The following is a 45,107-nucleotide window of genomic DNA, read 5'->3' as shown; positions in this document are numbered from 1 at the left end:
GCGAGCGGGGCGGGCCGGTATCGGGCGGTACGACGTGTGGGGCCGGCGGGCGCGGGAAGGCGGCCGGCAAGATCACCGTGAAGGTCGCCACGAAGGTCACCGCGAAGGTCGCCTCGAATGTCGCCGGGGCAGGTTCGTCGTGTTGCGCGAGTGCGTGCGGGCGGACGATCCGGCGCGTGGCTGCCGGCGTCGTTCGTTTACACGCTGAAAGCGGTGCCGGGCCGCCGGGCGGCCCCTATGGAAGATGCGGACTGGCGCCGCGCCCGTGCGTCGATTAGTTTTAAAGGATCACGCAGCGCGTGGCGCCGGACGTTCCGGGAGGGGACCATGACCGCATTCCAGAAAGTGTGGCAATTGCTCGTCGGCAAGCCGCTCGACCCCCTCGATCCGCGCACGCGGCATGCGATCGCCGTGACGCCGCTGCTGGCCTGGGTCGGGCTCGGCGCCGACGGCCTGTCGTCGTCGTGCTACGGCCCGGAGGAGGCGTTCCTCGCGCTCGGCCAGCACCACGCGCTCGCGCTGTTTCTCGCGCTGGCGACGGCGGCGACCGTGTTCATCATCGCGCTCGGCTACAACCAGGTGATCGAGCTGTTCCCGACGGGCGGCGGCGGCTACCGCGTCGCGACGGCGCTGCTCGGGTCGAAGCCCGGGCTCGTGTCGGGCGCGGCGTTGCTGGTCGATTACGTGCTGACCGTCGCGACGTCGCTCGCGAGCGGCGTCGACGCATTCTTCAGCCTGCTGCCGGTCAGCGCGCAAGCCTTCAAGCTCACCACCGAGATCGTGCTGATCCTGATGATGACGGGGCTCAATTTCCGCGGGATGCGCGAATCGATCATGGTGCTGCTGCCGATCTTCATCGGCTTCGTGATCCTGCACTTCGGGCTGATCGTGTACGGCGTCGCCGTGCACGGCAGCAGCCTCGCGATGGTCGTGCCCGACGCCGTGCACGAAGCGCACGGCATGTCGCAGTCGCTCGGCCTGTTCGTGCTGCTCGCGCTGCTGATGCGCGCGTTCTCGCTCGGCGGCGGCACCTATACGGGCCTCGAGGCCGTGTCGAACAACGTGAACATGCTTGCCGATCCGCGCGTGCCGAACGGCAAGGTGACGATGTGGTACATGTCGACGTCGCTCGCGTTCACGGCCGGCGGCATCATCCTGCTGTACATGCTGTGGCACGCGAAGCCCGTCGACGGCGAGACGCTCAACGCGGTCGTGTTCGGCAGCGTGATCGACCACCTCGGGCTCGGCTCGGCGTTCGCGCGCCACGCGCTGCTCGCGGCCGTGCTCGCGTTCGAGGCCGGGCTGCTGCTGGTCGGCGCGCAGACGGGCTTCCTCGACGGCCCGGCCGTGCTGTCGAACATGGCGTCGGATTCATGGGTGCCGCGCCATTTCCGCGACCTGTCGGGGCGCCTCGTGCGGCAGAACGGCATCATCGTCGTCGGGCTGTCGAGCCTGCTGATCCTCTTGTGGACGCACGGCAACGTCGACGTGCTTGTCGTGCTGTACAGCATCAACGTGTTCCTCACGTTCAGCCTGTCGCTGCTCGGGCTGTGCACGTACTGGTGGCGTCATCGCAGCGAGCCGGGCTGGCTCAAGCACTTCTTCCTGTCGGCGCTCGGGCTGAGCGTGACGGCGACCGTGCTCGGCATCACGCTGATCGAGAAGTTCACGGCGGGCGGCTGGCTCACGGTGCTCGTGACGAGCGCGGTGATCGCGCTGTGCTTCATGATCAACCGCCACTACGCGTATACGCGCGCGCAACTCGCCAAGGAGGACGAACTGTTCTCGGGCAAGGCGCCCGAAGTCGACGAGACGGTCGCGCCGGGCAAGCCCGACCCGTCGCAGCCGACCGCCGTGCTGCTGGTCGGCAAGCATCGCGGTGCGAGCATGCACGCGCTGCTGTGGGTCAACCGGCTGTTTCCCGGGCACTTCCGCAACGTGATCTTCCTCGCGGTGGGCGAAGTCGACGCGAAGGCGTACGACGGTCACGAACATCTCGAACGGCTGCGTCACTCGATCACCGAGGCGCTCGACTACTATGTCGCGCACTGCCGTCGCAGCGGCATCGCGGCCGACTACCGGATCGCGTTCGGCACGAACCCCGTGGTCGAATTCATGAACCTCGCGTCGTCGACGCTCGACGCGTACCCGAATGCCGTGTGCTTCGCGAGCAAGCTGATTTTCCGGCGCGTGAATTTCCTGACGGCCTGGCTGCACAACCAGACGCCGGTCGAGTTGCAGGCGCGCTTGCACGTCGAGGGCAAGCAGATGGTGCTGCTGCCGATGAACGTCGGTTAGCGAGCGGGCGCGGCCGCGTTGCACGCCCGCGTGGACGCGGCACGCTTCGCCGGCGACCGGGCAGCGGCCGTCAGGGCCGGTGATGCCGATGCGGACGGTTCGGCCGCCGTAGCAGCGGATGATGGAATCTGGCTCTCGCGCGGTCGCGCCCCGGGCGCTTGAAGAAGAACAGCGCGGCGAGTGCGGCGAATGCCAGCAGGACGACGCCTTCCACGATTGCGCTTTCCATGGTGCCTCCCGGCCGCGCGCGATGACACATCGATGACTCATTGTAGGTCGGCCTGCGCCGGCTTGACGCGTGCGGATGCGTCGCCCACACTGGCCGGCACGAGGGCCGCGCGCGTGACCTTGCCCGCCGCGCGGCCGCGTTTTCCGAACCGCGACGAGGTGCGATGTGGTGCGCTTTTCTGTCGGCCTGGCCGGCTGGATGTTGGCATGTGCTGTTGCGCTCGGCGCATCGCATGCGGCCGGTGCGAGCCCGGGCGCGAGCGTGGCCGCCGACGCGCCGCACGACGCGGCCGACACAGCCGACGCGGCCGGCACAGCGCCCGTCACGCTCGTCAGCGACGTCCACGAATTCATGATCCAGCACGACGGTTCGCTCGACGAGCACGACGATTCGACGCTGCGCGCGAACGACGCGAACGGCATCGATGCCGTCGCGCAGCGCTACGTGTGGTTCGACAAGAATCTCGAGAAGGTGGAACTGCTCGCGGCCGAGACGATCGACCGCGACGGTGTCGCGCATCCGGTCGGCGTGGACGGCATCCGCGACGTGCAGGAACCGCGTTCGGCCGGCGCGCCGACGTTCCAGGACGGGCTGTTGCGCACCGTCGTGTTTCCCGGCGTCGAAGCCGGGTCGAGCACGCGCGTGGCGTTCCGCAAGACCCGCACGAAGCCCGTCAACCGCGGCTACTTCGGCTACACCGTGGAGCCGTCGCGCGAGCCGGTCGACAACCAGCGGCTGATCTTCGACGTGCCGGCCGACATGCCGCTGTACGCGGATGCGCGCGGCTACGTCGCGCTGCCGCCGGTCACCGCGAACGGCCGCACGCGCTACGAGTTCGACTACCGGCACGGCCCGTACGACCGCATCGAGAACGGCGCGGTCGGCTACGCGACCTACGGCGACCGGCTCGTCGTGTCGACGCTGCCCGACTATGCGGCGTTCGCCGCGCGCTACCGCAACGCGGCCGTCGATCCGGGCACGGCCGATCCGGCCGTGACGCAACTGGCGCGCGCGCTGACCGCGGGCGCCGCCGATCCGCGCGACAAGGCGCGCATCCTGTACGACTGGGTGCAGGCGAACGTGCGCTACGTCGGGCTGTTTCTCGGCGAAACGGCTGCCGCGCCGCATCGCGTCACCGACATCCTGCGCAACCGCTACGGCGACTGCAAGGATCATGTCGCGCTGTTCGGCGCGCTGCTCGCGGCGGTCGGCATCCGCAGCGAACCGGTGCTGATCAATCTCGGGTCCGTCTACACGCTGCCGTCGGTGCCCGGTTACGGCGGCGGGGCGATCAATCATGCGATCACGTGGCTGCCCGACCTCGCCCGTTATGCGGATACGACGACGGCCGGCATCGCGTTCGGCTATCTGCCGCCCATCGTGATGGATCGCCCCGCGCTGCTCGTCGATACGGGCGTGCTGTCACGGACGCCGGCCACGCAGCCGCGCGGCCGCGTCGCGCGGGTTCAAATCGATGCGGCCGGGCCGGGTGCCGCGCAGTTTCACGCGTACATCGAGGATGACGGCTGGACGGCCGAACTCGAACGCAACCTGTTTCGTCGCGCGACACCCGACGCCATCGTCCAGCTCGCGAACAACCGTCTGCGGCAAAGCGGCTTGCGCGGCCGCGCGCAACTGTCGACCAGCGACCGGCGCGCGACCGACGGGCCGTTCGACGTGACGCTTTCCGGCACGCTCGATCATTTCGTATGGCCCGACGGCACGACCGCGTTACCCGCGCTGTCGAGCCTGACGGGCGGCATCGCGACACAGGTCGAGAGCTGGCTGGCCGAACCTGTGCGCACGCAGCCGTGGGGCTGTATCGGCGGCACGTTCGACGAGACCGGCCAGATCGCGCTGCCGGCCGACGTCGCGGTGACCGACCTGCCGGCCGATACGGCCGTGCACGACCGCTTCGTCGACTTCACGTCGCATTACGTATTCGACGCGGCCGCGCATGTCGTGCAGGTCTCGCGGCGGATGACGGCGGATTTCGGCCGCCAGGTGTGTACGCCGGACGAATTCACGGCGTTGCGCGCGTCGCTCGAACGCATCGAGCGCGACACGCAGGCGCAGATCGTCGTGCGGGCGAAAGGGCGCTGAACGTTGAACGGGCAGGGGACGTGAGCGCGTGGAGACCATCGGTCGGCGCGCAGGAGGGACATCATGACGGAACGGGATCACGAGATCGCCGATCTCTCGAAGGAATTGCTGGGCCGGATCGTGCAAGGCACCGTTGCCGGCGGCGCGGTGGTGGATGCGGAGCAGTGCGCGGCGCTTGCCGTGCAGTGCGCGACGGCGCTGGTCGACAGGCTGGAAGCGCGCAGCGGCTGAGCGCGGCAATCACGCGTGGCGGCGATTCGGGCGGCGATTCGGGCGGCGATTCGAGCGGCAACTCGGGCGGCAACTCGGGCGGCAACTCGGGCGGCAACTCGGGCGGCAACTCGGGCGACGGCCGGCGGCCGCGGCCGGCATCACGCGCGAAACATGGCGCGTGGCACGTCGCGCGTTACGCTTCGACGCGCGCCTCGCCGTCCGCGCGCACGGCGCCCGGCGGCTTGCCCACCACGCGCTTGAACGCGCGGCTGAACGCGGCGAGCGAGCCATAGCCGAGCCGGTACGCGACGGCCTCGATCGTCTCGTGGTCGCGCGTGATCCATTGCGCGGCGAGCCGCATCCGCAGCTCGGTCAGGTAGCGCACGGGCGTCATCCCGGTGGCCGCGAGAAAGCGTTCGGCGAACACCGAACGTGACACGCCCGCTTCGGTGGCGAGTTCCGCCACGCTCCAGTTGCGGCCCGGATCGCGATGCAGCGCGACGATCGCGCGGCCGAGCTTCGGTTCGCGCAGCGCCTGCACCCAGCCCGTCGCGTCGCCGCAGCCGCATTCGACCCAGCCGCGCACGATGAACGCCGCGACCACGTCCGCGAGCCGCGCGAGGATGCCGGCGAAGCCCGCGCGCGCCGAGCAGGACTCGCGCTCCATCGCATCGAGCATCGGGCGGATTTCCGGGTAGCGCGCGAGCAGCGTGCCGACGTGCATGAACTCGGGCATCGTGCCGACGAGCGGCTGCATGCCGCCGAGGTCGAGCTCCATGCATGCGCTGAAGATCAGCGCGTCGCCGGCACCCGGCTCGGTCGTCGCGCAGCTTGCCGGCGACGCGCCCGCCGATGCCACCGACGCGACCGACGCCACCGTATCGCAGATCTTCGCGACCTCGAAGCCGTTGATCTCGCGGCACGGCGCATCGGGGTCGGAGACCAGCGCGTGCATGCCGCCGTGCGGCAGCAGGATCGCGTCGCCGGCTTCGAGCCGCATCGTCTCGCCGTTCGCGTCGCGCAGCAGCACGGGCCCGCGCCCGACGAAATGGAACTGCGCGCGGCCCGGCGCATCGCCGAAACTCAGCCCGAACGGCCGCGCCACCTGGATGCGGCGGTACTGGACGCCGCTCAGGCGCATCCCCAGCAGCAGTTCGCTGACGAGGTCGTGTACGTCGGACGTGGACGAAGACAGGGGCTCGGACATGGCGAGATTCGGACGATCGATCAACAAGAGCGGATTGTATGTCATAGACCGTCCTGCCGTGGTTCCTTACGATACGCCGTCATCGGTATTTTCCCTAAACGACACGGAACGACGCATGAATCCCGGAATTTCCTCTGTCGCCGCGACGGCGGCCCCCCGCGAACCGGCCTGGGGCGCGGTATTTGCGATGGCGCTCGGCGTGTTCGGGCTCGTCACGGCCGAATTCCTGCCCGCGAGCCTGCTGACGCCGATGGCCGAGAGCCTCGGCGTGACCGAAGGCGTCGCCGGGCAGGCCGTCACGGCCACCGCGACGGTGGCGCTCGTCACGAGCCTCCTGATCTCCGCGGTGACGCGCACGATCGACCGGCGGCGCGTGCTGCTCGCGTTTTCGGTGTTGCTGGTCGCGTCGAATCTCGCGGTCGCGTTCGCGACCAGCCTGACGATGCTGCTGATCGGCCGCGTCGTGCTCGGCGTCGCGCTGGGCGGCTTCTGGACGATGGCGACGGCCACCACGATGCGGCTCGTGCCGACGGCGATGGTGCCGCGTGCGCTGTCGATCATCTTCAGCGGCGTGGCGGTCGCGACGATCGCGTCCGCGCCGATGGGCAGCTACTTCGGTCACCTGATCGGCTGGCGCAACGTGTTCCTGATCGCGGGCGCGCTCGGCGGCATCGCGTTCGTGTCGCAGCTCGTCACGCTGCCGTCGCTGCCGCCGAGCGGCACGACGCGGCTGCGGACGCTGATCGACGTGCTGCGCCGGCCGACCGTCGGCCTCGGGATGTTCGCGACGATCCTCGTGTTTACCGGGCATTTCGCGTTCTTCACGTATCTGCGGCCGTTCCTCGAACAGGTCGCGGGCGTCGGCGTGAACGGCCTGTCGGCGATCCTGCTCGGCTACGGTATCGCCAACTTCGTCGGTACGTCGCTCGCGGGCCGCGTGCTCGAACACCGGCTGCGGCCGATGCTGATCGCGATGCCCGCGCTGATGGTCGTGCTCGCCGTCGCGCTCGTCGCGCTCGGCCGCGCACCGATGATCGATGCGGTGCTCGTCGCGTTGTGGGGGATGGCCTTCGGCGGCGTGCCGGTCGCGTGGTCGACCTGGGTCACGCGCACCGTGCCCGATGAAGCCGAAAGCGCGGGCGGGCTGATCGTCGCGGCGATCCAGCTTGCCATCGCGACGGGGGCGGCGGCCGGCGGCGTCGTGTTCGACGCGAACGGCGCGGCCGGCGTGTTCGTGGGCGCGGCCGTCGTGCTGGCCGTCGCGGTCGCGGCGATCGTGACGGGCGTGCCGAAGCGGGTCGGCGTCGCCACGTCCTGACCGGCCGGCAGGCCGGCACGGTGGCGCGGTGGTGCAGGCCCGTCGGCGGCCGTCCGCCCGTCGGGCGTCAGGCGGTGCCGGTGCCTGCGATGCGGTCGAGGTCCGCGAGCGCATCGTCCGGCAGCACGAGGCCGGCCGCCGCGAGGTTCTCGCGCAGATGCGCGACCGACGACGTGCCGGGAATCAGCAGGATGTTCGGCGCGCGACGCAGCAGCCACGCGAGCGCGACCTGCATCGGCGTTGCGCCGACGCGCGCCGCCACGTCGGACAGTGTCGACGACTGCAGCGGCGAGAAGCCGCCGAGCGGAAAGTACGGCACATAGGCGATGCCGTCGCGGGCGAGCGCGTCGATCAGCGCGTCGTCGCCGCGATGGGCGACGTTGTAGTGGTTCTGCACGCACACGATGTCGCAAATCCGCCGGCCCTGCGCGATCTGCGCGGGCGTGACGTTGCTCAGGCCGACGTGGCGGACGAGCCCGCGCCGCTGCAGGTCGGCGAGCGTGCTCAGCGGCGCCTCGATCGATCCTTCTGCCGGCCCGTGCGGGTCGAACATGATGCGCAGGTTGACGACGTCGAGCACGTCGACTCCGAGGTTGCGCAGGTTGTCGTGTACGGCCCGTTCGAGTTCGGCGGGCGCGAAGGCGGGCAGCCACGATGCGTCGTCGCCGCGTCGCGCGCCGATCTTGGTGACGATCACGAGATCGTCGCGATACGGATGCAATGCGTCGCGAATCAGCCGGTTGGTCACGTGCGGGCCGTAGAAATCGCTGGTGTCGATATGGTCGACGCCGGACGCGACGGCTTCGCGCAATACGTTCAGGGCGGCATCGCGGTCCTTCGGCGGACCGAATACGCCCGGTCCCGCGAGCTGCATCGCACCGTAGCCGATGCGTTTGACGTGGCGATCGCCGAGCCGGAAGGCGGCGGTGTGTCGGATGTCGGACATGACTGTGCTCCTGTCGAAAGTGCGTCCAGCATAGGCATTGGCCGTCTGCGCGATAAGCCGTCATAATCCGCACGGGTTGTACGAAAAGGCGAACAATGCAAACCGATCTGGGCGACCTGAATGCGTTCATGGCAGTGGCGCGCGCCAGCGGCTTTCGCGACGCCGCGCGCATGACGGGCCTGAGCGCGTCGGGGCTGAGCGAGGCCGTGCGCCGGCTGGAAGCACGACTGGGCGTGCGCCTGCTGCACCGCACGACGCGCAGCGTCGTGCTCACCGAGGCCGGCGAGCGGCTGCTTCTGCGCCTCGGGCCCGCGCTCACCGAAGTGGAAGCGGCGCTCGACGGGGTCGGCGAATTCCGGGACAAGCCGACCGGCACGCTGAAGCTCAACGTGCCGGTCAGCGCGGCCCGGCTCGTGCTGCCCGCGATCGTGCCGCGTTTCCTCGATGCGTACCCGGATATCCGGCTCGAAGTGATCGCCGACGAGAACTTCGTCGACGTGCTGGCGGCCGGGTGCGACGCCGGCATCCGCTATGACGAACGGCTCGAACAGGACATGATCGCGGTACCGATCGGCCCGCGCGTCCAGCGCTTCGCGACCGCGGCCGCGCCCGGTTATCTCGACCGTCATGGCCGGCCGCGTCACCCGCGCGATTTGCTCGACCATCGCTGCGTGCGCGGACGCTTCGCGAGCGGCGCGATGCCGCCGTGGGAGTTCGAGCGCGACGGCGAGGTCGTGCGGGTCGAGCCGGCCCCCGGGCCGCTGCTGGTGCAGATCGGCGGCGCGACGGACCTGATGGTCGACGCGGCGATCGCCGGCACCGGGATCGTGCATCTGTTCGAAGACTGGCTGCGTCCGCATATGGACAGCGGTGTGCTCGAACCGGTGCTCGAACCGTGGTGGCGACCGTTCTCGGGGCCGTTTCTCTACTACCCGGGGCACCGCCTCGTGCCGCCGGCGCTGCGCGCGTTCATCGATTTCGTCAAGGCATCCTGAGTTTCGAAGGTGTCGCGCATGCGCCGGATGCCCCCGCTCAGCGCATCGGCGCGTGTGCGTCGAGCAACTGCCGATGGCGCGCGTCGGTTGCGTCGTCGGCGGGGAACATGCATTCCATGCGCAATTCCTGCGCGGCGGCGCTTTGCGGCGTCCCCACCGTCGTGACCAGCGAGAAGTAGCGCAGCACGACGCCTTCATGCACGAAGCCGATCGGGATGACCGGCAGCGACGGCGCGGCGGCGGGGGCCGGCGGCGATGCCCGGTCGCTCGGCACATCGGAGGTGGCGAGCAGGTCGTCGAGGAGCAGCCGCGTGTCGTCGTCGATCACGTGGCCGACCGATTCGCGATGCACGCGCTGCAGCAGGCTGCGCGATACCGTATCCCAGTCGGCGATGAACGGCCGCATGCCGTGCGGATCGAACATCAGGCGCAGCAGGTTGCGCGGGCCGTCGCGCGCGGCCATGTCGATGAAGCAGCCGAAAAAGCGCGGTACCGCGTCGTTGGTCATCAGCACGTTCCAGTGGCGATCCATCACGATCGCCGGAAACGGCTCGTGCTGGCGCACGACCCGCTCCAGCGCGCGGATCACGCCGTGCATCTCCTGTGCATCCCACGGCGCTTCCGAATACATGGGCGCATAACCGGCCGCGAGCAGCAGCGCGTTGCGTTCGCGCAGCGGCACATCGAGCGTCTGTGCGAGCGTCAGCAGCGTGTCGCGGCCCGGCACGCTGCGCCCGCTTTCGATGAAGCTGATCTGGCGCTGCGAGATGCCCGCGTCGAGCGACAGGTCGAGCTGGCTCACGCCGCGCACGTCGCGCCAGTAGCGCAGCAACCGGCCCAGTTCGTGCGGCGGCGCGTGCCGATCGCGGCGGCTGGCGTTCATCGTGCCTCCGTGGGCGTTCCGTGAGCGACGCGAACGACTATATCGGACTCACGCGGCATGCGCATGCCACGCGAACGCGTCGAACGGCGCTTCGAGCGCGGGCCGCGTCACGCTGCCGACGTAGTTCGTGATCGTCGACGCGGCGACCACCGCGATCACTTCCAGCAACTGTTCATCGTTGAAGCCGGCGTCGAGGAACGCCTGCCGGTCGGCATCGGCCAGACGGCCGCGGGTGTCGATCAGCTGGCGTGCCGTGGCCGACAGCGCGGCCAGTTGCGCATCGCCGGGCAGGTTGCCGCGGCGGATCGCGTCGACGTCGGCGTGGGTCACACCCTGTTTCAGCGCCAGCGCGGTATGGAATGCGACCGGCCACTCGCTCGCGTTCGTGACCGCGTTGGTGAGCAGGAGCGTCTGGATCTGCGGCTCGGTGAGGCTGCTTGCGTGCACGCGCTCGAACAGGCCGATGAAGCCGTTGATCAGCACCGGTGACGCGGCCATGGCCGCCGCGATGTTCGGGATCGTGCCGAACGTGTGCTGGAGTTGCTGGAGCACGGGCTTCGATTCAGCCGGTGCCGAGGCGAGGGTGTGAAGCGGGTAGGCGGACATGACGTCTCCGGGGCGATGAGCGCCGCCGGAATGGCGGCGCGACACCCGAAGCGTAGGAGCGGCCGTGTCGTGCGCCAATTACATGGGATGTAATCGTTCGATCGATGCGCGCGCGAGGCCGTTCGTCCCGCGAATCGCCTAGCCGCCTTGCCTGACCATCTCCGCCAGCGTCTTCATCGCCTGCAGGTACGGATACGGCCCGTGACTGATACGGGCCACGCCGTAGTCCGCGAGTTCGGCCAATGTCGGCGTCTCCGCGACGCGCATCACGTTCACCGGCAGCGGCGATGCGGCCGTCAGCGCGCGAATGAGCGCCGGCGAGCGCAGCCCGGGCACGAAGAGCCCGTCGGCGCCGGCCGCCGCGTATGCGTGTGCGCGGGCCAGCGTGGCATCGAGCAGGCGCTCGTCGTGCGTGTCGGCCGGCGCCTTGAAGAACACGTCGGTGCGTGCGTTGATGAAGTAGTCGGCGCCTGCCCGGTCCGCAGCCTGCCGGGCTGCCGCGAGACGCGCTGCGGCGGCTTCGACGTCACGCAATTCGCCCGTCGCCGGAAAGCTGTCCTCGAGGTTGCAGCCGATCGCGCCGGCCTCGATGCTGAGCGCGATCGTTGCGGCGACATCTTCCGGCCGCTCGCCGTACCCGCTTTCGAGATCGACGGTGACGGGCAGGTCGGTCGCGCGCGTGATGCACTCGAGCACGTCCATCATGAGCGCGCGCGGCATCTGCTCGCCGTCGACGAACCCGTTGGCCGCCGCGACCGACCAGCTGCCGGTTGCCAGCGCGACGGCGCCCGCGTCGGCCGCCGTGCGCGCGCTGCCGGCGTCCCACACGTTGAATAGCGCCAGCGGCTGGCCCGCGCGGTGAAGCGACCGGAAATACGCGCCTTTCTCGTTGCTGCTCATGTTTGTGTCTCCTTGTGGAAAACCGGGTCGGTCGTCGTGCCGAACGATACTGCCACCGAATCGAGCGCCGCGAGAAAGTCGCGTGCGTCGAACAGTTCGCCGAGGCTGCGCACGCCGCCTGACACGACGGTGCGGCCCGTCATCAGGCGCACGGCGGCCTCGACGATGATCGGTGCGCTGACCGCATAGATGTCGCGCCCGGACGCGGTCGCGCGGTGCGTCGTGCCGCCCTGCACGACGATCGCGTCCATCGCGAACTGCTGCGCCGAGCGGCCCAGCGCGTCGGTCGGCTCGGGCGGCGGCGTGGCGGCATCGCGCACGTCGCGCAGCGCGAGCGTCGCGAGCCACGATTCGATCGTGTCGATGCGCAGGTGGCGCGAGAGCGTCATCACTTCCGAAAACGGCAGCAGCGTGACGTCGACCCGGCCGATCGGCGGCGGGAACGGCCATGCGCGTTCGCGTGGGGTCGACGGCACCGGCGTCGGTTTTCCGTCCTTCTGCACGAGCCGTACCGCGCGGTTGCGTTCGCCCGTCACGCGCGTGCCGCGCGTCGGGTGCCAGCGGTCGAGCCCGGTCGCGATATCGACGCGCTCGATCGGCAGGCTCTTGTCCACGACGGCCGTGACGAGCAGATCGGCCAGGCCGCCGTAGAACGCCGCGGCCGGCACGACAGTCACGCCCGCGGCGCGTGCCCGGGCATCGCAGTGTTCGGCCAGCGCCAGCACCGACGGCTGCTCGGCCGTCAGGTCGAGATAGGGGATGCCGGCCCGCAGTGCGGCATCGGCCAGCGGCAGCGCGGTATCGAGATACGGCCCCGCGCAGTTGATCACGGTATCCGCGCCGCGCAGCGCGGTGTCGAGCGCGGCCGGATCGTCGATCGCGGCGACGCGCGCGAGCGACGCTTCGTCGCCGCCTTCCGCGAGCCGCGCCGCATCGCGGCCGATGCGGATCGCGCGCAGGCCACGCCGTGCCAGCTCGGCGACGACAAACCGCCCGGTATGACCCGTGGCGCCATAGACTGCAACCGTCATTCGATCGTCCATGATCAACTCCGATACAGAACGGTCTGTTTTATAGTACAGACCTGTATCGTCGTCAATCCTGCGGTGCTATGATCGGCTCACTGTTGCGGCAAGGGCGGCCAGTACGGCCGGGTCGGGATGAAAAAGGAAACAGGTACACCAGGGAACGCGCCCGATACGCGCGAACGCATTCTGCAAACGGCCAGCGAGTTGTTCTACCGGGAGGGTACGCGCGCGGTCGGCGTGGATCTGATCGTCGCGCAGGCGGGTGTGGCGAAGACGAGCCTCTATCGTCACTTCGCGACGAAGGACGACTTGATCGAAGCGTTCCTGCTGCGCGAGGACGCCGATTTCTGGGCGCATTGGGATGCGGTGGCCGCGCGGTACCGGCGCACGCCGCGCGAGGAACTGGATGCGCAGCTGCAATGGATCGGTGAACGCATCGCGCGCCCCGGCTATCGCGGTTGCCCGCAGATCAACATCGCCGCCGAATACGCGGACGGCAATCATCCGGCCCGCAAGGTGGCCGTCGCGCACAAGCAGGAGTTGCGGCGCCGGCTGACCGAGCTGGCGGGCGCGATGGGCGTGGACGAACCGGAAACCTTCGCGCTGCGGCTCGCGACCGTCATCGACGGCGCGCTGAGCAGCGGGCACGCGCTGCATGCGCACGGGCCCGTGGCCTTCCTGCAGGAATTCGCCCGACTGCTGTTGCCGAAGAAGGGCCGGAAGCCGGCCGGCCTGCCGCGGTAAGTCGCGCGCCGGTTCCGTTCAGCCGCGTGCGGCCGGATCGACGGACAGCACACGCAACTGGCCACGCAACTGATCGACTTCCTCCGGTGCGAACGGCCGTTCGATCTCGGCATGCGTCTGCTGCCACAGCGGAAATGCCTCGGCCAGCAGGTCGTGGCCGGCTTGCGTCAGTTCGAGCAGACGGCTGCGCCGGTCGTCCGGGTCCTGCGCAATCGTGACGAGGCCGCGCCGCTCGAGCGGTTTGAGCGCGGCCGTGAGCGTGGTGCGATCCATCGCGAGCAGCGAGGCGACCGATTTCATCGGCGCCGGCTGCGGCCGGTTCAGCGACATCAGCAGCGAAAACTGGCCGTTGGTGAGGTCCAGCGGGCGCAGCACATCGTCGAAGATCCGCGCAAGATTACGCGCCGCGCGCTGCATGTGCAGGCACAGGCAGCAATCGCGCACCATCAGCGTCGTTTCGAAAGGGAGCTTTTCTTTTCGTGCCATGTTGCAATTGTGTTGATATCAACCTATCGTGTCAAGGTCGAGGCGCGGCAGTCCGTCGTGCCCGTCACCGGAGGAGGCGGCATGAGTGCTCAACAGCAGTTGTATCTCGCGGTATTTCTCGGCGCCAAGGATAGCCCGGCCATGAAGGCCTGGCTGGCGCTGCCGGAAGACGAACGGCGCACGCGCGAGCGCGACGGTATCGCCGCGTGGCATGCCTGGGTCGACCGCAATCGCGACGCGATCGTCGAGATGGGCGGGCCGCTCGGCAAGACGAAGACGATCGATGCGGCCGGCGTCACCGACACGTCGAACGCGATGAGCGGCTTTACCGTCGTGCGGGCGGCGTCGCACGATGCGGCGGCCGCCCTGTTCGAAGGCCATCCGCATTTCACGCTGTTCCCGGGCGTGGCGATCGACGTGATGCCGGTGCTGGCGATTCCCGGCGCGTAACCGACGCGCGAGGCCAGGCGTTGCGGATCGGCGAAGCGCCGTGGCCGGCATGCGGACATTTCCGACATTCTGGATGGAGACTGGCGATGAAGCTTTACGGATTTGCCGGCACCCGCTCGCAACGCGCGCTGTGGGGGCTGAAGGAGCTGGATGCCGACTTCGAGTTCGTCTCGGTGAACCTGCTCCAGGGCGAGCACAAGCGGCCCGAATTCCTGCGCCTCAATCCGGCCGGCAAGGTGCCCGTGCTGGTGGACGGCGACCTCGTGATTCCCGAATCGGCCGCGATCGTGCTGTATCTCGCGGACAAGTACCCGGAGAAGGCGTTGCTTCCGGTCGATCCGGCGCTGCGCGCGCAGGCCTACCGGTGGGTGATGTTCGCGGTGACGGAGCTCGAGCAGCCGCTGTGGCGGATCACGCGGCATTCGTTCCTGTATCCGCCGGAGAAGCGCTCGCCGGCCGAGATCGAGCTGGCGCGCGACGATTTCAGGACGATGGCCGCGATTCTGGACAAGCATCTGGAAGGGCGCGAGTTCATCGTCGGCGACACGCTGACGGTGGCCGACTGCGTGACGGCTTACCTGATCGACTGGGCCGGCGAGTGCAACCTGATCGAATCGTTCCCGCAGCTGCGGGCATACCTCGAACGGCTGTATGCGCGGCCGAACGCGCCGCAGCGGATCGCGGACGCGCGCAAGGCGGCGTGAGCGTGCGGCGGCCGGCCGTTCCATTTGCGCAGCGGGCGAGTGCCTGTCATCAGCAAGTCATGGCGGTAATGCGTGCGTCGCGCACGCGGCGCACGCAGGCGCTTGCGCTCACGCTACGTCGTCAGGCCCGCCGAGCGCGCGACACAGCATCGACAGGTCGTTGAGCGTCAGGTGCGGCGCGGCGGCCTGTTGCTGCACGCGTTCCGGTTCCGGATGCGGGTCGCGAACCACCCACGCTGCCTGAAGCCCCGCGTTCAATGCACCGACGATATCGAGGTGATAGTCGTCCCCGACGTGCAGCAGTTCCGCCGGCTGCACGTCGAGCGTTTCCGCCGCCGCATGGAAGATCCCGGGCGCCGGCTTCGCGACCCCGAATGCCTGCGCGCTGAGCGTCGCACGAAAGTATTCGCCGCCGCCGGTCATCCGGAGGTCGGCGTTGCCGTTGGTCACCGCGATCAATGGAAACCGCGCACTCAACCACGCGAGCGCCGGCAACGCATCGTCATAGAATTCGACCCGGTTGCGCGCGGCAAAGAACGCCGCGTACGCGTGCTCGGCGAGCGCGACATCCTCGTTCGCACGCTCCAGCGCAAGCCGGATCGATCCGATCCTCATCGCACGGAAATCGCCGGCGAGCCCGGGGAATAATCGTTCGTATTCCTCACGCAACCCGCTCAGCGCCTGCTGCGTGGACAGCACACGCGCGGTACCGGGCGCGTGCTCGATCAACCATGCGTGAAGCGCCGCTTCGGCCCGTACGACGGCCGGCCCGAACGGCCACAGGGTGTCGTCCAGGTCGAACGAGAGGGCGGAAACTTTGGCGAGACGCATGGCGGTTGACGAGAGGGTTTCGTTTACCACGGCCACGGAATAGAGATTCCGGTGCCGTTTTCGAGGGCCTGTCGATACAGGAAGCGGGCGACGGTCAGGTCCTGAAGCGCCAGCCCGGTCATGTCGAAGACGGTGATCTCGTGCGGCGCGCGGTCGACCGACGCGGCTCCGGCGAGGATGTCACCGATTTCAGTGCGTGGCAAATCCGGCGCCCACTGGCACTCGCCGATGCTGCGCGCCTGATCGTGATCGTCCACGACGATGCGCGCGCGTTCCAGCACGCCGGCCGGAAGCTCGCGCTTGCCGGCCGTGTCGGCGCCGACGCAGGTCAGGTGGGTGCCCGGCCGAACCGCATCCGCATCGAACAGCGGGCCGCCGCCCGGCGTGGCCGTGATGACCACGTCGCTATCGGCCACCGCGTCGTTCCGGTCGCGTGCCACGCCGATCGTGCATCGCTCCCGGAACGCCGATTCGAACCCCGGGTCAGGCTCGCCGCTGACGTTCACGTACCGCACCGTGCAGCGTTGCGGCAGCAGCCCGAGCGCGTAGTCGAGCTGGACGCGCGCCTGCACGCCCGTGCCGAACACGCAGATTCGCGTGCTGTCGCGCCGCGCGAGCAGTTGCAGCCCGAGGCCGCCGGCGGCACCGGTTCGCGCGGTGGTGATCGCATTGCCGTCCATGATGCACAGCGGGCGGCCCGTGGCCGGATCGAACAGCGCGACGGTGGCCTGATGCGGTTCGCCGCCGAGCGCCCGGTTGCCGGGCCAGAACCCGGCCGCCTTGAAGCCGAGCAGCGCCTGGCGCGCGACGTCGCCCGACTTGATCCCGAATACGCCGCCCGTGTGCAGCTTCTCGCGAACCACCGGAAACACGCGCCCGGCCCGTTGACTGTGCAGCACGAAGGCTTCGCGAACCGCCGCCGTCACTTGCGCGGCCTCGAGGGCGGGTTCGACGGCATCGCGGTCGAGAAGCAGGAGTCGGGCGTCTGTCGGCATGTTCGGGCAAGCGCTTTCGGCGCAACGCAAAACGAGGGTGTTTAAATTTTGTCCAGATTTGGACAAATAGTCAATGTATCGGCGAAAAGATGCGGGCGTGCGGTTCGGCTCACCACCCGTAGAAGCGCGGCCACGCCTGCGCGCTGCCGTCGTCGCCGATCGCCTGATACTCGGGATGTTGTGCACCGGTGGCGCACGCGTGATTCGGCAGGATGCGCAGGCGGGTGCCGATCGGAAACCGTTGCGCGATGCCGGAGTCGGGTGCGCCCGTGCGCGACACGATCCCGTGTTCCTGGTTGGCGGCGCTCATCACGTAGCCGCCGAGCACGTCGCCGTGTTCGGTGCACACCTGCCCGTAGCCGAAATCGCGCGCCTGACGCTGCGTGCCGCGGTCGCGGCTCATCGCCATCCAGCCTGCGTCGACGATCGCCCAGCCTTTCTCTTCCTGGTGCCCGATGACGGTGGTCAGCACCGACAGCGCGATGTCGGACAGGTCGCACACGCCGATGTTGTGCATCACGAGGTCGAACATCACGTACACGCCGGCACGCACCTCGGTGACGCCGTCGAGGTGTCGCGCCGCGAGCGCGGTGGGTGTCGAGCCGATACTCACGACCGGGCAGGGCAGCCCGGCGGCCCGGAGGCGTTCCGCCGCGCGCACGGTGCGGCTGCGCTCCTGTTCGGCGATGGCCGCCAGCGCTTCGGGCGTGCTGTAGTCGTAGCTGGAGCCCGCGTGCGCCAGCACGCCGCCGAGCACCAGCCCGCCGTCGACGAGCGCGCGGCCCACGTCGATCAGCAGGCCGGCGTCGGGCGGGATCCCCGAGCGGTGGCCGTCGACGTCGACCTCGATCCACACTTCGAAGCGCTCGCCATGCGCGCGCCCGAATTCGGCGATCGCGTGTGCGGCGGGCAGGCTGTCCGTGACCAGCTTCAGGTCGCAGCCCTGCCGGCGCAGCGCGAGCGCGTGGCCGAGCTTCGCGGGCACCATGCCGACCGCGTAGACGATGTCGCGGATACCGTGCGCGAAAAACTGTTCGGCTTCCTTGAGCGTCGACACCGTGACGCCTTGCGCGCCCGCGGCGATCTGGGCATCGACGACGTGCGTGCATTTGGTGGTCTTGACGTGCGGCCGGAACCGGACGCCGAGCGCGTCCAGATGTGCCTGCATGCGGCCGATGTTGTGACGCATGCGGCCGACGTCGATCAGGGCGGCCGGGGTGTTGTGGGTTTGAAGGTCCACGATGTGTTGCCTCGGAAGGTTGCCGATGCGAACACTGTAGGGGCGTCGACGGGCCGCGTGTTTAACGCAACGCTAATACGGCATTAAACACGGTTTAATCGACCGGATCGCGCGAGCCGAAGCCAAAGTCCGAGCCCGGCGCAACTCATGCCTTCCCGCGCCACGGCGGCGGGCTCAGCAACCGCGTCGCGGCTTCGAGGAAGACCCGTTGCCGCGCGGAGCGGCCGGTGCGCGACGGCAACAGCGCCGTGACCGGCGCGGGCGGCAGGTGCCAGTCGGGCAGCAGCCGGACGAGCCTGCCGTTCGCGAGCAGCGGCGCGACGTCCCACTCGGAGCGCTCGACGATCCCGAGCCCGGCCAGCGCCCATTCGGTGATGACGGTGCCGTCGTTGGAGGACAGCGCGCCGGTGACGCGGATCACGGCGGACCGGCGTGGGGCACCCTTGACGTCGTCGCCAGACGAGAAGCGCCATCGCGGGATGTCCTCGTCGTTCTCGCGCAGGCACAGGCAGTCGTATCGGGTCAGGTCGGACGGATGGTTCAATGCCTTGATGCGACGGGCATAGCCAGGGCTCGCGCACAGAAACCGCTCGTTGGGCGCAAGCGGATAGCCGATCCACGACGACGACTTGAGGCTGCCGACGTGCACGACCACGTCGGCCCCCGACGCGCTGGTCAACGGGCTGTCCGACAGGTGGAGCGCGATGTCGAGTTTCGGGTGTGCACGCTGCAGGTCGCGCACGATCCGCGCGACGTACTTTCGCCCGAAGCCGAGCGGGGCGACGACGCGCAGCGTGCCCTGCACGTCGCCGTGGTCGCCTGAAATGCTGACCGGCAGCGCTTCCACGCGCTCGAGAATGTCGACGGCTTCCTGGTACAGCCGTTGCCCTTCGTCGGTCAATGCGACCCCTTTCGGTTGCCGCACCGCGAGCCTGGCGTTCAGGCGCGCTTCCATCCGCTGCAGGCGGATCGTGACCGCGGGCGGCGTGAGATCGAGCAGCCGGGCGGCGGAGGCCAGCGAGCGCGACGTACCGATCGCGCGTACGAGCCGAAGGTCGTCGAGGTCGAGCATTTCGTGTCTCTTAATGTGAACGATGCAGGGCATTAAACCGCATATCACGCGTCGTAGCCATCGGAGCGGCGGCGCGGACGACGTCGCCGGTATCGACGGCTTAAAGAACGGTCGCATTGCGCCGATATAGAGACGACGTCCGGCTTTCTGTGCAGCGTGTCCAGACCAGCACGGTGCATGCCGTGGAAGGCCGAGACCTATTCCAACGAAAAAAATGGAGCCTCTCACCTTATGAAGTCCGTCTTTACCCGTCCCCTGGCAGGCCGCCTCGCAATCGTCGTCGCGGCCGCTTCGCTCGCCGCGTGCGGCGCGACGAACCCGCTTCAACAGGCCGGCCAGGGGATCATGGGCGCGCTGACGTCCGACGCGGGCCGGACCGACGTGTCGAGCCAGAAGCCCGTCGTCCTGAAGATTCCGAACGATCCCGGCATCCAGCCACGCAAGGTCGCGCCGTATTCGACGGTCATCGTCCGCGATGTCGGCTACGACAGCCGCAGCGTGCAGGTCATCGCGACCGCGCAGTACTACCGGCTTCGCTTCGAGAACCTGACGCCCGGATCGTTCGTCGTCCATGCGCGCACGGACAACGGGGTCGCCGGGTCGGGCGTGAAGTACGACGTCAACTTCAACGTGCAGGAATCGCCGAAGGGTTATCAGGTCGCGTTTCAGCCGATGACGCGCAATGCCTATCAGCAGGGACTGATCGGCAAGTTTCCGGTGCCGAACTTCAACGACGCGGACCTGCGCACGCAGTTGACGTCGCTGCAAATCGTCTACCGCTTCGAGGTGGATTCGCCGTACAACTCGGAATCGGTGACCGCGAACTTCATGCGTCTCGCGCGTCCGATGACCGCGCGGCAGGGCTGGGCCGATCCTGTGACGGGCAAGATCTACAGCAGCTACTTCGTGTCCACGCTGCATGGTCGCGACATGACGTATGTCACGCAGGTGTATCCGTATCACAACGGGTCGAAGGCGGTGATCACGGCGGTGATCACCGGCGTCGAAACCGCGCCGGATACGGTCGACTTCGGCGTGCTGATCAACGATGCACGCCACATGCTCGAGAACATCGCGAAGTCCTGATCGTGAGCCCAGGGGCTGCGCACCGCGTCACGCGCGCAGCCCGACGATCAGCGACCGATGCGCGGCGACCCCGGCCATCACGCCCGACGCCGACGCGAACGTCGCGTTGCTCATCGGCGTCGACGCGTCGCCGGCCGCGAACACGCCGGCGACGTTCGTCTCTTTCCCCGCATCGACGCGCACGACGGGGCCGAACGGCCCGTCGTCGAATGCACAGCCGAGCTGCTGCGCGAGATCGCTCGCCATTGCCGTACGCGCGCCGACGAACAGCGCATCGACCGGCACGACCTGCCCGTCGGCGAGCCGCAACGCTTCGATACGCGGCGCGTCGCCCAGGATTTCAACGACCGGCGAGCGCTCGATGCGAACGCCGCGCGCGTCGAGCAACGCGGCTTCTTCGTGGTTCGCCTCGACCACGCCTTGCGTGAACCACGTCGTCGGGCCCCAGTCCGGAATCAGGATCGCCTGGTGCACGGACAGCGGATGCGTGGCGAGCACGCCGAGCCGCCGGCCGCTCACCTCGTACCCATCGCAGTACGGACAATGCAGCACGCTGACGCCCCAGCGTTCGGCGAGCCCCGGCAGCGCGGGCAGTTCGTCGCGGATGCCCGTCGCGAGGATCAGCCGGTCGGCGCTGGCCCGGCTGCCGTCGGCCAGCGTCACGTGGAAGCGGCCGTCCGCATCGCGTTCGGCCGTGCGCGCGTCGCCTGCGATCCGCCGCACGGTCGGATACGCGGCGAGTTGCGCGGCGGCTTCCTCGACGATCTGCGCGGGCGGCTTGCCGTCCTGCCCGAAAAAGCCGTGCGCGTGCGCGGCAACGCGGTTGCGCGGCCGGCCGGCGTCGATCACGAGCACGCGGCGGCGCGCCCGCGCAAGCTGCATCGCGGCCGACAGCCCCGCAAAGCTGCCGCCGATCACGATCACTTCATGATGGTCATGCATGCATCCGCTCCTTTCCTGAACCTGCGTGAATGAAGGACGTGTTCCGATGGCATCCAACTCATGAAACACGAGAAGTTGCATGATAGGGCGGTGGTATCATTCACGCAACTTCAAAAGTTTCGAGAGAGGGGCGCCGCCCGTGAGAACCGATAGCCGTTTGTCGCGCATGCTGCATGTGCTGATCCACATGGACCAGGCCGACGGCCCGCTGACGTCGGAGACGATCGCGACGATGCTGGGCACGAACCCGGTGGTCGTGCGACGCCTGCTCGGCGGTTTGCGCGACCACGGCTACGTGCAGTCGGAGAAGGGGCATGGCGGCGGGTGGGTGTTGAGTGTCGCGCTCGACGACATCACGCTGCTCGACGTCTATGGCGCGGTGGGCGAGCCGCCGCTGTTCTCCGATCTCGTCACCGACGACGAGGCCGAATGCCTGATCGAGCAGGCCGTCAACGCGCACCTGTCGGCCACGCTGAAGGAGGCCGAGACGACGCTGCTCGCCCGCTTCGGCGAAGTCACGCTCGGCATGCTGTCGCGCGATTTCGAAGCGAAGGCGGCCCGGCGGCGCAAGCCGCGCTGACGCGCCGCAGCATCGCGGCCGGACACGGCCGCCGTGCGCGCCGGCGCGACCGAAACCGTCGCGCCGCGATGTTCTGTCCCCCAACTTCTGCCCGGTTCGCCCGCCACAGGGCAAAATACGGGTTTTCCGCACCCGCGAGGGCGCGACCGAATCACGCGCCGGGCGGCGGCAGTGCGCAATCCGCACGCCGCCGCCGGGTGCCCAGGCAAGATCGCTCGCCGTGTCGCGAGCCCACAGGAGTCCAGACCTCATGCCCGAATCCAACCTGTCCTTCTTCGGCCGGCTGTCGCTTGCCGTCGGCACGTTCTTCTCCGTGCTCGGCAACCGCGAGTTCGCAGCCGGCGTGCTGCGCGTGCGCGACGGCGCCCCGGCGCCGGTCGCGCCGACCCCGGCACCGGCTGCCGCGCCCGTTGCGCCGGCCCCCGCACCCGCACCCGTGAAGGCGCCTGCCCCCGAACTGCGCGAGGCGAGCCCCCAGGCCGCGCTGCAACTGCTCGGCCTGCTGCAGCGCGATGCGCGCTTCATCGACTTCGTCGAGGAAGACATCGCCGGTTACGCGGACGCCGAGATCGGCGCAGCCGCGCGCCTCGTGCACGACGGCTGCCGTGCCGCGCTGCGCGAACACTTCACGATCGTGCCGGTGCGCGACGAAGCCGAGGGCAGCCGCGTGACGCTGCCGGCCGGTTTCGATGCGACGGCCGTGCGCGTGACCGGCAACGTGGTCGGCGCCGCGCCGTTCACGGGCACGGTCAGCCATCGCGGCTGGCGGGTGGCCGACGTGCGCCTGCCGAAGCTGACGGGCAGCCACGACGCCTCGGTCGTCGCACCGGCGGAGGTGGAACTGTGAGCGATCCGCGTTATTCGATCGGTATCGATCTCGGTACGACCCACTGCGCGCTGTCGTATGTCGACAGCGCCGCGAGCGACGGCGAAACCATCACGCAGCAGGTGCTGCCGATCGCGCAGCTCACCGCGCCCGGCGCGCTGGAGTCGCGCGACCTGCTGCCGTCGTTCCTCTACCTGCCGCATGAAAGCGAACTCACGCAGGGCGACCTGACGCTGCCGTGGACGGCCTCGCGCGCCTTCGCCGTCGGCGAGATGGCGCGCACGCGCGGCGCCGGCACGCCGATCCGCCTCGTGTCGAGCGCGAAGAGCTGGCTGTGCCACCCGGGCGTCGATCGCCGCGCGGCGATCCTGCCGAGCGATGCGCCGCCGGAAGTGTCGCGCGTGTCGCCGCTGGAAAGCTCGATCCGCTACCTGACGCACCTGCGCGAAGCGTGGGACCACGCGCATCCCGACGCGCCGTTCGCCGACCAGGACGTGACGGTCACGATTCCCGCGTCGTTCGATCCGGCCGCGCGCGAACTGACGGCGGAAGCCGCGCGTGCGGCCGGCTATTCGCGGATGACGCTGCTCGAGGAGCCGCAGGCTGCGCTCTACAGCTGGATCCAGAAGAGCCAGGGCGGCTGGCGCAAGCAGGTGCAGGTCGGCGACCTGATCCTGTGCGTCGACGTCGGCGGCGGCACGACCGACCTGTCGCTGATCGCGGTGGTCGAGCGCGACGGCAATCTCGAGCTGCATCGCGTGGCGGTCGGCGAGCACATCCTGCTCGGCGGCGACAACATGGACCTCGCGCTCGCGCACGTGGTCGCGCGCAAGCTCGCGCAGCAGGGCACGCAGGCCGATCCGTGGCAGCTGCGGGCGCTCACGTACGCATGCCGTTCCGCGAAGGAAACGCTGCTGTCCGATCCGTCGACCGACGCGGTGCCGCTCGTCGTGCCGAGTCGCGGCTCGAAGCTGATCGGCGGGTCGATCCGCACGGAGCTCACGCGCGCGGAACTCACGCAGACGATCCTCGAAGGCTTCTTCCCGCAGGTCGACGCAGCCGCGCGCCCGGTGAGCCGCGCACGCGTCGGCCTGACGCAGCTCGGCCTGCCGTATGCGCAGGATGCGGGCATCACGCGCCATCTCGCGGCGTTCCTCGGCCGCCAGGTCGCGGCGCTCGACTCGCTCGAGGGCCTGCAGCGCACGCTGCCGCAGGGCGCGACGTTCCTGCACCCGACTGCCGTGCTGTTCAACGGCGGCGTGTTCAAGTCGACGCTGCTCACGCAGCGCGTGCTCGATACGCTCAACAACTGGCTCGCCGCCGAAGGCGCGCCGCCCGCGCGCCTGCTCGAAGGCGCGGATCTCGATCTCGCGGTCGCGCGCGGTGCCGCGTACTACGGCTACGTGAAGCGCGGCCGTGGCGTGCGCATTCGCGGCGGCACGGCGCGTGCGTACTACGTCGCGATCGAATCGGCGATGCCCGCGGTGCCGGGGCTCGAGCCGCCGGTGCAGGCGCTGTGCGTCGCGCCGTTCGGGATGGAGGAAGGCTCGGACGCGGCGCTGCCGCCGCAGGAGTTCGGCCTCGTCGTCGGCGAACCGGTGCAGTTCCGCTTCTTCGGTTCGTCGGTGCGCCGCCAGGACCAGGTCGGCACGCTGCTCGACTACTGGTCGCCGGAAGAACTGCAGGAGCTCGAGGAAATCCAGGCGACGCTGCCGGCCGAAGGGCGCACCGTCGGCGAGGTCGTGCCCGTGAAGCTGCATGCACGCGTGACCGAAGCCGGCACGCTCGAACTCGAGGCGATCCCGAGCGGCACGAACGAGCGCTGGAAGGTCGAGTTCGACGTGCGCGGCGCCGCCTGAGCGCGATGAAGCGCTATACGGTCGGGATCGACCTCGGCACGAGCAATACGGTCGTCGCTTACGTCGAGGCCGGTTCCGACGCGATCCGCGTGTTCGACGTCGAGCAGCTGGTCGGCCCCGGCGCGGTGGCCGCGCAGCCGCTGCTGCCGTCGGTGCGCTATCACCCGGCGGCGGGCGAGTTGCCGCCGGATACGTTGCGGCTGCCGTGGGCGGCCGCCGCGAAGGCAAGCGCGAACGCGGCCGGCGATCCGCCGGCCGTGATCGGCCGCTACGCGCGCACGCTCGGCGCGCAGGTGCCGGGCAGGCTCGTCACGAGCGCGAAGAGCTGGCTGTCGCACGCGTCGGTCGACCGGCTCGCGGCGATCCTGCCGTGGGGCGCGGCCGACGGTGTCGAGAAGGTGTCGCCGGTCGACGCGAGCGCGAGTTATCTCGCGCACGTGCGCGATGCGTGGGACGCGCGTTTTCCCGACGCGCCGCTCGCGAAGCAGGACGTGATCCTGACGGTGCCCGCGTCGTTCGACGACGGCGCGCGCGCACTGACGGTCGAGGCCGCGCGACGCGCGAAGCTGCCCGCGCTGCGGCTGCTGGAAGAGCCGCAGGCCGCGTTCTACGACTGGCTGTACGGCCAGCGCGACACGTTGCGCGACACGTTCGCCGCCGCGCGGCGCGTGCTGATCTGCGACGTCGGCGGCGGCACGACCGACCTCACGCTCGTCGATGTCGCGCCGGGCGACGACGGCGAGCCCACCTTCACGCGCGTCGGCGTCGGCAACCACCTGATGCTCGGCGGCGACAACATGGACCTCGCGCTCGCGCGCCTGGTCGAGACGCGGCTGACCGAGCCCGGCACGCGGCTGTCGGCCGCGAGCCTGTCGCAGCTCGTCGAGCGCTGCCGCGCGGCGAAGGAACGGCTGCTCGGCGACGATGCGCCCGCGTCGGTCACCGTCACGCTGCTCGGCGCGGGCAGCAGGCTCGTCGGCGGCGCGCGTTCGGCCGAGCTGACGCGGCAGGAAGTCGAGCAGATCGTCGTCGACGGGTTCTTCCCGCAGGTCGAAGCCGGCGAGCTGCCGCGCCGTGCGCGCGCCGCGATCGTCGAATTCGGTCTGCCGTATGCGAGCGACGCGGCCGTCACGCGGCATGTCGCCGCGTTCCTGCAGCGCCACGCGGAAGGCCCGCTACCCGATACGCTGCTGCTCAACGGCGGCGTGTTCCGCGCGGGCGCGCTCGCCGGCCGTCTTGCGCAGACGCTCGGCGCATGGCGCGGCGCGCCGCTCGACGTGCTGCACAACGCGCATCCGGACGTGGCCGTCGCGCGCGGCGCGGTCGCGTACGGGCTCGCGCGTGCCGGGCATGCGCCGCGCATCGGCGGCGGGTCCGCGCGCAGCTATTTCCTCGTGCTCGACGACGGCGCGGCCGATTCCGCCGCGCGCGGCGTCTGCCTGCTGCCGCGCGGTGCGGAAGAGGGCCGCGAGATCCGGCTCGACGATCGCACGTTCGCGTTGCAGCTCGGACAGCCGGTGCGTTTTCACTTGATGTCGACCGTGGCCGAGACCCCGTACCGGCCCGGCGATCTCGTCGATCTCGACGGCGGCGATTTCGTGCGGCTACCGCCGATCGCGACGGTCGTCGACGCGAAGGCGGGCGGCGACGCGCGCGAAACGCCGGTGAAGCTCACCGCGTCGCTGACCGAGGTCGGCACGCTCGAGATGCATTGCATCGCGACCGACGATGCGGCGCGCCGCTGGAAGCTCGAATTCCAGTTGCGCGGCGATGCGCCGGTGCACGGCGACGACGCCGCGCCCGCGCGACATCCGCGGCTCGATCAGGCGATCGAGCTGATCGAGCGCTCGTTCGGCAGCAAGGCAGCGGGTGTCGCGCCGAAAGACACGCGCCGGTTGCGCGCGCAACTCGAACAGGTGCTCGGCGCGCGTGAAGCGTGGGACGTCGCGCTCGCGCGCGAGCTGTTCGACGCGCTGCTCGCGCGCGCACGCCGCCGCCGCCGCTCGGCCGATCACGAGCGTGCGTGGCTGAACCTTGCCGGGTATTGCCTGCGTCCGGGTTTCGGTCATCCGCTCGATGCCTGGCGCATCGAGCAGCTGTGGCCGCTGTTCGACGACGGGATCCAGTACGTGACCGACGGGCAGGTGTGGTCGGAGTGGTGGACGCTGTGGCGGCGCGTGGCCGGCGGCCTCGACGACGATGCGCAGACGCAGGTGCGCGACGCGATCGCGTTCCTCGAACCGTCCGACGACAAGCGGCGCAAGCTGCCGTTCGATCCGGGCAAGGTCGGCCCGGCCGACATGACGCGGCTGTCCGCGTCGCTCGAACGGCTGCCCGTCGAGCGCAAGGTCGAACTGGCCGAACGCCTGATCGCGCAATTGCAGAAGCCTGCCGAGCGTGCGCTGTGCGCGTGGGCGCTCGGGCGCATCGGTGCGCGCCGGCCGTTTTACGGCAGTGCGCACAGCGTCGTGCCGGCGGAAGTCGCCGGTGGCTGGCTCGATGCGCTGTTCGCGCTCGACTGGAAACAGGTCGAGCCGGCCGCGTTTGCCGCTGCGCAGATTGCGCGGATGACCGGAGACCGTTCGCGCGATTTGCCGGACGTGACGCGCGACGCGGTAATCAAGCGCCTGTCGGCCGCGAATGCGTCGCCGGCGTGGATCGACATGGTGCGCGAAGCGATCGCGTTCGACGAAGCCGATACGGTACGCGTTTTCGGCGAGACGCTGCCGGCCGGGTTGAAGTTGCTGGCGGGTTGAGCGGCGCGGTGACGCGACGGTATCGTCGGGATACCTGAGCATGCCGTCGATGCTCACGGATTCGACGACCTTGAAAAAACGGCTGCCGATGCATCGGCAGCCGTTTTCGTTAGTACGGATCGTGCGGCGGTCAGACCGGCGCCATCGCTTCACGCAACGATGCGGCCGACTCCACGGCGATCGCGTCCGGCGCAACGGCCCGCCGCGCGAGATGAATCCCCGCGAGCATGCAGCGCACCGACCCGCCGGCCAGCTCGATCGTCGGCACGTCGAGCGGCAGCAGCCGCGCGGAGCGCTCGATCACCGTGCGCTGGTCGCGCGTGAGGCAATCGAACGCGCGCCGCGACAGCGCGAGCACACGCCCGTCCTTGCCCGACAATTCCAGCGTATTGCCCGCGAAATTCGCGATCTGCGATGGATCGAGCGCGATCACCGCGCGCCCCGTTTCGGTCAGACGCTGCGCGATTTCTCCGCGACGCCGGCTGTCGGCGATCAGGTCAAGACCCACCATCGCGAATTCGGTGGCGACGCTCATCATCACGTTCGTGTGATAGATCGCGCGCCCGTCGGCATCGGCCGTATCGAAGCAGATCGGCTCGAAATTGAAATGCGTGCAGAAACGTTCGAGCGCGACCGGATCGGCGCGGCGCGAGCGCGCGGTGTAAGCGATCCGCGCGACGTGGTCGAGCACCATCGCGCCGGTGCCTTCGAGGAACACGTCGTCGTATTCGAGGCCCGAGTAGTCGATCACGTCCTGCACGCGATATTCGGCCTTCAGCATCTCGATCACGTCCGCGCGCCGCTCGCGGCGGCGGTTCGGGCTGTACATCGGATACAGCGCGATATGGCCGCCCGGGTGCGTCGAGAACCAGTTGTTCGGGAAAACGGAATCGGGCGTGTCGCGCTCGCCGTGGTCGTCGAATACATGCACGCGCACGCCCGCATCGGCGAGCGTCTGCGCGGCGGCCGTGACTTCGTCGCGCGCGGCGGCCGATACCGACGGCAGGTCGGGCGTGCCGTTGCCGGCCGTGCGCTGGAAGGCGTTGTCGGCCGCGGTCTGCGGGTTCGGCAGGAAGCGGTGCGGCCGGATCATCACGACGGCGGCCGGCGCCTGGATCGATACGAGATTCATGACAGGCAGGAACGAAGGGCAGAAAACGGGCGGCGCACCGGCCGCCCGGGCATCACGGTCAGCGCGCGAACGCGGCGACGGCTTCGGTCACGTATGCCGCGTGACCCTGCGCGATCGCGGCCGGATCGTCGATCAGCGCGAACAGGTTCTTCGGGTCGACGGCCGGCGGAATCAGCGCGATCTCGACGCCCGCGTTGTGCTGCTGCGCGAGCGCATACAGGTAGCGCAGCGCCGAATAATCCTCGAGCGCGAAGCCGACCGAGTCGAACACCGTGACTTCGTCCGCGCGTTCGCGGCCGGCCGTCTCGCGTTGCAGCACGCGCCACAGCTCGGTGACGGGGAAGTCGGCCGGCATCTGCTGGATCTCGCCCTCGATGCGCGACTGCGGCTCGAATTCGACGAACACGCGGCCCGCATGCAGCACGCCTGCTTCGAGCTCGGTCTTGCCCGGGCAATCGCCGCCCACGGCGTTCAGGTGCATGCCGGGCTCGATCATGTCGGCCGTGACGATCGTCGCGTATGCCTTGTCGGCGGTGACGGTCGTCACGATGTCGGCGCCGCGCACGGCGTCGGCGGTCGATGCGGCACGCACGACGCGCAGTGCCGGGTACGCGGCGAGGTTCCGCACGAGCTTGTCGGTCGCGCGCGGATCGACGTCGAACACGCGGATTTCGTCGATGCCGAGCAGCGTGTGGAACGCGATCGCCTGGAATTCGCTCTGCGCGCCGTTGCCGACCAGCGCCATCGTGCGCGAATCGGGGCGGGCGAGTACCTGTGCGGCGAGCACCGACGTGGCGGCCGTGCGCAGCGCGGTGGTGAGCGTGAGTTCGGCGAGCAGCAGCGGGTAGCCGGTGTCGACTTCGGCGAGCGCGCCGAACGCCATCACCGTGTGCATCCCGCGCGCGGCGTTGACGGGGTGGCCGTTCACGTACTTGAACGCGAACAGCGACGCGTTCGCGACGGGCATCAGTTCGATCACGCCGTCGCGCGAGTGGCACGCGACGCGCGGCGACTTGTCGAAGTCGGCCCAGCGCAGGTAATCGGCGCGCAGCGTGTCGACGAGTTCGCGCAGGAACGTCGTGACGCCGGTGCTGGCGATCAGTCGGGCGGTGGCGGGAACGTCGAGGAAGCGGGTCATGCGTCTGTCTCCAAGTTCTCAGTGCCGGTACGGATGTCCCTGGCGTTCTGGTGGACCGGGCGGTGCTTCGGCGCGGCTCGGGCTTGTATGGAAAGCGGCGGCGCGGCGTGTCCGGCCGGTCGATACGCCATTATTTCCGCGAGTCGAGCCAACAAAAAGACAGCAAAAGTGGCAGATTTATCGATAGACTTGGCAGAATGCCAACGCGATCCGGCACTTTGACAGGTTTCGCTGGCGCAGAATGCGCAGCCTCCGGCACGCTGGCGGCCGGTTCACGTTCAACAGGAAGCTCCGCCCATGATCACGCTCGACGATGTCGACCGGCAGCTCATCGCGCTGCTGCGCGACAACGCGCGACTGCCCGTCGTCGCGCTGGCGAAGGAACTGCGGGTCGCGCGCGCGACCGTGCAGAACCGGCTGACGCGGCTGGAGAAAAACGGCGTGATCGTCGGTTATACGGTGCGGCTCAAGCCGGCGGCGGAACGCCACCGGATCCGCGCGCTGATGTCGATCGCCGTGCAGGGCAACCGCGGCGCGGAAGTGGTGAAGGTGCTGCGCGGGCATCCGAACGTCACATCGATCCACAGTACCAACGGGCGCTGGGATCTCGTCGCCGAGCTGCATGCCGATTCGCTCGAGCACTTCGATCGTGTGCTCGGCGCGATCCGGTTGATCGACGGGATCGCGAATACCGAGACGAGTATCCTGCTGTCGACGCACAAGGCGTGACGCGGGCGGGGCCTGCGTCAGCCCGTGTTCGGGTTGGGTCGGGCATCAGGCGCGAGGCATCAGGCGAGTGACGCCGGTTCCGGAAACACCGGCTCGCCCAGCGTCAGCATCAACCGGTTCGCCCACGCGAAGATCGCGACCGCGTGCGACAGGTCGAGAATCTCCTCATGGGTCAGCCCTTCGGCTTGCAGCGCGGCGATATCGCGCGCATCGACCGTTTCGGGCCGCTCCGTCAGTGCGATCGCACAACGCACGATCGCGCGTTCGCGCGCCGTCGTGCCGGCCGTCGCCGGATCGTCGAATACCTGCTCGATCGCGTCGGTGCGTTTCGCGAGCTGCGCGAAGCGCTGCGCATGCACGGATGCGCAATACACGCAGCCGTTCACGCGCGACACGGCCGTGCTGGCGAGTTCGCGCTCGGCGCGCGACAGCCCGCCGGGGCCGTACATGATCGCGTTGAACACGCCCGAGCGTTGCCGCAGGATCTCGGGCAGATGGACGAGCAGCAGGTAATAGTCGGATGTCTTCGCTTGCGGGTGGCTCGCGTCGAGCACGGCCAGCTGCTCGGGCGTCGCGGCATCGAGCGAAACGATGTCGAGCCAGGCGCGCCAGCCGAGCGTGTCGGACGTGAAGCCGTGGGCGGTCGTCGTCATGCGGCCTCCGTTGCAGTGCGTGCCTGAAGCGCCTGCGCGGCAACGGCGACGCGCAACTGGTACGCGACGAACGCCACGAGCTGCGACAGCGCGACGATCGCGGGCGTCGTGAGCCCGGCCGACTTCAGCGCGTCGAGATCGGACGGGCGCGCATCGACAGGGGCGAGCGTCAGCAGGCGCGCATGCGCCAGGATCGCGCCGATGCGTCGGGGCAGCGCATCGAACGCATCGGCATCCGCGCGTGCGATATCGTCGAGCGTGCCGCCCGCGTCGATCAGCCGCGCGCGATAGGTGTCGGTCAATGCCGGCGCCTTCGATTTTTGCGCGACATACCGGGCCGTGTGCAGTCTTTCGATCAACGAAAGATCGGGCAGCGCGGGATCGAACAGGGCAGCCTCGCTCAGCCGCGTATGAAGCAGCACCTTCTCGCGTGCGCGGCGCAGTGCGGCGATCGCGTCGCCGTCGTGCAGGCCGGCCACCGCATCGATCGTGTCCGGCGCATCGGCCGGCGTGATGGATTCAGTCATCGTTCAGGATTCCTTCGTCGTTTATGTGGTCGATGGGCGAGCACTCATGCATCGGCGTCGCGCCACTCGTCGCCTTGCAGTTCCGCGTTCGCGTATGCGACGAGCGCGTCGTAGTGGCGATCGCGATCCGCGTCGAACAGCCGGCTCGCGATGCCGCGCGCGAGCCGCTCGGCGCCCGCGCTGATCGCCGGGATATCGCCGGACAGCTTGCCGTGGCTCAGGCTCGCCGCATGGTTGAAGCAATGGATTCGCGTGACGGCCGGGCATGCGCCGGGCTCGCGTTCCTGGAACGAGAATGCGGGGCCGAGATCGGGCGATTCCGCGAGTTCGTCGAGCCACAAACCCGATGCCGGCCGATAACGATCCTTCCAGCGCCGCACGTGCGAGCCGAACGACGCGAATTCCGCGCGTGTCGTCCAGTCCGAATGAAAGCCCGTCGCGAAGATCAGGAAATCGACGGTGTAGCGCCCGCGCGGCGTCGTCACGTCGAGGCCGTCCGCATGCTCGGCGAGCGTCTCGATCGGGCTGCCCGCATGAAAATGTGCATGCTCGTGGCGCGACACGCGCAGCACGCTGTCGCGCGGCGGCGGCGTCTGCGACGTCAGCGCGTAGTGCATGAAGCGCCACTTCGTCGCGTCGTCGAGATCGGCATAGCCGTGCACGAGCCCGGGGCTGCCGATGCCCGTCAGCTTGTTGATGCGCGGAATGTCTGCGCGGCGGAAAAACAGGTCGACGCGCGCGGCGCCGGCTTCGAGCGCGGTACCTGCGTTGTCGAATGCGGACGCGCCCGCGCCGACCACGCCGATGCGCTTGCCCGCGAGCGCCGCGAAGTCGATCGGCTCGGACGAATGCGCCCAACGCGCGCGCGGCGCGCGGTGCGCGACGGGCGGCACGTACGGGCCGCCGAGCCCGTCGCGGCCGGTCGCGAGCACGACGTGCCGCGCGAGCAGCGTCTGCGCTTCGCCGTTGCTGTGCACGTCGAGCGCGAGCAGGCCGTCGTCGCGCGGGCGCAGCGCGACGAGCGTGGTGTCGTTGCGCACCGGCAGGTCGAGCACGCGCCGGTACCAGCGCAGGTAATCCATCCATTGCGTGCGCGGAATCTTGTAGAGCGCGTCCCATGCATCGCGGCCGTATTGCGCTTCGAACCAGGCGCGGAACGTCAGCGCGGGCAGGCCGAGCGCAGGGCCCGCGAGCTGCTTCGGCGAGCGCAGCGTGTCCATCCGCGCGAACGTGACCCATGGCCCTTCGTAACCGGCCGGCGCGCGGTCGATCACGCACTGATTGTCGATGCCGAGCAGGCGCAGTTCGGCGGCCGCCGCGAGCCCGGCCATGCCGCCGCCGACGATCGCGACGTCGAGCACGCGTGTGCCGTCGGCGTCGCGCGGCGGCACCCACGACGGCGCGGGCAGGTCGAGCCAGCGCAGGTCTTGAGCGAGCCGGGTTTCGAGTGCGTGGAGTGCATCGGCGGGCATCGTCATGCGGCCTCCGGGCGCGTGCGGCGCGATCGTGTCGTGCGTGGCGGGCTGGAAGGGCGTGAAGGATTCGAAGGACGTGACGGGCGCCCGGCACGCAGCCGGTCGCCGCGCAGCAGCGCGTCGTGCGCGGCGGCCTCGTGAAAGATCACGTCGTCGAGCAGTGTGCGCGTCGTACGGTGCAGCGCGTCGAGCAGCGCATCGACGGCCGCCGTGCACGCCTTGCCGGCCGGCGTCGCGACGCCGAACGCGAACGGGATGTCGACGTCGAGCGGGCGGGCGACGACGCCGTCGACCGGCAGTGCGACACCGGTGGCCGGATCGACGATGCCGATCCCGATGCCGGCGCGCGCGACCATCACCGCATTCAGCGACGCATTGGTTTCGATGAAGACGCGTGCGTCGACCCGCGCGGCCGCGAATGCCGCATCGATCCGCTGGCGAAGCCGGTGCCGGTTCGCGACCGTCACGATGCGGCGGCGCGCGAGATCGCGCAGCGCGATGCGCGGCTGCGCCGCGAGCGGGTCGCCGGCGGGCAGCACGGCGACACACGGCGTCTGCGCGATCCAGTGCACGTCGAGCCCCGCATGCGCCATCGGCAACGTGACGACGCCGATGTCGGCCGTGCCGGCCAGCACCTCGTGCACGACATGCTCGGCCGATTCGCTGCGCAACTGGTAGTGCGGCGCCTGCGCGTCGTCGGGCAGCGCGGCGAGCGCGGCCGGCACGAGCGTCGCCGCGAGCGAAGGCGTTGCTGCGATGCGCACGGGTTCGGCGGTTTCGTCGCCGAGCGCCCGTGCGCGCGCCTCGATCGCACGCAGGCCGACCAGCGAGCGCTCGACTTCCTCGTAGAGCAGGAACGCACGCCGCGTCGGCGTGACGCGCGGGCCGTGCCGGTCGAACAGCGCGTAGCCGAGATCGGCTTCGAGCTCCTGGATCTGCCGCGTGACGGCCGGCTGCGAGCGGCCGAGCAGTTCGCCCGCACCGGTCACGCTGCCGGTCGACATGACCGCGGAAAACGCTTCGAGTTGATGCAGTTCCATGACACCTTCCGATGATGCGATTTGCGCATTGTAGGAGTGTGAGCATGCGTGATTCATATAATGAATTTTGCTATCGACAGCGCGAAAACTGCGAAGCGCAGGATCGTCGCGATGGCCGGACGGGCGCGCATGCGTGCCGGTGGCGACGCGTCACGTACCGGAAACGCCAATCGAATCAACGCGATGCGATGCGTGCCGCCTCATCGCGCGCGGCAGCGCGTGCAGGCGGCCGTTCGCGGGTGTCGCCGGCTTCGCGCCGCGCCCGATATCGATATACGCAAAACTTCGTTGGATCGTCTTGAACCGGATGGTTACATGCCCTCACTCTTTTCGACTGACTGAAGCTGGGGGACGCATGAACGTTTCGGGGAACGACGCACGCGGCGCATGGCGGCGCGTGCTGGGCACGGTGGCGGCGCTCGCTGCCGCATGGGGCTTGTCGACGGGCGGCGCGCTCGCCGCGGGCGTATCGGGCGAGCCGGTGGTGATCGGCGTGAGCGGGCCGCTCACGGGCCAGGACGCGCAATACGGCGAGCAATGGAAGCGCGGCTTCGATCTCGCGCTCGACGAGATCAACGGCAGCGGCGGCATCCATGGCCGGCCGCTCGCGATCGACTTCCAGGACAGCCGCAGCGACCCGCGCCAGGCCGTCGCGATCGCGCAGAAGTTCGTCGCCGATCCGCGCATCGCGATCGAGCTGGGCGACTTCTCGAGCGCGACGTCGATGGCCGCATCGCCGATCTACCAGCGCGGGCAGCTGATCCAGTTCGGCTTCACGAACTCGCATCCGGATTTTACAAAAGGCGGCGATTATCTGTGGAGCACCGCGCTGAGCCAGGCCGAGGAGCAGCCGCTGCTCGCGCGCTACGCGGTGAAGGAGCTCGGCTTCAAGCGGATCGCGGTGCTGTACCTGAACACCGACTGGGGGCGCACCAGCAAGGACATCTTCGCGAAGGCGGTGGCCGGGCTCGGCGCGCAGGTCGTCGCGGCCGAAGGCTACCAGCCGGCGGAGAAGGATTTCCGTTCGACGCTCGTGCGCATCGGCGAATCGAAGCCCGATTCGATCGTGCTGATCTCGTACTACGCGGACGGCGCGCAGATCGTGCGGCAGGCGCGCACGTCGGGCGTCACGCTGCCGATCGCGGCGGTCGGCTCCGTGTATTCGCCGAAATTCCTCGAGCTGGGCGGCGCGGCCGTCGACGGTGTGTATACCGAATCGAACTTCTTCCCGGCCGAACCGCGCCCCGAGGTGCAGGCGTTCGTGCAGCGCTATCGCGCGAAATTCCATGCCGATCCCGATTCGTTCGTCGCGCGCGCATACGACGCGCTGATCCTGTCGGCGGAAGTGCTGCGCCGCTACGGCACGACGCGCCAGGCCGCGCACGACGGCTTCGCGAAAATCAGCGACGTGCCGAGCGTGATCTTCGGCAAGGTGCGCTTCGATCCGCAGACGCGTCGCGTCGCGGGCGCGCGCACCGTGTATCTCGTCGTGAAGCAGGGGCAGTGGGCGCTGTGGGACGGCGCGAAACCACAGCTCGCCGCGCGCTGACCCCGAACCGCATGCACGTGACGGACGCATCGTGATGGCTTCCTGGCTCGACTACACGCTCAACGGCCTCATTGTCGGCAACATCTACGCGCTGCTCGCGGTCGGGCTCGCGTTGATCTTCGGCGTGTCGCACCTGATCAACTTCGCGCATGGCTCGGTGTACATGGTCGGCGCATTCATCGGCTGGCTGTGCCTGACGCGCTTCGGGCTGCCGCTGCCGGTCGCGCTCGCGGCGGTCGTCGTCGGCTGCGGCGCGCTCGGCGTCGCGATCGAGCGAATTGGGCTGCGGCCGCTGCGCCACGCGGCGCGCATCGCGCCGCTGCTCGCGACGATCGGCATCAGCTTCATCCTCGACCAGCTCGCGCAGCTCGCGTTCGGCGCGGACCCGCGTGCGGTGCCGACGCCGCTGCCGGACTGGCATCTGCGCATTGCCGGCGCGACGCTCGGCTCGCTCGACCTGCTGATCGCGGGCATCGGCATCGCGGCGGCCGCGCTGCTGTACGGCTTCCTGCGCTTCACGCGGCTCGGCTGGGCCGTGCGCGCGACCGCGCAGGATCGCGACGCGGCGCTGCAGATGGGCGTCGACGTCGACCGCGTGAACCAGACCGTGTTCGCGATCGCGTGCGCGCTCGGCGGCGTGAGCGGGCTGCTGGTCGGCATGTACTACAACAGCATCGATCCGGCGATGGGCTTCCAGGCAACGCTGAAGGGCGTCGTCGCGCTGCTGATCGGCGGGCTCGGCAACGTGCCGGGCGCGATCGCCGGCAGCCTGCTGCTCGGTCTCGTCGAAAGCTACGGCGTCGCGCTGTTCGGCACGAGCTACCGCGACCTGTTCGCGTTCGGACTGCTGATCGTGTTCCTCGTGTGGCGGCCGAACGGCCTGTTCAGCGGGAACCGCACGCTGCCGCCCGAGCCGATGACGGGCACTTTCCTCGCGGCCGCGAAGGCCGTGCGCGTGCCGCGTCCGGTGCTCGTCGCGCTGATCGTATTGGCCGCCGTGCTGCCGTGGCTCGGTGCGTCGCCGTACGTGCTGCAGACGCTCACCAACGCGTGGCTTTACGGGCTGCTCGCGCTGAGCCTCACGCTCGTCGCGGGCACGGTCGGGCAGATCTCGCTCGGCCACGCTGCGCTGCTCGTGATCGGTGCGTATGCGTCGGCGCTGCTGTCGTCGGATCTCGGCTGGTCGCCGGCCGTGACGATCCCGTGCGCGGGTGTCATCACGGCCGTGCTCGGCACGCTGCTCGTCTATCCGGCGTTTCGTCTGCGCGGGCACTACGTGTCGATCGCGACGCTCGGCATCGGCGAAGTGGTGAGCCTCGTGATCCTGAACTGGGATGGCCTCACGCGCGGCCCGCTCGGCATCACCGGTATCGCGCCGCTGCCGTGGGCGAGCACCGCGCGCGCCGCGTACTGGTTCACGTTCGCGGTGCTCGTCGCGTTCGCACTCGTGCAGGTGCGGCTGCTGCGCTCGCATCTGGGCCGCACGCTGCGCGCGGTGCGCGAGGACGACGTCGCCGCGCGCGCACACGGCATTGCGCCGAACCGCTACAAGGCGATCGCATTCGCGGTCGGCGGCGTCGCGGCCGGCGTGAGCGGCGGCATTGCCGCGCACCTGTACAGCTACATCAATCACCAGACCTTCGATTCGCAGGTGTCGATCCTCGCGCTGACGATGGTGATCCTCGGCGGGCTCGGCAACGTGCTCGGCGGCATCGTCGGCGCGATCGCGCTGATCGGGCTGCCGGAGCTGTTCCGCTGGGCGGCCGATTACCGGATGCTGATCTACGGCCTCGTGCTGCTGCTGCTCGTCCGGTTCCGGCCGCAGGGCCTGCTCGGCACGGTGTGAGGAGGAACGCGATGACCACCAATCGACCCTTGCTCGACGTGCAGGGCCTGACGCGCCGCTTCGACGGCGTGACCGCGCTCGACGGTGCGAGCCTGACACTCGCCGACGGCGAGCTGCTGAGCGTGATCGGCCCGAACGGCGCGGGCAAGTCGACGCTGTTCAACCTGATCGCGGGCGCCGACCGGCCTGACGCCGGCCGTGTGACGTTCGACGGCCGCGACATCACCGGTACGGCGCCGGAACGCCTCGCGGCGCTCGGCATCGCACGCACGTTCCAGCACGGCCGCGTGTTCGGCAACCTGAGCGTGCTCGACAACGTGCTGATCGGCGCGCATGCGCGGCTGGGTGCGGCGCGGCCGGGCTGGCCCGCGCTCGGCGCGGCGGCCGAGGTGTGGCGCGCGCTCGTGCGGCCCGAGTCGGTACGACGCGAGGAAGCGGCGCTGCGCGACGAGGCGCGCGACATCATCGCCGGGTTCGGCGAACGGCTTACGCCGCGCATCGATCATCCGGCGCACAGCCTGTCGTATGCGAACCGGCGGCGCGTGGAGATCGGCCGCGCGCTCGCGCTGCATCCGCGCCTGCTGCTGCTCGACGAACCGACAGCCGGGATGAACGAGACGGAGACGGCCGAGATGCTGCAACTGATCCAGTCGCTGAAGGCGCGCGGCCTGACGATCCTGCTGATCGAGCACAAGCTCGAACTCGTGATGCGCGTGTCCGACCGCGTGATGGTGCTCGACAACGGCGTGAAGATTGCCGAAGGCGCGCCGCGTGACGTGCGGCACGATCCGCACGTGATCGAGGCATACCTCGGCCGCCGCCATGCGGGCGGCGCCGACGCGGTACACACCACGCAGGCGGCCGCATGACCGCGCTTGCTTCCGAATCCGACACGACCATGACCGATGCGCTGCTGAAACTCGAACACCTCGACACGTTCTACGGGCCGGTGCAGGTGCACTTCGATGTGAACTTCGAAGTCGGTCGCGGCCAGATCGTCAGCCTGCTCGGCGGCAACGCGAGCGGCAAGTCGACCACGATGAAGCTGATTCTCGGGCTGATGCGGCCGAAGCGCGGCGTCGTGCGCTTCGACGGCGACGACGTGACGGCGCTCGCGACGCCGCAGCGCGTGCGGCGCGGGATCGCGGCCGTGCCCGAGGCGCGGCGGCTGTTCGGCGACATGAGCGTGCGCGAGAACCTGCTGATGGGCGCGTACACGCGCGGCGACCGCACGGCGGTGGCGGAGGACTACGCACGCGTGCTCGACCTGTTTCCCCGCGTGCGCGAGCGGCTGACGCAGCGCGCGGGCACGCTGTCGGGCGGCGAGCAGCAGATGCTCGCGATGGCGCGCGCGCTGATGGCGCGGCCGAAGCTGATCTGCATGGATGAACCGACGATGGGGCTGTCGCCGCTTTACGTCGACAAGGTGCTCGAACTGATCGATGCGATCAACAAGCAGGGCGTGACCGTCTTCATGGTCGAACAGAACGCGAGCCTCGCGCTGGAGATCGCGCATTACGGGTACGTGCTGCAAACGGGGCGCGTCGTGCTGGAAGGCCCGGCGAGGGCGCTGCTCGACGACGAGCGGATCAGGGACGCGTATCTCGGCGGCGAGGTCGCGGCCTGATCGCGCGATCCGGGCCGGGGGCGCGGCGGTGCATGGCCTGGAGAGGTGGCCGCACAAATTCGGACAACCGGATAAGTGGATCGGCGCTGCCCCTCGTAAGCGGTTCGCTAGCGCGGTGGCTGTGCCGCGCCGAGCTGTCATGCGGCTTCGAAATCCATCATCGAGCCGGGGTTGTGTCGAATCCTATCCATTTCATGGATAGCTGCCGCGTCACGCCTTCGGCGATGGTTGCGCCGATGGCCTGATCGAACATCTTCAGCAATGCCGTATCACCCTTGCGCATCCCGAGCGATGCGCCCGCCCCGAATACGCCGCCGGACAATTGCGGCCCCGCCATCGTCAGGCGGGCGTTCGCCGGCTTCTTCATCGCGCCCTGCATGTAGGTCATCGACACGAGCGTGATGTCGATGCGTCCGGACAGCAGATCGAGGTCGGCTTCCTCCGGGGTCTTGTACTCGCGAACGGTCACGTCGCCTTTCAGGTACCGTTCGACGAACGCGCTTGCCACGGACGCTGTCTGAACGCCGATGATCCTGCCCGCGAGCTGCGGCTTGATCGCGTCGACGAATCGCCGCAGGCCGGTGTCGTCCTTGTCCAGCCAGAGGATCGTTCCGTCGCCCGGCAATTTCGCAAGCGGGCTGGACTTCAGGGTAACGAATTTGCTTCCGATCGAGCTATAGGGTTCCGAGAAGGCGATCGTTTCGCGTCGCTTCGGGGTGGCCGAGAGGCCGGACATCAGAACGTCGACCTTGCCGGAAAGCAGCGAGGGAATCAGGCTGTTGAACGGGATGACGACCAGTTTGCACTCGATCTTCATCTTCGCGCACAGAATCCTGTAGTAGTCGATTTCGTACCCGGCCAGCGAGCCGTCGGGGTTGGTGAAGTTGTATGGCCGGAATGCCCCCTCCGTGGCGATCTTGACGGTTTTCCACGGATGGTCCTCGGCTGAAGCGGAGGTGGGCGCGAGCAGTGCGGCAGCCAGCAGGGATGCCGCGGCGGCAAGGGTTATTTTCGCTTTCATGGGGAAGTCCTCTTTTTGCAGGGCGGGGGCCGCCGGCTATCGATGGTTGGAGATGAACGGCCGGAATCGCACGGATCGGCTGCGACCGAACGACTGGTCAGGTGTCCTGTCGTCGTCGATGACTTTGTCTTCGAGGGCGTCGAGCGTGACGCCTTTCGGAACCTCGTGGCGACCAAAGTTCTTTTTCAGCTGATCGACCCGCAGCGCCACTTGCGCATCGTTCCTTGTCGATGTTCCGTTCATCCTCGATCCTCGAATGTCGCGACAGCGGCAGGTTCGATCGGGTCAAGTCGCACCGGACGCGAATCCGGGCGTAAGGCTGTCTCGATGCGTGCGACCAGCATGGTTAACAGCAGATTCAGCGTGAGATAGATCGCGCCGGCAATGACAAATACGTCCAGCGTTCGATAGGTCTCGCCGATAATGCGGGCGGCGATGCCGGTGACCTCCATCAACGTGATGATGGAGACGAGCGACGTCGACTTGACCATCGTCACGACTTCGTTCCCGTATGCCGGCAATGCCTGACGCAATGCCAGCGGCAGCACGATCCGGCGCCATCGAAGCAGGAACGGCATGCCGCATGCCTGGGCTGCCTCGATCTGCCCGTGGGGTACCGACAACAGCCCGCCGCGGATGATCTCGCCGGAATAGGCAGCGGTACACAGGCTCAGCGAGAGCAGCGCGCAGTAGTACGGTTCCCGGAGAAACGGCCACAGAACGCTCTCCTGGATCCACCGAAACTGCCCCGGGCCGTAGTAGATAAGGAAGATCTGCACGAGCAATGGTGTGCCGCGGAACACGAATATGTAAGCGCCGGCCAGCGCATTCAGCGGGGCGCTTCCCGATACGCGCATGGCTGCGAGCATCACGGCAAGCATCAGGCCGGCCATCAGGCTGGCCGAAGCGAGCTGCAACGTCAGCGGTACGCCTCCAAGCAGCGCGAGGAGGGTGTCGTAGGTGAACTGCAAGTCCATTATTGTCGCCTCACTCCACGCGAATAAAAGCGCTCGGCGGTGCGGAGCCCTCGCCCGGTACATGCCGAGATCGCGAGGAACAGGAGCGCCGCCGCCAGGAAAAAATCAAACGGCATGCCGGTGGCGTTCGCGCCGATCTGCGCCTGGCTCAGAAGATCGGCCACGCCGGTGACGGAGATCAGTGCCGACGCCTTGAGTGCCATTTGCCAGACATTGCCGATACCCGGCATGGCGTGGCGCAAGATCAGCGGGATGAGGATCCGGCGCAAACGCAACATGCGCGACATCCCGCATGCCACAGCCGCTTCGATCTCACCCTTGTTCACGGCGTTGTGCGCGCCGCGGAAGACTTCCGTGAGCTGGGCACCCGATGTGATTCCAATGGCCAGCACGCCCGCGATGGTTCCCGGAATGCCGACGAAACCGCTGGCTCCCAGCCACTTTCCGATCTGGGTCAGCGCGGTGCTGCCGCCGAAATAGAACAAATAGATGACCAGCAGTTCCGGAATGCCCCTGAGGACCGTCGTGTACGCCGTGGCCAGCACCCGCTGCGGCTTGCGCCCGCCGATCTTGGCCCAGCAGCCGAGCGCGCCGAATGCGCCTCCTGTCAGCAGGCCGCAGACGGCGACCGCGAATGTCGTGCCGGTGCTGGCCAGAAGCAGCCGGCCCCACCCCTGGCTCGAGAAGCCGAAGATGTCGAAGATGGACTGTTCCATGGTCAATGCGCGGCAGGGAGGGGCAGTTGCACGTCGTCCGGGATCGGATTCCGGAACGGCTCGTCTCCTACGCGTTCACGAAACTCGGCCTTGGCCTGTTCAAGGATGTCAGGGCGCAGATAAAGATGAACGGCCGTGCTGGCCATGATCTTGGCCGTGTGCACCATGCCCTTGTGGGCGATGCCCGACTTCCCCTGGGCGACCAGTTGCCATGAATGGCCGGGTGTGCCGATTGCATACGTGGCCCCGCGTGCCTGCACGGTGGGCGTGACCCAACTGACGCTTCCCACGTCGGTGGACGCAAGCTGCGAGCCATCGCCGACGCGCAGGGGAGCAATGGCGTTGCACAGCACGAGACCCTTTTCCATCTTCATGCCGACACGTCGAAAAGCGGACGAAACGGCTTCCTCGCCGACCGTCGCCTGAAACCGGGCGGCCAAGGCACGATCGGCGTCGTCGAACGCCGGCGGTCCGAGTGCGACGAACTGCGCCTGCATCAGATCCTCGAGGGGCGTGTTGCCTACCACGTTCGCGTCGCCGCTGACGATCTGCGAACGCACGGTCGTCTGGGTCATGAGGGCCGCGCCGCGAGCGATGTCGTCCACCCATTCGCGCAAACGCAGGAGATCGTCCAGATCTGCCGCGCGGACCAGGTATCTGACCGTTGCGCGCGCCTGCACGACGTTGGGTGCGGTACCACCGGTGTCGGTCACGGCATAGTGGATCCGGGCGCTCGCGGGCATATGCTCGCGCATGTAATTCACGCCGACGTTCATCAGTTCCACGGCATCAAGTGCGCTGCGGCCAAGATGGGGCGCAGAGGACGCATGCGATGCGACACCGGAAAAGTGATAGTTGATTTCGTTGCAGGCGAGGGAGACGGGATTGGCGACGCCGGAGAACGCCGCCGGATGCCAGCAGATCGCGGCGTCGACATCGTCGAACACACCGGCGCGGACCATGAAGCCTTTTCCGGCGCCGCCTTCCTCCGCCGGACAGCCGTAATACCGGATCCGGCCGGGCAGGCCGTGCGCTTCCAGATAGTTCTTTACCGCGGCTGCGGCATGCATCGAGCCGGCGCCGAGAAGGTTGTGTCCGCACCCGTGTCCGCAGCCGCCTTCATGGACCGGGTCCCGCTCGTCCACGCCGGCCTTTTGCGAAAGGCCGGGCAGCGCATCGTACTCACCGAGAATGGCGATCACCGGCCCGCCGTGACCGGCTTCGCCCACCATTGCGGTGGGTATGGCGGCAATTCCTGTTACGACGCGAAATCCAAGTTTGCGCAGCAACTGCTCATGCGCCGCGGCGGAAAGGTACTCTTCGTAGTTGAGTTCGGGTGTCTCCCAGACCCTGTTGCTCAGTTCCGTGAATTGATCCTGAATGGCATCGACGCGCGCCCAAACGTCGAGCATTGCATCCACGTGATTCTGCTGCATGAAATTCTCCTGGTTGAATGGATCGAATACCGCCGATTAGCTGCCGTTCCATGTCTTCGACCACGCGCTGGGGAGACATCGACGCGGTCCACAATTCAATGTACGTCGATCGAACGGAGCGAGCGACATGTCGGTGTTGCGTTGGCCCCGTCGATGGTCAGAATTTATGCCGGATCCCGACGCGGACCATCGTCTGGCGATTGCTGTTCGAAGCCGGCAACGCGCTGATCGCCGCGACGGCCGAGCCGCCGGTCGAGTCGGTGCCGGATGCCTTCTGATAGACGGCAACCAGATAGACGTCGGTGCGCTTCGACAGGAAGTAATCCGTGCCCACGGCGGCCTGAAGATATTTCGCCCCCGTATTGGTCGCGCCGTTCGTCTCGCCAACCGAATTGCCCTTCGTGTAGTTGAATGCCGCTCCCGCCAGCAGTGCCGACGTCACCTGGTATTTGAAGTTGATTTCGGCGTTGTTGAACGTTGCGGTGCCCGTGTAATGCATGGCGTTCAGGCCGGGAACCGCGCCGAGATTCATGAACCTGATGTTCGAATACGTCGCACCGATCGTCGCCGCGCCGAACGCGTAGGCGCCGCCGACGCCTATGACCTGATATGTATTGGCGGAAGCGAAGCCGCTGTAGACCGGCGTCGTGACCGCGGACGGCGTACCGGTGCCGGTATTGTTGGCGAACATGCCGGCGTTCGCGGCCGGCGTGCGGGCATTCAGGTACGCGGCACCGAGCGTCAGCGGCCCGTTCGCGTAGCTGGCGCCCAGCGACCAGATCTGGTTTGCCGTGACGTTGCCCGCGACTCCGCCGAGGCTGTACGTGCCGACGAACGTCACACCGGCATAGGTCGGGCTCGTGTACTTGATGGTGTTGTTGCCGCGGTATGAATTGTTGAAGTTGTCGATATCGCCAGCGTGCGCGGACATCGCGGTGCCCCACTGACCGGCGACGGCAAATGCGCCCACGGAGTCGACGACGGCATCGTATTGGCGGCCCAGTGTCACGGTGCCGAAACGACTCCCCAGGCCGACAAATGCCTGGCGTCCGAACTCGAGGCCGCCTTGTCCCAGCTTGCCGCTGCTGGCATCGAAGCCGTTTTCCAGCACGAAGAGCGCGTTCAGTCCACCACCCAGGTCTTCCTTGCCGCGCAGTCCCCAGCGGCTGCCCTGCAATCCGCCGCTCGTCAGGTTGTACAACCGGGAGCCCCCGGCATTGGAGTTGTAGTTCAAGCCTTCGTCGACGATTCCGTACAGCGTCACGCTGCTCTGGGCATACGCGATGCCTGAGAATGTGCCGAGTACGGCGAGGGCATATAACGACTTCTTCATCGATCGATCTCCGTGGATACTGGCTTTTTTGAATGAAACTCTGTTTTCTCTATTTAATAGTTATGCGAAATAATTATCATTGACCCGATGTCGGAGGGATGATCGATCACCCGATCGGATCGTCTTAATCGACCGGCAGCGACAGCGCGCTTGCCCGCGTACGTTCGACCCCGGCTGCCGACGGCTGTGTCGCGTACCGGTAGCGCCCCAGCGTGGCGACCAGGATCGCGGCGGCGAACATGCATCCCGCCATGACGGCCAACGGCAACGAGTAGTTCCGATAATGGTCGTAATACAGACCCAGCAAGGGCGGGACCACGACGCCGCCCAGGCAGAAGGTGGCCATGTTGAACCCGAAGAACGTGCCGAAGGACCGCATGCCGAGATAACGTCTTACCATGTAGGCCATCATGTCCTGCTCGGTTCCGATCGCGAATCCGATCAGGAGACACGCGATTTTCAGAATCGCCAGGCTGTTCGTTGTCTCAAAGAACAGGAAGCCGACTCCGCTCAGCGAAAAGAACAGGCAGGAGATGATCGTCGCGGGAAACCGGTCAACCAGCATTCCGCACAGCAGGCGGCTCACAAGAAATCCCAGGCCCACGACGGCG

At 68.4% G+C, this 45,107-nt stretch carries 45 protein-coding genes (1 of these 45 only partly in view); 19 read left to right on the top strand and 26 right to left on the bottom strand.

What is annotated here, in order from left to right; translation table 11 throughout:
- Window positions 1-327: 327 nt before the first annotated feature.
- The gene (locus tag VK92_RS07630) at window positions 328-2,298 is read left to right on the top strand and encodes an APC family permease (RefSeq protein WP_048020432.1); all 1,971 of its coding nucleotides are present in this window, start codon (window positions 328-330) and stop codon (window positions 2,296-2,298) included.
- A 70-nt stretch (window positions 2,299-2,368) separates the two neighbouring features.
- Here VK92_RS07630 and VK92_RS42390 read toward each other — a convergent pair whose 3' ends face one another.
- Window positions 2,369-2,527, bottom strand: a complete 159-nt coding sequence (locus VK92_RS42390; protein WP_021161679.1) for a hypothetical protein — start codon at window positions 2,525-2,527, stop codon at window positions 2,369-2,371.
- Between the two features lie 198 nt (window positions 2,528-2,725).
- Between VK92_RS42390 and VK92_RS07625 the strand changes: the two genes are divergently transcribed.
- Window positions 2,726-4,630, top strand: coding sequence for a DUF3857 domain-containing protein (locus VK92_RS07625; RefSeq protein WP_122982953.1), 1,905 nt, complete (start codon window positions 2,726-2,728; stop codon window positions 4,628-4,630).
- Window positions 4,631-4,693: 63 nt separating this feature from the next.
- Entirely contained in the window at window positions 4,694-4,861 is a 168-nt protein-coding gene (locus VK92_RS42385) for a hypothetical protein (protein ID WP_021161681.1), read from the top strand.
- Window positions 4,862-5,036: 175 nt separating this feature from the next.
- Here VK92_RS42385 and VK92_RS07620 read toward each other — a convergent pair whose 3' ends face one another.
- Window positions 5,037-6,095, bottom strand: a complete 1,059-nt coding sequence (locus VK92_RS07620) for an AraC family transcriptional regulator (RefSeq protein WP_048020429.1) — start codon at window positions 6,093-6,095, stop codon at window positions 5,037-5,039.
- 70 nt (window positions 6,096-6,165) lie between these two features.
- Between VK92_RS07620 and VK92_RS07615 the strand changes: the two genes are divergently transcribed.
- Window positions 6,166-7,368: an MFS transporter gene (locus tag VK92_RS07615; protein ID WP_048020427.1), complete on the top strand. Its 1,203-nt coding sequence runs from the start codon at window positions 6,166-6,168 to the stop codon at window positions 7,366-7,368.
- Between the two features lie 67 nt (window positions 7,369-7,435).
- Here VK92_RS07615 and VK92_RS07610 read toward each other — a convergent pair whose 3' ends face one another.
- On the bottom strand, window positions 7,436-8,314 hold the full coding sequence (locus tag VK92_RS07610) for an aldo/keto reductase family oxidoreductase (RefSeq protein WP_048020425.1): 879 nt from the start codon (window positions 8,312-8,314) through the stop codon (window positions 7,436-7,438).
- 95 nt (window positions 8,315-8,409) lie between these two features.
- Between VK92_RS07610 and VK92_RS07605 the strand changes: the two genes are divergently transcribed.
- A complete protein-coding gene (locus VK92_RS07605) occupies window positions 8,410-9,309 on the top strand; it encodes a LysR family transcriptional regulator (protein WP_048020424.1) in 900 nt (299 codons plus the stop codon).
- 37 nt (window positions 9,310-9,346) lie between these two features.
- Here VK92_RS07605 and VK92_RS07600 read toward each other — a convergent pair whose 3' ends face one another.
- From VK92_RS07600 to VK92_RS07585, 4 genes are all read right to left on the bottom strand, one after another.
- A complete protein-coding gene (locus tag VK92_RS07600) occupies window positions 9,347-10,192 on the bottom strand; it encodes a helix-turn-helix domain-containing protein (protein WP_048020422.1) in 846 nt (281 codons plus the stop codon).
- A gap of 48 nt (window positions 10,193-10,240) precedes the next feature.
- Window positions 10,241-10,798, bottom strand: coding sequence for a carboxymuconolactone decarboxylase family protein (locus VK92_RS07595; protein ID WP_048020420.1), 558 nt, complete (start codon window positions 10,796-10,798; stop codon window positions 10,241-10,243).
- Between the two features lie 138 nt (window positions 10,799-10,936).
- Window positions 10,937-11,698 carry an isocitrate lyase/PEP mutase family protein gene (locus VK92_RS07590; RefSeq protein ID WP_048020419.1) on the bottom strand — a complete coding sequence of 254 codons (762 nt, stop codon included), beginning with the start codon at window positions 11,696-11,698 and terminating at the stop codon, window positions 10,937-10,939.
- Window positions 11,695-12,741 (bottom strand): saccharopine dehydrogenase family protein, encoded by a 1,047-nt coding sequence (locus tag VK92_RS07585; protein WP_048020417.1) that lies wholly within the window; start codon window positions 12,739-12,741, stop codon window positions 11,695-11,697. Before VK92_RS07585 ends, VK92_RS07590 begins: the two co-directional genes overlap by 4 nt.
- Before the next feature lie 117 nt (window positions 12,742-12,858).
- Between VK92_RS07585 and VK92_RS07580 the strand changes: the two genes are divergently transcribed.
- A complete protein-coding gene (locus VK92_RS07580; protein ID WP_021158362.1) occupies window positions 12,859-13,470 on the top strand; it encodes a TetR/AcrR family transcriptional regulator in 612 nt (203 codons plus the stop codon).
- Between the two features lie 18 nt (window positions 13,471-13,488).
- Here the strand turns inward: VK92_RS07580 and VK92_RS07575 are convergent, their stop codons facing one another.
- The gene (locus VK92_RS07575; RefSeq protein ID WP_048020415.1) at window positions 13,489-13,956 is read right to left on the bottom strand and encodes a MarR family winged helix-turn-helix transcriptional regulator; all 468 of its coding nucleotides are present in this window, start codon (window positions 13,954-13,956) and stop codon (window positions 13,489-13,491) included.
- A gap of 81 nt (window positions 13,957-14,037) precedes the next feature.
- Here VK92_RS07575 and VK92_RS07570 point away from each other — a divergent pair, with 81 nt between their 5' ends.
- Window positions 14,038-14,406, top strand: coding sequence for a hypothetical protein (locus tag VK92_RS07570; RefSeq protein WP_048020413.1), 369 nt, complete (start codon window positions 14,038-14,040; stop codon window positions 14,404-14,406).
- An 86-nt stretch (window positions 14,407-14,492) separates the two neighbouring features.
- Complete coding sequence (locus tag VK92_RS07565) at window positions 14,493-15,110, top strand: glutathione S-transferase family protein (protein WP_048020412.1); 618 nt, start codon at window positions 14,493-14,495, stop codon at window positions 15,108-15,110.
- Between the two features lie 108 nt (window positions 15,111-15,218).
- On the opposite strand, the gene VK92_RS07560 is transcribed toward VK92_RS07565, so the two are convergent.
- From VK92_RS07560 to VK92_RS07545, 4 genes are all read right to left on the bottom strand, one after another.
- Window positions 15,219-15,941 carry an HAD family hydrolase gene (locus VK92_RS07560; protein ID WP_048020410.1) on the bottom strand — a complete coding sequence of 241 codons (723 nt, stop codon included), beginning with the start codon at window positions 15,939-15,941 and terminating at the stop codon, window positions 15,219-15,221.
- 23 nt (window positions 15,942-15,964) lie between these two features.
- Entirely contained in the window at window positions 15,965-16,936 is a 972-nt protein-coding gene (locus VK92_RS07555; protein ID WP_048020408.1) for an ornithine cyclodeaminase family protein, read from the bottom strand.
- A gap of 109 nt (window positions 16,937-17,045) precedes the next feature.
- Complete coding sequence (locus tag VK92_RS07550; protein WP_269431920.1) at window positions 17,046-18,176, bottom strand: DSD1 family PLP-dependent enzyme; 1,131 nt, start codon at window positions 18,174-18,176, stop codon at window positions 17,046-17,048.
- A gap of 145 nt (window positions 18,177-18,321) precedes the next feature.
- Window positions 18,322-19,248, bottom strand: coding sequence for a LysR family transcriptional regulator (locus tag VK92_RS07545; protein WP_122982952.1), 927 nt, complete (start codon window positions 19,246-19,248; stop codon window positions 18,322-18,324).
- Window positions 19,249-19,479: 231 nt separating this feature from the next.
- Between VK92_RS07545 and VK92_RS38900 the strand changes: the two genes are divergently transcribed.
- Window positions 19,480-20,334: a hypothetical protein gene (locus VK92_RS38900; protein ID WP_053076228.1), complete on the top strand. Its 855-nt coding sequence runs from the start codon at window positions 19,480-19,482 to the stop codon at window positions 20,332-20,334.
- 27 nt (window positions 20,335-20,361) lie between these two features.
- On the opposite strand, the gene VK92_RS07535 is transcribed toward VK92_RS38900, so the two are convergent.
- Window positions 20,362-21,276 carry an NAD(P)/FAD-dependent oxidoreductase gene (locus VK92_RS07535; RefSeq protein ID WP_048020404.1) on the bottom strand — a complete coding sequence of 305 codons (915 nt, stop codon included), beginning with the start codon at window positions 21,274-21,276 and terminating at the stop codon, window positions 20,362-20,364.
- Window positions 21,277-21,415: 139 nt separating this feature from the next.
- Here VK92_RS07535 and VK92_RS07530 point away from each other — a divergent pair, with 139 nt between their 5' ends.
- From VK92_RS07530 to VK92_RS07515, 4 genes are all read left to right on the top strand, one after another.
- Window positions 21,416-21,856 (top strand): Rrf2 family transcriptional regulator, encoded by a 441-nt coding sequence (locus VK92_RS07530; RefSeq protein ID WP_048020401.1) that lies wholly within the window; start codon window positions 21,416-21,418, stop codon window positions 21,854-21,856.
- Window positions 21,857-22,106: 250 nt separating this feature from the next.
- The gene (locus tag VK92_RS07525) at window positions 22,107-22,703 is read left to right on the top strand and encodes a DUF2760 domain-containing protein (protein ID WP_048020399.1); all 597 of its coding nucleotides are present in this window, start codon (window positions 22,107-22,109) and stop codon (window positions 22,701-22,703) included.
- Window positions 22,700-24,541 (top strand): Hsp70 family protein, encoded by a 1,842-nt coding sequence (locus VK92_RS07520; RefSeq protein ID WP_048020397.1) that lies wholly within the window; start codon window positions 22,700-22,702, stop codon window positions 24,539-24,541. The genes VK92_RS07525 and VK92_RS07520 overlap by 4 nt, the downstream gene beginning before the upstream one ends.
- A gap of 5 nt (window positions 24,542-24,546) precedes the next feature.
- The gene (locus VK92_RS07515; RefSeq protein WP_048020396.1) at window positions 24,547-27,297 is read left to right on the top strand and encodes an Hsp70 family protein; all 2,751 of its coding nucleotides are present in this window, start codon (window positions 24,547-24,549) and stop codon (window positions 27,295-27,297) included.
- Between the two features lie 130 nt (window positions 27,298-27,427).
- Here VK92_RS07515 and ctlX read toward each other — a convergent pair whose 3' ends face one another.
- Window positions 27,428-28,429, bottom strand: a complete 1,002-nt coding sequence (gene ctlX / locus VK92_RS07510) for a citrulline utilization hydrolase CtlX (RefSeq protein WP_021158376.1) — start codon at window positions 28,427-28,429, stop codon at window positions 27,428-27,430.
- 58 nt (window positions 28,430-28,487) lie between these two features.
- Window positions 28,488-29,567: an ornithine cyclodeaminase gene (locus VK92_RS07505; RefSeq protein ID WP_048020394.1), complete on the bottom strand. Its 1,080-nt coding sequence runs from the start codon at window positions 29,565-29,567 to the stop codon at window positions 28,488-28,490.
- Between the two features lie 297 nt (window positions 29,568-29,864).
- Between VK92_RS07505 and VK92_RS07500 the strand changes: the two genes are divergently transcribed.
- Window positions 29,865-30,296 carry an Lrp/AsnC family transcriptional regulator gene (locus tag VK92_RS07500; RefSeq protein ID WP_042974028.1) on the top strand — a complete coding sequence of 144 codons (432 nt, stop codon included), beginning with the start codon at window positions 29,865-29,867 and terminating at the stop codon, window positions 30,294-30,296.
- A gap of 59 nt (window positions 30,297-30,355) precedes the next feature.
- On the opposite strand, the gene VK92_RS07495 is transcribed toward VK92_RS07500, so the two are convergent.
- The 4 genes from VK92_RS07495 to VK92_RS07480 are packed head-to-tail and all read right to left on the bottom strand — an operon-like array spanning window position 30,356 to window position 33,991.
- Window positions 30,356-30,949, bottom strand: coding sequence for a peroxidase-related enzyme (locus VK92_RS07495; protein WP_048020391.1), 594 nt, complete (start codon window positions 30,947-30,949; stop codon window positions 30,356-30,358).
- A complete protein-coding gene (locus VK92_RS07490; RefSeq protein WP_048020389.1) occupies window positions 30,946-31,476 on the bottom strand; it encodes a CMD domain-containing protein in 531 nt (176 codons plus the stop codon). The genes VK92_RS07495 and VK92_RS07490 overlap by 4 nt, the downstream gene beginning before the upstream one ends.
- Window positions 31,477-31,520: 44 nt before the next feature.
- Window positions 31,521-32,954: a flavin-containing monooxygenase gene (locus VK92_RS07485; RefSeq protein ID WP_048020387.1), complete on the bottom strand. Its 1,434-nt coding sequence runs from the start codon at window positions 32,952-32,954 to the stop codon at window positions 31,521-31,523.
- Window positions 32,951-33,991, bottom strand: coding sequence for a LysR family transcriptional regulator (locus VK92_RS07480; RefSeq protein ID WP_048020386.1), 1,041 nt, complete (start codon window positions 33,989-33,991; stop codon window positions 32,951-32,953). The genes VK92_RS07485 and VK92_RS07480 overlap by 4 nt, the downstream gene beginning before the upstream one ends.
- Window positions 33,992-34,051: 60 nt before the next feature.
- Here VK92_RS07480 and VK92_RS41550 point away from each other — a divergent pair, with 60 nt between their 5' ends.
- From VK92_RS41550 to VK92_RS07460, 5 genes are read left to right on the top strand one after another with little or no spacing between them, the layout of a single operon-like run.
- Window positions 34,052-34,333: a hypothetical protein gene (locus VK92_RS41550; RefSeq protein WP_156187212.1), complete on the top strand. Its 282-nt coding sequence runs from the start codon at window positions 34,052-34,054 to the stop codon at window positions 34,331-34,333.
- A gap of 13 nt (window positions 34,334-34,346) precedes the next feature.
- Window positions 34,347-35,540 (top strand): ABC transporter substrate-binding protein, encoded by a 1,194-nt coding sequence (locus VK92_RS07475; protein ID WP_021158383.1) that lies wholly within the window; start codon window positions 34,347-34,349, stop codon window positions 35,538-35,540.
- Between the two features lie 34 nt (window positions 35,541-35,574).
- Window positions 35,575-37,386, top strand: coding sequence for an ABC transporter permease (locus tag VK92_RS07470; protein WP_048020383.1), 1,812 nt, complete (start codon window positions 35,575-35,577; stop codon window positions 37,384-37,386).
- Window positions 37,387-37,397: 11 nt separating this feature from the next.
- Window positions 37,398-38,255 carry an ABC transporter ATP-binding protein gene (locus tag VK92_RS07465; RefSeq protein ID WP_048020381.1) on the top strand — a complete coding sequence of 286 codons (858 nt, stop codon included), beginning with the start codon at window positions 37,398-37,400 and terminating at the stop codon, window positions 38,253-38,255.
- A complete protein-coding gene (locus VK92_RS07460) occupies window positions 38,252-39,013 on the top strand; it encodes an ABC transporter ATP-binding protein (RefSeq protein ID WP_048020380.1) in 762 nt (253 codons plus the stop codon). Before VK92_RS07465 ends, VK92_RS07460 begins: the two co-directional genes overlap by 4 nt.
- Before the next feature lie 157 nt (window positions 39,014-39,170).
- Here the strand turns inward: VK92_RS07460 and VK92_RS07455 are convergent, their stop codons facing one another.
- From VK92_RS07455 to VK92_RS07425, 7 genes are all read right to left on the bottom strand, one after another.
- Window positions 39,171-40,034, bottom strand: coding sequence for a transporter substrate-binding domain-containing protein (locus VK92_RS07455; protein WP_048020378.1), 864 nt, complete (start codon window positions 40,032-40,034; stop codon window positions 39,171-39,173).
- Window positions 40,035-40,070: 36 nt separating this feature from the next.
- Complete coding sequence (locus tag VK92_RS07450; protein ID WP_048020376.1) at window positions 40,071-40,277, bottom strand: hypothetical protein; 207 nt, start codon at window positions 40,275-40,277, stop codon at window positions 40,071-40,073.
- Window positions 40,274-41,011, bottom strand: coding sequence for an ABC transporter permease (locus tag VK92_RS07445; RefSeq protein ID WP_048020375.1), 738 nt, complete (start codon window positions 41,009-41,011; stop codon window positions 40,274-40,276). Before VK92_RS07445 ends, VK92_RS07450 begins: the two co-directional genes overlap by 4 nt.
- Window positions 41,011-41,727 (bottom strand): ABC transporter permease, encoded by a 717-nt coding sequence (locus tag VK92_RS07440; RefSeq protein WP_048020374.1) that lies wholly within the window; start codon window positions 41,725-41,727, stop codon window positions 41,011-41,013. Before VK92_RS07440 ends, VK92_RS07445 begins: the two co-directional genes overlap by 1 nt.
- Before the next feature lie 2 nt (window positions 41,728-41,729).
- Complete coding sequence (locus VK92_RS07435; protein WP_048020372.1) at window positions 41,730-43,163, bottom strand: M20 family metallopeptidase; 1,434 nt, start codon at window positions 43,161-43,163, stop codon at window positions 41,730-41,732.
- A gap of 157 nt (window positions 43,164-43,320) precedes the next feature.
- A complete protein-coding gene (locus VK92_RS07430; protein ID WP_048020370.1) occupies window positions 43,321-44,496 on the bottom strand; it encodes a porin in 1,176 nt (391 codons plus the stop codon).
- Window positions 44,497-44,620: 124 nt separating this feature from the next.
- On the bottom strand, window positions 44,621-45,107 hold the final stretch of the coding sequence (locus VK92_RS07425; RefSeq protein WP_165589144.1) for an MFS transporter. It continues 782 nt past the right edge of the window; only the last 487 of its 1,269 coding nucleotides appear in the window; its start codon lies beyond the right edge, outside the window — the gene reads right to left on this strand; it ends in the stop codon at window positions 44,621-44,623.

This window comes from Burkholderia sp. LK4, assembly GCF_001043615.1.
GTDB classification, from domain to species: Bacteria; Pseudomonadota; Gammaproteobacteria; order Burkholderiales; family Burkholderiaceae; genus Burkholderia; species Burkholderia cepacia.
This window is presented reverse-complemented; position numbering and strand designations above follow the sequence as displayed.

Coding starts and splice junctions, on each gene's coding strand:
- VK92_RS07495 (WP_048020391.1), bottom strand. CDS start 30,949: ATGACGACGACCGCCCACGGCTTCACGTCCGACACGCTCGGCTGGCGC.
- VK92_RS07575 (WP_048020415.1), bottom strand. CDS start 13,956: ATGGCACGAAAAGAAAAGCTCCCTTTCGAAACGACGCTGATGGTGCGC.
- VK92_RS07445 (WP_048020375.1), bottom strand. CDS start 41,011: ATGGACTTGCAGTTCACCTACGACACCCTCCTCGCGCTGCTTGGAGGC.
- VK92_RS07625 (WP_122982953.1), top strand. CDS start 2,726: ATGTTGGCATGTGCTGTTGCGCTCGGCGCATCGCATGCGGCCGGTGCG.
- VK92_RS07455 (WP_048020378.1), bottom strand. CDS start 40,034: ATGAAAGCGAAAATAACCCTTGCCGCCGCGGCATCCCTGCTGGCTGCC.
- VK92_RS07465 (WP_048020381.1), top strand. CDS start 37,398: ATGACCACCAATCGACCCTTGCTCGACGTGCAGGGCCTGACGCGCCGC.
- VK92_RS42385 (WP_021161681.1), top strand. CDS start 4,694: ATGACGGAACGGGATCACGAGATCGCCGATCTCTCGAAGGAATTGCTG.
- VK92_RS38900 (WP_053076228.1), top strand. CDS start 19,480: ATGAAGTCCGTCTTTACCCGTCCCCTGGCAGGCCGCCTCGCAATCGTC.
- VK92_RS07535 (WP_048020404.1), bottom strand. CDS start 21,276: ATGCATGACCATCATGAAGTGATCGTGATCGGCGGCAGCTTTGCGGGG.
- VK92_RS07505 (WP_048020394.1), bottom strand. CDS start 29,567: ATGACCCGCTTCCTCGACGTTCCCGCCACCGCCCGACTGATCGCCAGC.
- VK92_RS07580 (WP_021158362.1), top strand. CDS start 12,859: ATGAAAAAGGAAACAGGTACACCAGGGAACGCGCCCGATACGCGCGAA.
- VK92_RS07515 (WP_048020396.1), top strand. CDS start 24,547: ATGAAGCGCTATACGGTCGGGATCGACCTCGGCACGAGCAATACGGTC.
- VK92_RS07460 (WP_048020380.1), top strand. CDS start 38,252: ATGACCGCGCTTGCTTCCGAATCCGACACGACCATGACCGATGCGCTG.
- VK92_RS07480 (WP_048020386.1), bottom strand. CDS start 33,991: ATGGAACTGCATCAACTCGAAGCGTTTTCCGCGGTCATGTCGACCGGC.
- VK92_RS07525 (WP_048020399.1), top strand. CDS start 22,107: ATGCCCGAATCCAACCTGTCCTTCTTCGGCCGGCTGTCGCTTGCCGTC.
- VK92_RS07430 (WP_048020370.1), bottom strand. CDS start 44,496: ATGAAGAAGTCGTTATATGCCCTCGCCGTACTCGGCACATTCTCAGGC.
- VK92_RS07475 (WP_021158383.1), top strand. CDS start 34,347: ATGAACGTTTCGGGGAACGACGCACGCGGCGCATGGCGGCGCGTGCTG.
- VK92_RS07450 (WP_048020376.1), bottom strand. CDS start 40,277: ATGAACGGAACATCGACAAGGAACGATGCGCAAGTGGCGCTGCGGGTC.
- VK92_RS07490 (WP_048020389.1), bottom strand. CDS start 31,476: ATGACTGAATCCATCACGCCGGCCGATGCGCCGGACACGATCGATGCG.
- VK92_RS07470 (WP_048020383.1), top strand. CDS start 35,575: ATGGCTTCCTGGCTCGACTACACGCTCAACGGCCTCATTGTCGGCAAC.
- VK92_RS42390 (WP_021161679.1), bottom strand. CDS start 2,527: ATGGAAAGCGCAATCGTGGAAGGCGTCGTCCTGCTGGCATTCGCCGCA.
- VK92_RS07600 (WP_048020422.1), bottom strand. CDS start 10,192: ATGAACGCCAGCCGCCGCGATCGGCACGCGCCGCCGCACGAACTGGGC.
- VK92_RS07605 (WP_048020424.1), top strand. CDS start 8,410: ATGCAAACCGATCTGGGCGACCTGAATGCGTTCATGGCAGTGGCGCGC.
- VK92_RS07485 (WP_048020387.1), bottom strand. CDS start 32,954: ATGACGATGCCCGCCGATGCACTCCACGCACTCGAAACCCGGCTCGCT.
- VK92_RS07615 (WP_048020427.1), top strand. CDS start 6,166: ATGAATCCCGGAATTTCCTCTGTCGCCGCGACGGCGGCCCCCCGCGAA.
- VK92_RS07555 (WP_048020408.1), bottom strand. CDS start 16,936: ATGCCGACAGACGCCCGACTCCTGCTTCTCGACCGCGATGCCGTCGAA.
- VK92_RS07620 (WP_048020429.1), bottom strand. CDS start 6,095: ATGACATACAATCCGCTCTTGTTGATCGATCGTCCGAATCTCGCCATG.
- ctlX (WP_021158376.1), bottom strand. CDS start 28,429: ATGAATCTCGTATCGATCCAGGCGCCGGCCGCCGTCGTGATGATCCGG.
- VK92_RS07630 (WP_048020432.1), top strand. CDS start 328: ATGACCGCATTCCAGAAAGTGTGGCAATTGCTCGTCGGCAAGCCGCTC.
- VK92_RS07610 (WP_048020425.1), bottom strand. CDS start 8,314: ATGTCCGACATCCGACACACCGCCGCCTTCCGGCTCGGCGATCGCCAC.
- VK92_RS07565 (WP_048020412.1), top strand. CDS start 14,493: ATGAAGCTTTACGGATTTGCCGGCACCCGCTCGCAACGCGCGCTGTGG.
- VK92_RS07440 (WP_048020374.1), bottom strand. CDS start 41,727: ATGGAACAGTCCATCTTCGACATCTTCGGCTTCTCGAGCCAGGGGTGG.
- VK92_RS07585 (WP_048020417.1), bottom strand. CDS start 12,741: ATGGACGATCGAATGACGGTTGCAGTCTATGGCGCCACGGGTCATACC.
- VK92_RS41550 (WP_156187212.1), top strand. CDS start 34,052: ATGAATTTTGCTATCGACAGCGCGAAAACTGCGAAGCGCAGGATCGTC.
- VK92_RS07435 (WP_048020372.1), bottom strand. CDS start 43,163: ATGCAGCAGAATCACGTGGATGCAATGCTCGACGTTTGGGCGCGCGTC.
- VK92_RS07570 (WP_048020413.1), top strand. CDS start 14,038: ATGAGTGCTCAACAGCAGTTGTATCTCGCGGTATTTCTCGGCGCCAAG.
- VK92_RS07545 (WP_122982952.1), bottom strand. CDS start 19,248: ATGCTCGACCTCGACGACCTTCGGCTCGTACGCGCGATCGGTACGTCG.
- VK92_RS07560 (WP_048020410.1), bottom strand. CDS start 15,941: ATGCGTCTCGCCAAAGTTTCCGCCCTCTCGTTCGACCTGGACGACACC.
- VK92_RS07595 (WP_048020420.1), bottom strand. CDS start 10,798: ATGTCCGCCTACCCGCTTCACACCCTCGCCTCGGCACCGGCTGAATCG.
- VK92_RS07590 (WP_048020419.1), bottom strand. CDS start 11,698: ATGAGCAGCAACGAGAAAGGCGCGTATTTCCGGTCGCTTCACCGCGCG.
- VK92_RS07500 (WP_042974028.1), top strand. CDS start 29,865: ATGATCACGCTCGACGATGTCGACCGGCAGCTCATCGCGCTGCTGCGC.